Origin of the sequence: Luedemannella helvata, assembly GCF_039528415.1 — a bacterium.
Taxonomy (GTDB): domain Bacteria; phylum Actinomycetota; class Actinomycetes; order Mycobacteriales; family Micromonosporaceae; genus Luedemannella; species Luedemannella helvata.
Genome location: NZ_BAAALS010000032.1, coordinates 1 through 55,768 on the forward strand (window position 1 = coordinate 1; position 55,768 = coordinate 55,768).

Annotated in this window: 52 protein-coding genes and 2 tRNA genes; 23 read left to right on the plus strand and 31 right to left on the minus strand. The window is 71.2% G+C overall.

The window, feature by feature from the left end; genetic code table 11:
• Positions 1-32: 32 nt before the first annotated feature.
• Entirely contained in the window at positions 33-926 is an 894-nt protein-coding gene (locus ABD191_RS24670) for a 3-methyladenine DNA glycosylase (protein ID WP_344086793.1), read from the minus strand.
• Between the two features lie 44 nt (positions 927-970).
• Here ABD191_RS24670 and ABD191_RS24675 point away from each other — a divergent pair, with 44 nt between their 5' ends.
• The 3 genes from ABD191_RS24675 (at position 971) to ABD191_RS24685 (ending at position 2,041) form a co-directional block, all read left to right on the plus strand.
• On the plus strand, positions 971-1,762 hold the full coding sequence (locus tag ABD191_RS24675) for a fumarylacetoacetate hydrolase family protein (protein WP_344086796.1): 792 nt from the start codon (positions 971-973) through the stop codon (positions 1,760-1,762).
• A gap of 74 nt (positions 1,763-1,836) precedes the next feature.
• Positions 1,837-1,908: transfer RNA gene (locus ABD191_RS24680), tRNA-Gln, on the plus strand.
• A 57-nt stretch (positions 1,909-1,965) separates the two neighbouring features.
• Positions 1,966-2,041: transfer RNA gene (locus ABD191_RS24685), tRNA-Glu, on the plus strand.
• 244 nt (positions 2,042-2,285) lie between these two features.
• On the opposite strand, the gene ABD191_RS24690 is transcribed toward ABD191_RS24685, so the two are convergent.
• Together ABD191_RS24690 and ABD191_RS24695 are read right to left on the minus strand one after the other, a co-directional pair.
• Entirely contained in the window at positions 2,286-4,025 is a 1,740-nt protein-coding gene (locus ABD191_RS24690) for a hypothetical protein (protein WP_344086799.1), read from the minus strand.
• A 128-nt stretch (positions 4,026-4,153) separates the two neighbouring features.
• A complete protein-coding gene (locus ABD191_RS24695) occupies positions 4,154-4,840 on the minus strand; it encodes an IclR family transcriptional regulator (RefSeq protein ID WP_344086954.1) in 687 nt (228 codons plus the stop codon).
• Between the two features lie 49 nt (positions 4,841-4,889).
• On the opposite strand from ABD191_RS24695, the gene leuC reads away from it, so the two are divergent.
• The 3 genes from leuC to ABD191_RS24710 all read left to right on the plus strand — a co-directional run bounded on the left by leuC (position 4,890) and on the right by ABD191_RS24710 (position 7,539).
• Entirely contained in the window at positions 4,890-6,305 is a 1,416-nt protein-coding gene (leuC, locus tag ABD191_RS24700; protein WP_344086802.1) for a 3-isopropylmalate dehydratase large subunit, read from the plus strand.
• Positions 6,306-6,324: 19 nt separating this feature from the next.
• Entirely contained in the window at positions 6,325-6,912 is a 588-nt protein-coding gene (gene leuD / locus ABD191_RS24705; RefSeq protein ID WP_344086805.1) for a 3-isopropylmalate dehydratase small subunit, read from the plus strand.
• Positions 6,913-7,071: 159 nt separating this feature from the next.
• Positions 7,072-7,539 (plus strand): HU family DNA-binding protein, encoded by a 468-nt coding sequence (locus ABD191_RS24710; protein WP_344086808.1) that lies wholly within the window; start codon positions 7,072-7,074, stop codon positions 7,537-7,539.
• Positions 7,540-7,603: 64 nt separating this feature from the next.
• Here ABD191_RS24710 and ABD191_RS24715 read toward each other — a convergent pair whose 3' ends face one another.
• The 5 genes from ABD191_RS24715 to cofC are packed head-to-tail and all read right to left on the minus strand — an operon-like array spanning position 7,604 to position 13,284.
• Entirely contained in the window at positions 7,604-8,467 is an 864-nt protein-coding gene (locus ABD191_RS24715; RefSeq protein WP_344086812.1) for an NUDIX hydrolase, read from the minus strand.
• Positions 8,460-9,995: a CYTH and CHAD domain-containing protein gene (locus tag ABD191_RS24720; RefSeq protein ID WP_344086815.1), complete on the minus strand. Its 1,536-nt coding sequence runs from the start codon at positions 9,993-9,995 to the stop codon at positions 8,460-8,462. Before ABD191_RS24720 ends, ABD191_RS24715 begins: the two co-directional genes overlap by 8 nt.
• A gap of 3 nt (positions 9,996-9,998) precedes the next feature.
• A complete protein-coding gene (locus ABD191_RS24725; RefSeq protein ID WP_425560848.1) occupies positions 9,999-12,308 on the minus strand; it encodes an RNA degradosome polyphosphate kinase in 2,310 nt (769 codons plus the stop codon).
• A gap of 49 nt (positions 12,309-12,357) precedes the next feature.
• A complete protein-coding gene (locus tag ABD191_RS24730; protein ID WP_344086818.1) occupies positions 12,358-12,576 on the minus strand; it encodes a cold-shock protein in 219 nt (72 codons plus the stop codon).
• 3 nt (positions 12,577-12,579) lie between these two features.
• Entirely contained in the window at positions 12,580-13,284 is a 705-nt protein-coding gene (gene cofC / locus ABD191_RS24735; protein ID WP_344086821.1) for a 2-phospho-L-lactate guanylyltransferase, read from the minus strand.
• Between the two features lie 142 nt (positions 13,285-13,426).
• Here cofC and ABD191_RS24740 point away from each other — a divergent pair, with 142 nt between their 5' ends.
• The 6 genes from ABD191_RS24740 (at position 13,427) to ABD191_RS24765 (ending at position 20,147) form a co-directional block, all read left to right on the plus strand.
• Entirely contained in the window at positions 13,427-14,143 is a 717-nt protein-coding gene (locus tag ABD191_RS24740; RefSeq protein WP_344086824.1) for a lysophospholipid acyltransferase family protein, read from the plus strand.
• Entirely contained in the window at positions 14,140-15,165 is a 1,026-nt protein-coding gene (locus tag ABD191_RS24745) for an NAD(P)H-dependent glycerol-3-phosphate dehydrogenase (RefSeq protein ID WP_344086827.1), read from the plus strand. Before ABD191_RS24740 ends, ABD191_RS24745 begins: the two co-directional genes overlap by 4 nt.
• A 3-nt stretch (positions 15,166-15,168) precedes the next feature.
• Entirely contained in the window at positions 15,169-16,272 is a 1,104-nt protein-coding gene (locus ABD191_RS24750) for a cystathionine gamma-lyase (RefSeq protein WP_344086830.1), read from the plus strand.
• A 74-nt stretch (positions 16,273-16,346) separates the two neighbouring features.
• Positions 16,347-17,450, plus strand: a complete 1,104-nt coding sequence (locus tag ABD191_RS24755) for a D-alanine--D-alanine ligase family protein (protein ID WP_344086833.1) — start codon at positions 16,347-16,349, stop codon at positions 17,448-17,450.
• A 109-nt stretch (positions 17,451-17,559) separates the two neighbouring features.
• A complete protein-coding gene (locus ABD191_RS24760; RefSeq protein ID WP_344086836.1) occupies positions 17,560-18,084 on the plus strand; it encodes a DUF4352 domain-containing protein in 525 nt (174 codons plus the stop codon).
• A gap of 86 nt (positions 18,085-18,170) precedes the next feature.
• Positions 18,171-20,147: an acyl-CoA dehydrogenase family protein gene (locus ABD191_RS24765; RefSeq protein WP_344086838.1), complete on the plus strand. Its 1,977-nt coding sequence runs from the start codon at positions 18,171-18,173 to the stop codon at positions 20,145-20,147.
• On the opposite strand, the gene ABD191_RS24770 is transcribed toward ABD191_RS24765, so the two are convergent.
• Positions 20,128-20,736: a hypothetical protein gene (locus ABD191_RS24770; protein ID WP_344086841.1), complete on the minus strand. Its 609-nt coding sequence runs from the start codon at positions 20,734-20,736 to the stop codon at positions 20,128-20,130. The two genes, ABD191_RS24765 and ABD191_RS24770, sit on opposite strands and share 20 nt — an antisense overlap.
• 82 nt (positions 20,737-20,818) lie before the next feature.
• Between ABD191_RS24770 and ABD191_RS24775 the strand changes: the two genes are divergently transcribed.
• The gene (locus ABD191_RS24775) at positions 20,819-21,673 is read left to right on the plus strand and encodes an alpha/beta hydrolase (RefSeq protein WP_344086844.1); all 855 of its coding nucleotides are present in this window, start codon (positions 20,819-20,821) and stop codon (positions 21,671-21,673) included.
• On the opposite strand, the gene ABD191_RS24780 is transcribed toward ABD191_RS24775, so the two are convergent.
• The 8 genes from ABD191_RS24780 to ABD191_RS24815 all read right to left on the minus strand — a co-directional run bounded on the left by ABD191_RS24780 (position 21,651) and on the right by ABD191_RS24815 (position 28,840).
• A complete protein-coding gene (locus tag ABD191_RS24780; protein WP_344086846.1) occupies positions 21,651-22,568 on the minus strand; it encodes a CPBP family glutamic-type intramembrane protease in 918 nt (305 codons plus the stop codon). The two genes, ABD191_RS24775 and ABD191_RS24780, sit on opposite strands and share 23 nt — an antisense overlap.
• A complete protein-coding gene (locus tag ABD191_RS24785; RefSeq protein ID WP_344086849.1) occupies positions 22,565-23,110 on the minus strand; it encodes a PadR family transcriptional regulator in 546 nt (181 codons plus the stop codon). Before ABD191_RS24785 ends, ABD191_RS24780 begins: the two co-directional genes overlap by 4 nt.
• Before the next feature lie 77 nt (positions 23,111-23,187).
• Entirely contained in the window at positions 23,188-25,383 is a 2,196-nt protein-coding gene (locus ABD191_RS24790; RefSeq protein ID WP_344086852.1) for a hypothetical protein, read from the minus strand.
• A gap of 84 nt (positions 25,384-25,467) precedes the next feature.
• The gene (locus ABD191_RS24795; RefSeq protein ID WP_344086870.1) at positions 25,468-25,800 is read right to left on the minus strand and encodes an ArsR/SmtB family transcription factor; all 333 of its coding nucleotides are present in this window, start codon (positions 25,798-25,800) and stop codon (positions 25,468-25,470) included.
• An 18-nt stretch (positions 25,801-25,818) separates the two neighbouring features.
• Positions 25,819-26,697 (minus strand): metal ABC transporter permease, encoded by an 879-nt coding sequence (locus ABD191_RS24800; protein ID WP_344086873.1) that lies wholly within the window; start codon positions 26,695-26,697, stop codon positions 25,819-25,821.
• Positions 26,698-26,749: 52 nt separating this feature from the next.
• Positions 26,750-27,514, minus strand: coding sequence for a metal ABC transporter ATP-binding protein (locus tag ABD191_RS24805; RefSeq protein WP_344086875.1), 765 nt, complete (start codon positions 27,512-27,514; stop codon positions 26,750-26,752).
• Positions 27,511-28,461, minus strand: coding sequence for a metal ABC transporter substrate-binding protein (locus ABD191_RS24810; protein ID WP_344086878.1), 951 nt, complete (start codon positions 28,459-28,461; stop codon positions 27,511-27,513). The genes ABD191_RS24805 and ABD191_RS24810 overlap by 4 nt, the downstream gene beginning before the upstream one ends.
• Before the next feature lie 82 nt (positions 28,462-28,543).
• On the minus strand, positions 28,544-28,840 hold the full coding sequence (locus ABD191_RS24815; RefSeq protein ID WP_344086881.1) for a DUF6703 family protein: 297 nt from the start codon (positions 28,838-28,840) through the stop codon (positions 28,544-28,546).
• A gap of 34 nt (positions 28,841-28,874) precedes the next feature.
• On the opposite strand from ABD191_RS24815, the gene ABD191_RS24820 reads away from it, so the two are divergent.
• The 3 genes from ABD191_RS24820 (at position 28,875) to ABD191_RS24830 (ending at position 31,197) form a co-directional block, all read left to right on the plus strand.
• Entirely contained in the window at positions 28,875-29,225 is a 351-nt protein-coding gene (locus ABD191_RS24820) for an antibiotic biosynthesis monooxygenase family protein (protein WP_344086884.1), read from the plus strand.
• Positions 29,222-29,734: a hypothetical protein gene (locus ABD191_RS24825; RefSeq protein WP_344086887.1), complete on the plus strand. Its 513-nt coding sequence runs from the start codon at positions 29,222-29,224 to the stop codon at positions 29,732-29,734. The genes ABD191_RS24820 and ABD191_RS24825 overlap by 4 nt, the downstream gene beginning before the upstream one ends.
• A gap of 83 nt (positions 29,735-29,817) precedes the next feature.
• Entirely contained in the window at positions 29,818-31,197 is a 1,380-nt protein-coding gene (locus tag ABD191_RS24830; RefSeq protein WP_344086890.1) for a glycine--tRNA ligase, read from the plus strand.
• Positions 31,198-31,269: 72 nt separating this feature from the next.
• On the opposite strand, the gene ABD191_RS24835 is transcribed toward ABD191_RS24830, so the two are convergent.
• The 3 genes from ABD191_RS24835 to ABD191_RS24845 form a co-directional block, all read right to left on the minus strand.
• A complete protein-coding gene (locus tag ABD191_RS24835; protein ID WP_344086893.1) occupies positions 31,270-31,704 on the minus strand; it encodes a type II toxin-antitoxin system VapC family toxin in 435 nt (144 codons plus the stop codon).
• Entirely contained in the window at positions 31,701-31,955 is a 255-nt protein-coding gene (locus tag ABD191_RS24840) for a ribbon-helix-helix domain-containing protein (RefSeq protein ID WP_344086896.1), read from the minus strand. The genes ABD191_RS24835 and ABD191_RS24840 overlap by 4 nt, the downstream gene beginning before the upstream one ends.
• A gap of 75 nt (positions 31,956-32,030) precedes the next feature.
• Positions 32,031-33,365, minus strand: a complete 1,335-nt coding sequence (locus ABD191_RS24845) for a hypothetical protein (RefSeq protein WP_344086899.1) — start codon at positions 33,363-33,365, stop codon at positions 32,031-32,033.
• A 146-nt stretch (positions 33,366-33,511) separates the two neighbouring features.
• On the opposite strand from ABD191_RS24845, the gene ABD191_RS24850 reads away from it, so the two are divergent.
• Positions 33,512-34,372, plus strand: a complete 861-nt coding sequence (locus tag ABD191_RS24850) for a hypothetical protein (RefSeq protein WP_344086902.1) — start codon at positions 33,512-33,514, stop codon at positions 34,370-34,372.
• 86 nt (positions 34,373-34,458) lie between these two features.
• On the opposite strand, the gene ABD191_RS24855 is transcribed toward ABD191_RS24850, so the two are convergent.
• Positions 34,459-34,992 carry an XdhC family protein gene (locus ABD191_RS24855; protein ID WP_344086905.1) on the minus strand — a complete coding sequence of 178 codons (534 nt, stop codon included), beginning with the start codon at positions 34,990-34,992 and terminating at the stop codon, positions 34,459-34,461.
• 110 nt (positions 34,993-35,102) lie between these two features.
• Between ABD191_RS24855 and hrpA the strand changes: the two genes are divergently transcribed.
• The 4 genes from hrpA to ABD191_RS24875 all read left to right on the plus strand — a co-directional run bounded on the left by hrpA (position 35,103) and on the right by ABD191_RS24875 (position 42,021).
• Positions 35,103-38,990, plus strand: a complete 3,888-nt coding sequence (gene hrpA, locus ABD191_RS24860; RefSeq protein WP_344086909.1) for an ATP-dependent RNA helicase HrpA — start codon at positions 35,103-35,105, stop codon at positions 38,988-38,990.
• A gap of 69 nt (positions 38,991-39,059) precedes the next feature.
• Positions 39,060-39,566 (plus strand): SigE family RNA polymerase sigma factor, encoded by a 507-nt coding sequence (locus ABD191_RS24865; protein WP_344086912.1) that lies wholly within the window; start codon positions 39,060-39,062, stop codon positions 39,564-39,566.
• 16 nt (positions 39,567-39,582) lie between these two features.
• Positions 39,583-40,230, plus strand: coding sequence for a hypothetical protein (locus ABD191_RS24870; RefSeq protein ID WP_344086915.1), 648 nt, complete (start codon positions 39,583-39,585; stop codon positions 40,228-40,230).
• 198 nt (positions 40,231-40,428) lie between these two features.
• Positions 40,429-42,021 carry a glycoside hydrolase family 53 protein gene (locus ABD191_RS24875; RefSeq protein ID WP_344086918.1) on the plus strand — a complete coding sequence of 531 codons (1,593 nt, stop codon included), beginning with the start codon at positions 40,429-40,431 and terminating at the stop codon, positions 42,019-42,021.
• A gap of 43 nt (positions 42,022-42,064) precedes the next feature.
• Here the strand turns inward: ABD191_RS24875 and ABD191_RS24880 are convergent, their stop codons facing one another.
• The 3 genes from ABD191_RS24880 to ABD191_RS24890 all read right to left on the minus strand — a co-directional run bounded on the left by ABD191_RS24880 (position 42,065) and on the right by ABD191_RS24890 (position 46,459).
• Positions 42,065-44,029: an ABC transporter ATP-binding protein gene (locus ABD191_RS24880; protein WP_425560849.1), complete on the minus strand. Its 1,965-nt coding sequence runs from the start codon at positions 44,027-44,029 to the stop codon at positions 42,065-42,067.
• Positions 44,030-44,099: 70 nt separating this feature from the next.
• Entirely contained in the window at positions 44,100-45,836 is a 1,737-nt protein-coding gene (locus tag ABD191_RS24885; protein ID WP_344086921.1) for an ABC transporter ATP-binding protein, read from the minus strand.
• Positions 45,830-46,459, minus strand: a complete 630-nt coding sequence (locus tag ABD191_RS24890; protein WP_344086924.1) for a TetR/AcrR family transcriptional regulator — start codon at positions 46,457-46,459, stop codon at positions 45,830-45,832. Before ABD191_RS24890 ends, ABD191_RS24885 begins: the two co-directional genes overlap by 7 nt.
• Before the next feature lie 662 nt (positions 46,460-47,121).
• Between ABD191_RS24890 and ABD191_RS24895 the strand changes: the two genes are divergently transcribed.
• The gene (locus ABD191_RS24895; protein ID WP_344086927.1) at positions 47,122-48,159 is read left to right on the plus strand and encodes a chymotrypsin family serine protease; all 1,038 of its coding nucleotides are present in this window, start codon (positions 47,122-47,124) and stop codon (positions 48,157-48,159) included.
• A 48-nt stretch (positions 48,160-48,207) separates the two neighbouring features.
• Here ABD191_RS24895 and ABD191_RS24900 read toward each other — a convergent pair whose 3' ends face one another.
• From ABD191_RS24900 to ABD191_RS24930, 7 genes are all read right to left on the minus strand, one after another.
• Positions 48,208-48,750 carry a hypothetical protein gene (locus tag ABD191_RS24900; protein WP_344086930.1) on the minus strand — a complete coding sequence of 181 codons (543 nt, stop codon included), beginning with the start codon at positions 48,748-48,750 and terminating at the stop codon, positions 48,208-48,210.
• Positions 48,751-48,799: 49 nt separating this feature from the next.
• Positions 48,800-49,573, minus strand: a complete 774-nt coding sequence (locus ABD191_RS24905; protein WP_344086933.1) for an energy-coupling factor ABC transporter ATP-binding protein — start codon at positions 49,571-49,573, stop codon at positions 48,800-48,802.
• Complete coding sequence (gene cbiQ, locus ABD191_RS24910) at positions 49,570-50,331, minus strand: cobalt ECF transporter T component CbiQ (protein ID WP_344086936.1); 762 nt, start codon at positions 50,329-50,331, stop codon at positions 49,570-49,572. The genes ABD191_RS24905 and cbiQ overlap by 4 nt, the downstream gene beginning before the upstream one ends.
• Positions 50,331-50,693, minus strand: coding sequence for a PDGLE domain-containing protein (locus ABD191_RS24915; protein WP_344086939.1), 363 nt, complete (start codon positions 50,691-50,693; stop codon positions 50,331-50,333). The genes cbiQ and ABD191_RS24915 overlap by 1 nt, the downstream gene beginning before the upstream one ends.
• Positions 50,690-51,409, minus strand: coding sequence for an energy-coupling factor ABC transporter permease (locus ABD191_RS24920; RefSeq protein ID WP_344086942.1), 720 nt, complete (start codon positions 51,407-51,409; stop codon positions 50,690-50,692). Before ABD191_RS24920 ends, ABD191_RS24915 begins: the two co-directional genes overlap by 4 nt.
• A gap of 120 nt (positions 51,410-51,529) precedes the next feature.
• A complete protein-coding gene (locus ABD191_RS24925) occupies positions 51,530-51,811 on the minus strand; it encodes a hypothetical protein (protein WP_344086945.1) in 282 nt (93 codons plus the stop codon).
• Positions 51,811-52,428, minus strand: a complete 618-nt coding sequence (locus ABD191_RS24930) for a superoxide dismutase (RefSeq protein ID WP_344086948.1) — start codon at positions 52,426-52,428, stop codon at positions 51,811-51,813. The genes ABD191_RS24925 and ABD191_RS24930 overlap by 1 nt, the downstream gene beginning before the upstream one ends.
• Before the next feature lie 362 nt (positions 52,429-52,790).
• Here ABD191_RS24930 and ABD191_RS24935 point away from each other — a divergent pair, with 362 nt between their 5' ends.
• A complete protein-coding gene (locus ABD191_RS24935; protein WP_344086951.1) occupies positions 52,791-55,538 on the plus strand; it encodes a beta-L-arabinofuranosidase domain-containing protein in 2,748 nt (915 codons plus the stop codon).
• Positions 55,539-55,768 lie beyond the last annotated feature (230 nt).

Below are 55,768 nucleotides of genomic sequence, written 5' to 3' on the forward strand. Positions count from 1 at the left end.
CAACCCCGAGCCGCCTGACCAGCACCACAGGTTCATTTTCGAGTCAACGTCGGCTCGGCGGCGTGCGCGGTGCGTGCGACGTCCAGTGCGGCGAGGAGGGCGGCGCGCAGCGTCGCGGCGCGGGTGGCGAAGTCGCGTTGGTGGCGCACGTACTCGGCGCGGCCCTCGGGGGTCTCCACCGCGACCGGTGCGACACCCAGGTCGGCCAGGTCGTACGGGCTCGCGCGCATGTCGAGCGTGCGGATCTCACGGGCGAGCGCGAAGCAGTCGGCGACCAGCTCCGACGGTACGAGCGGGCTGAGCTTGTAGGCCCACTTGTACAGGTCCATGTTGGCGTGCAGGCAGCCGGGCTGCTCGTTGTCGTGCTGGGTTTCCCGGGTCGGGGTCAGCTGGTTCAGCGGCCGGGCCGGCGCCGTGAAGAACCGGTACGCGTCGAAGTGGCTGCACCGGATGCGGTTGGCCTCCACCACCTCCGCGGTGGCCGCCGGGGTCAGCCGCAGGGGCCAGGCGTTATGGCGTACCTCATCCTGGGTCTGCCGGTAGACCATGGCCCACTCGTGCATGCCGAAGCAGCCGAACTGGGCCTCCCGGGTGGCGGTGCGGCGCAGCAGCTCCGTGATCCACCTCGCCGAGTCGCCGCGGCGGTCCAGGACCGCGGCCGTGTCCAGCGTCACACCCCCGCCGGTGGCCACATAGAACGGGCCGAACCCGGCCGGGTCCGCGCCCCGCAGGGTCACGCCGGCCCCGGGATGCCAGCGGCGCAGTTGGGCGGGCCGGTGGGAGTAGTACGTGAACAGGAAGTCGTGCACGGGGTGCTTCGCGCCGCGCTTGCGGCGGGCCAGGTGCGGCGCGATCCACTCGTCGACGCGGCGCTCGTGCGCCTCCTGGCGAGCCCGCCAGGCCGGCTCGGAAAGCGCGTCATTCACCCCTCGACGGTAGCCCAGCGGTCGCGCGCCGTAGATTGGGCGGCGTGCGTATCGCGAGGTTTGCCCACACCGGCGGGATGTCCTTCGGCGTCGTCGAGGGGGAGCCGGGCGCCGGGCCCGAGGCCCTGACGGTCGCGGAGATCGAAGGCCACCCGTTCAAGGACATCACGTTCACCGGCGAGCGGTGGGCGGTCGCCGACGTGCGGCTGCTCTCGCCCATCCTGCCCAGCAAGGTGGTCTGCGTCGGCCGCAACTACGCCGAGCACGCCGCCGAGATGGGCAACGAGGTGCCCAAGGAGCCGTTGCTGTTCCTCAAGCCCTCCACGTCCGTCATCGGTCCCCACGACGTGATCCGGCTTCCGCCGCAGTCGTCGCGCGTGGAGCACGAGGCCGAACTGGCCGTCGTGATCGGCGTCACGGGCGCCCGCCGGGTCGACCGCGCAGGCGCCGCCCGGGCCATCTTCGGCTACACGTGCGCCAACGACGTGACGGCCCGCGACCTGCAGAAATCGGACATCCAGTTCACGCGCGCCAAGGGCTTCGACTCGTTCTGCCCGATCGGCCCGTGGATCGTCACCGGACTCGACCCGGCGGACCTGGAGGTCCGCTGCGAGGTCAACGAGGAGGTGCGCCAGCTCGGCCGCACCAAGGACATGATCTTTGACGTACCGACGCTGATCTCGTACATCTCGCACGTGATGACGCTGCTGCCCGGCGACGTCGTGCTCACCGGCACCCCCGCCGGCGTGAGCCCGATCGTGGCCGGCGACGTGGTGTCGGTGCAGGTGGAGGGCGTCGGCTCGCTCGACAACCGGGTCGCGAACCTGGAGGCGTGATCTGGCCCCCGGTACCGGTTTGGGATCCTGCCGGGGTGTCAGGTAAAGTTCTGCACCGGTGCGGCTCGCACCGATGGGGTATGGGGTAATTGGCAGCCCAACTGATTCTGGTTCAGTTAGTCTAGGTTCGAGTCCTGGTACCCCAGCGGCCGATGCCACGCGCATCGGTGCTGGTATGTTGTGCAGCACCACGGTTTGGTTCTGGTCCCGTCGTCTAGCGGCCTAGGACGCCGCCCTCTCAAGGCGGTAGCGAGGGTTCGAATCCCTTCGGGACTACCAGCGAAAGGCCCAGCCCAATCCCTCCGGGGATGAGCTGGGCCTTTTCCATGCCCGCGTCGGCACGGGCGGGGGGCCCCTGGCCAACGCCGTGATTGGCCCTACGTGCCGAATTCGTCGGGAAGTTCGGTACGCGATTGCCCCTGGTGCGGTGAGCACCCGACGGCGAGACGGGCGACATGGTGGCGCGTCTCGCGGGATCCGCGCGGTATCCCGCGGATCCCGCAAGACGGCAGAGGAGCGACTGTCAGGCCAGGATGAGGCGGAGCAGGCCCGAGGTGGTGTCGGCCGAGGTGGCCTGGACCAGAGCGACCGACTTCACCGGGATCGGGTCGTCCCCGGCCTCCGCGAACGCCGACGCGTCCACGAAGACGACCACGTTCGCGCCGTCCGGGCCGCCGGCGGTGGCCCGCTGGAACTCGGGTTTGTCGCCGAGCGTGCCAGCGCCGGGGGTGTAGCCCGGGGTGGTGAGCGTGACGGTGCTGCCCTGCGGCTCGATCACGCCCGCCAGTGGGCCCCAGGTACGGAGCGTGTCGTTCAGCGTGGTGGCCGCGCTTGCCGAGGTGGTCTCCGCGACGATGCGGGCGGCAGCCTTCTCCGGCACCCCGTTGACCGCGATCGTGATCGAGGCGCCGGACAGCGCCGTGACGACCTTCTTGATCTCTTCCTCGGACGTGTCGGCCGGTGTGTTGCCGGGGTCCCGCGCGAACGATCCGCCCAGCAGGTCCTCCAGCCGCTTCTCCTCCGCCCTGGTCAACCGCTCCTTCGCCAGCAGCTTCTGCAGCTCCTTGCGCTCGGCCTCGGTGAAGCCCGGCGGACTGCCCGACGGCACGTCGGCGTCGTCGGGGTCGAATTCCGCGCCCGGCATCCCACCGGTCGCGCCGAGGAGGCCGAGCACGCCCAGGCCGCCGAGGCCACCGAACAGCAGGCCGCCCATGTTGTTCGCCGCCAGCGACAGCTCGGGCAGTTTCGTGGCGGCGGCGATCTGGGTGTCGCCGGGCAGCGCGGACACGCGGGCGAGGGCGTCGCCGCCGCCCGCCGGAAGGGTGTCGACCGGCAGGCCGGTGAGGTGGTAGCGGGCCTCGAACCCGTCGGTCGTGGCCCGTACGCCGAGCACGAGCGTGCCGCGCAGGTCACCCAGCTGGACCATGGATCTCTCGCCGGCGGTCTCGGCCAGGTCGCCGATGGCACCGAAGTCGGTCCACAGCGTGATCAGCTGATCGTCGTCGAGGCGCTGCACCGCGTCCCGGAACGCGGGCGCGTCCGCCAGCGGGCGCTTCGCGGCCTCGTCCGCGGCGGTGGTCGCGGCGGCCTGCGCGTCGCCCTCGCCGATGACGATGAGCGCGCCGCCGTCGCGGACGACGTAGCCCAGGTCGACGTCCTTGACGGCGGCGTCCACCCGAGAGAGGCCGTCGGCCGCCTTGCCGTCGTCCGTGGTGGCGGCCGAGATCAACGCGAACGGTTCGTCCTTGCCGTTGGGCAGCACGCTGATCGCGAGCCGCTTGTCCAGCCAGCTCATGATGTCGCGCTTGATGTCGACGCCGTCCAGCCCGGCGTCCTTGAGCCACGACTCGAGGAGGGCCTTGCCGTCCTTGGCTCCCTCGGGCAGGTCGGCGGCCAGCTTGAGGAGCTTGATCTGCTGTTCGAGGCTCGCCGCGAGGTCCAGTTCGGCGAACGCGACCACGGTGGCCGGCGTGAACTGCGCGGGCCGCTTGCCGCCGCCCAGCATCGTGGCCGCGTAGGCGCCCACACCGGCGAGCAGGGCGAGCGTGACGACCGCGGCCGCGATGACCCGGCCGGCGCCGAGCCGCCGGCGCCGGGGCGGCAGCTCGGTGGTCAGCGTGTCCGTTCCGGTGAACGCCGGTACCTGTGCGGTGGGCGCGGGCCAGGAGGGCTGAGCGACCGGCAGCGGCGCGGTCGGGGCCGGCCACGCGGGGGTCGCGGCATTGTCCGGAACGGGTGGCGGGGTCGGACCCGGGAGCGTCATCAGCTTCCTTTCAGGGAAGGTGGAGACGCTGATGGTACGAAGCGACGGCGAGCACGCGCCGTCCGATCAATCGAGCTGGACCCATCGCCGTCCGAACGGCGGCAAAGTAGCGCCGAACGGGCGGGATCCTAGAGCCCGGACAGGCGCTGACCCGCGCGGACGACGGCCATGGCGTGGCGGTCGCCGGGGCGCCGGCCGAGACGCTCTATGGGACCGGACACGCTGATGGAGGCGATCACCCGGCCGGTGCGGTCGCGGATCGGGGCGGAGACGCTCGCCACACCGGGCTCGCGCTCGGCGACGCTCTGCGCCCAGCCGCGCCGGCGCACCTCGGCCAGGGTGCGGCCGGTGAACTTGCACCGGGGCAGCAACGGCATGACGGCCTCCGGCGGCTCCCAGGCGAGCAGGATCTGGGCGGCGGAGCCGGCCGTCATGGGCAGGACCGATCCGACCGGGACGGTGTCGCGCAGCCCGCTGACCCGCTCGGCCGCGGCGACGCAGACCCGCTCGTCCGCGCGGCGCAGGTAGAGTTGAGCGCTCTCACCGGTGGCGTCCCGTAGCGCGGTCAGCATCGGGCCGGCGGCGGTGAGGAGGACATCGGGAGCGGCGTTGGCCAACTCGCCGAGGCGCGGCCCGGGGCGCCAGCGACCCTGTGCGTCACGAACCAGCATCCGGTGTATTTCGAGGGCCTGTGCGAGACGGTGCGCGGTCGCCCGGGGCAGCTTGGTCCGCTCGACGAGTTCGGCCAGGCTGGCGCCGTCGACACATGCGCCGAGAATCACTACCGCCTTGTCGAGAACGCCGACTCCGCTCATACTGTGTCCCACGCGGTGAAACATACCTCCCAAACTTTAGGATGTCCAGATGGTGGGAGCCACGAAGTCCAGCGGGCGCACGCTCGCCGAAAAGATCTGGGACGCGCACGTCGTACGGTCAGCGGACGGCGAGCCGGACCTGCTCTACATCGACCTGCACCTGGTGCACGAGGTCACCAGCCCCCAGGCGTTCGACGGCCTGCGCATGGCCGGCCGGCCTGTGCGCCGCACCGACCTCACGCTGGCGACCGAGGACCACAACACGCCCACGGACAACCTCGTCAAGATCCTTGACCCGGTGTCCCGCACCCAGATCGAGACGCTGCGGCGCAACGCGGCCGAGTTCGGCGTGCGGCTGCACTCGCTGGGCGACTCGGAGCAGGGCATCGTCCACGTCATCGGCCCGCAGCTGGGCGTGACCCAGCCCGGCATGACGATCGTCTGCGGCGACTCGCACACGGCCACCCACGGCGCCTTCGGTGCGCTGGCCTTCGGCATCGGCACCAGCGAGGTCGAGCACGTGCTCGCCACCCAGACGCTGCCGCAGAACAAGCCGAAGACGATGGCGGTCAACGTGGTGGGCGAGCTGGGCCCCGGCGTCACCGCCAAGGACCTCATCCTGGCCCTCATCACCCAGACCGGCACCGGCGGCGGCATCGGCCACATCGTGGAGTACCGGGGCGAGGCCATCCGCAACCTCTCCATGGAGGGCCGGATGACGATCGCCAACATGTCGATCGAGTGGGGCGCCAAGGCCGGCCTCATCGCGCCGGACGAGACCACGTTCGCCTACCTCAAGGACCGCCCGCACGCGCCGCAGGGCGCCGAGTGGGACGCCGCCCTGGAGTACTGGCGCGGGCTCGCCACCGACGAGGACGCGGTCTTCGACACCGAGATCACGCTCGACGCGAGCGCCGTGACGCCGTTCGTCACCTGGGGCACCAACCCGGGGCAGGGCGCGCCGTTGTCGGGCGTCGTGCCGAACCCGGCCGACTTCGTCGACGCGAGCGAGGCCAGCGCGGCCGAGCGGGCGCTGGCGTACATGGACCTGGCGCCGGGCACGCCGCTGCGCGACATCGCCGTGGACGTGGTCTTCGTCGGTTCCTGCACCAACGGCCGCCTGGAGGACCTGCGGGCCGCCGCCGACGTGCTGCGTGGCCGGCGGGTCGCCGAGGACGTACGGATGCTCGTGGTGCCCGGGTCGGCCAAGGTGCGCGCCGCCGCCGAGGAGGAGGGTCTGGACAAGATCTTCATCGACGCGGGTGCCGAGTGGCGGTTCGCCGGCTGTTCCATGTGTCTGGGCATGAACCCCGACACCCTCTCGCCGGGCCAGCGCTCGGCCTCCACCTCGAACCGCAACTTCGAGGGCCGGCAGGGTCGGGGCGGGCGTACCCACCTGGTCTCGCCGCCGGTCGCGGCCGCCACCGCCGTCGCCGGGCGCCTCGCCGCCCCCTCGGACCTCTGACCAGGAAGGCTCAGCTTCGATGGAGAAGTTCACCGTCCACACCGGCACCGCCGTACCGCTGCGCCGTTCCGACGTGGACACTGACCAGATCATCCCCGCGGTCTACCTCAAGCGGGTGACCCGAACGGGATTCGCCGACGGGCTGTTCAGCGCCTGGCGGGCCGACGAGTCGTTCGTGCTCAACAACCCGGCCCACGATGGTGCCACGATCCTGCTGGCCGGGCCCCAGTTCGGCGTCGGCTCCTCGCGGGAGCACGCCGTCTGGGCCCTGCAGGACTACGGCTTCCGGACGGTCATCGCGCCGTCCTTCGGCGACATCTTCCGCAACAACGCCCTCAAGGGCGGCCTGCTGCCGGTGGTCCTGCCGGACAAGCAGGTGGCCGAGCTGTTCGACCTGGCCGAGTCCAACCCGGCCGCCCAGATCACCGTCGACCTGGTCGAACAGCAGGTGCGGGGCGAGGATTTCGCCTGGTCGTTCACGGTGGATCCGCACAGCCGGTGGCGCCTCATGGAGGGCCTTGACGACATCGGGCTGACGCTGCGTCACGCCGATGCCATCAGCGAGTTCGAATCCAGCCGGCCGACTTTTCTGCCGCGGGTGGCTTAGCCACAGCGGTTTCGGGGCATCCTCCCGGACAGCCGTACGCGGGAATCCGTTGCGACCCAACGGATTCTTTTTGGCCATATGTTTGTGTCCGGCCCCGTAAGGGATTAGCGTGCGCGAAGAATGGCTGTTTGTGAAACAGCAATGTACGGGAGGGAAACCGTGAACAAGGCCGAGCTCATCGATGCGCTCGCCGGTCGACTGGGCGACAGAAAGTCCGCGACCGCCGCGCTCGACGCAGTCCTCGCTGAGATCCAGGCCGCCGTCACCAAGGGTGACAAGGTGGCCATCACCGGCTTCGGCGTCTTCGAGAAGCGGGTGCGGGCAGCCCGCACGGCCCGCAACCCGCGCACCGGCGAAGCCGTCAAGGTGAAGAAGACCTCGGTACCGGCGTTCCGCGCCGGCGCCAGCTTCAAGGACATGGTCGCCGCCGGCAAGGTGCCGAAGGCGGCGAAGGCGGCAGCGCCGACCAAGAAGGCGACGACGGCCAAGGCCGCGCCCGCCACGAAGAAGGCCACGGCCAAGGCCGCGCCGGCGAAGAAGAGTGCCACGAAGGCGGCCTCGTCGACGGCGAAGAAGACGACCACGGCCAAGACCGCCGCCAAGAAGGCCCCCGCGAAGAAGCGGTAGGGCGGCACAGCTACTCCGACGGGGTGGGTCCGGTACACGGGCCCGCCCCGTCGCCGTGTCCGGCTCAGGCACGCAGGCGATCCACCACGACCGCGCCGCCGGCCGCGAAGCCCACCTCCCAGCCGGCCCCCTTGTCGGTGGCGAAGTCGTCCACCCGGCGCCCGGTCAGCTCGCCCAGCAGCGGCGGCAGCAGCCCACCCTGGCTGCACACCACAGTGGACCGGCCGCCGCCCGCCAGGGCCCGCACCCTGCTGGCCGCCGAGACCGGGTCGGCCGCCTCGTCGAAGGCGGGGTCCACCTCGACCGGCAGTTCCAGAGTGGAGGCCAGCGGGCCCAGCGTCTGGAGGCACCGGACCGGGCTCGCGGAGACCAGCCGGTGGGGCCCGTACCAGTCCAGTGGGGCCCTGAGCGCCTCGGCGCGGGCCCGTCCGGCGGCGTCGAGCGGCCGTTCGGAGTCGGCTCCCGCAACGTCCCCACGCCGGCCCGCCGTGGCGTGCCGCAGCAGGATCACGACGCCCGTGTGCGCCGGTGCCGACCGGTACGCCTCAAGGACGGCGATGTCGTGCGCGTAGCTCAGCCGGGCGCCCGCCGCCGGGGGAGCGAGCCAGGCCACCTCGTCTATCTCGTCGCCCGGGGTGAAGCCCGTCTCCCCGCCGGGCGCCATCGTCCAGTAGTCGACCGTCTTGCGCGCCGGCCCGGCGGCGGTACCCACGGCGTAGCTGGCCGTTGTCAGGTACCGCTGGGGGACCGGGCGGACGCCGGTCTCCTCCCACACCTCGCGGCAGGCGGTGACGAGCGGGGCCTCGCCCCGGTGGGCCTTGCCCTTGGGCAGCGTCCAGTCGTCGTAGCGGGGGCGGTGGACGAGGGCGACGAGCCCGTCGCGGACGAGGACGCCGCCGGCCGCGCGGATGGGTCGGGGGTCAGTCATCGGTCTCCCGCAGCCAGCGGGTCAGGCGGCGCTTCGCGGCCCGCCGCCACGCGCGCGGGAAGTCCGAGCGGGCCGCCCGCGCGGCGGCCCGCTCGCGTTCGTAGAGCCGGCCGGCCGTCACGGCGAGGGCGTGGTCGTCGGGGTCGGCGGCCGCGATCGCCAGCCACGTCCGGGCGGCGACCACGGCGTCCTGATGCTCGCCGAGCACGTCCTGCACCGCCCCGAGCGCGGCGGCCAGGTCGCCGGCCGGGCCCTCCAGCGCGTCGGCCACGGCGTCGACCGCGTAGCGGGCCCGCTTGCCGTTGATCCGTACGGCGTGCCAGACCTCGTCGCGCGCCAACGGGTCCAGCCGCCCGGCGCCGGGCGCGCGGCTGCCGCCCACGGCCAGCCGGTGCCAGGGCTTGAGGACCAGGCCCGGTAGCGCGACCGTGGCGGGCTCGCCCGCGCGACCGGTCAGCCGCGGCTCGCGGGCGGCCGCCAGCAGGCGGTCGAGCAGCGCCACGTACCGGTCGTCGCGCATGGCGTCGTCGAGCCGGCGCAGGGCCTCGTCGTGCTGGGCGGCGAGGCGGGCGTCGATGCGTGCCACGACGGCCGCGTCCACCTCCGCGAGCGGGTCCGCCGCCGAGGTGTCGCGCAGGCGGGCCCGCAGCACCTCGGCGTCGCGCGCCGCCCCGAGCAGGTCGGCGAGCCAGCCCACCTCCGCGCGCAGCTCCTTGGCCCACCCCCGGTCGAGCAACGCGCGAAAGGTACGCAGGTTGGAGCGCAGCCGCCGGCAGCCCACCCGCATCTGGTGCACGGCCGTGTCGCCGTCGCCCACCCCCGCCCGTAGCCGCACCAACGGGTCGTGCGTGACGACGCGGGCGATGTCGCGGCGCAGCGCGGCGGTGACGACGTCGCCGGCGCTGGCCGCGCGCCCCGGCCGGTCCGGTGCCGGCCAGTCGGGCGGCCGCCGGGCCGCGTCGCCGAGGGCGCGTACGTGCTTGGGTACGAACTCGTCCGTGGCCCGGGCACCGGCCGCCAGCAGCGCCTCCGCCACCCGGTCGAGCAGGGCGCGCGGCCCCTCCTTGCGTTCGACCTCGACCTCGCGGAAGCCGGCCTTCTGCTCGCCCACGCGGACCGCGTCATCCACGACCTCGACCAGCATCGCGCCGTCGGCGTCGAAGAGCTGGTACGCCCGGCGCGTGGTGCGCACGGTCGCCGCGGGCGCGACGGGCGCACCCCGGGTCAGCGCGAGCACGAGGTCGAGCAGCTCCGCCGGCGGCGCGGCGGGCGGTCCCGCCCGGGAGATCTCGTGGCGGACGCCCGGCGTGCCCGTGGGCAGCTTGACCGTCCACGGTTCGTCGTCGCCCCGGCGGTGGCGCAGGGACGCGCCGGCACGGGCGAGGCGCAGGTCGTCCGTGTCGTAGTAGGTGGCCCGCAGGCGCAGCGGCGGTCGGGCGACGAGGTGTCCGCCGTCGGGCAGGCAGGGCTCGAGGTCGGGCAGCACGAAGCTGGCGTCGACCTCGTACTTGCGCTCTTCTTCCAGCATCGGTCAGTCGTGGCGGGCGACGATGCGGCGCAGCAGCGCGTCCTGCAGGTCGACGAGGGGCGCGTCGTCGGTCGCCACGCGCCGGTGCCACTCGCCGTACCGGTCGAGGTCGAAGCCGCTGGTCGCGTCGCTCATGCACGCGGTCAGTACGGCGTCGAGCTGTGCCTGCGCGTTGCGGTCCGTGATCTGCACCAGCGCCTCGACGCGCCGGTCGAGGTTGCGGTGCATGAGGTCGGCCGACCCGATCCAGAACTCCGCGCGGTCGCCCGTGCCGAACCGGAACACCCGGGAGTGCTCCAGGAACCGTCCGACGATGGAGCGCACCCGGATGTTGTCCGACAACCCGGGTACGCCGGGGCGCAGGGCGCAGATGCCGCGCACGATGAGGTCGACCGTGACGCCGGCACGGCTGGCCCGGTAGAGCGCGTCGATCGTTTCCTCGTCCACGATGGAGTTGACCTTGAACTGGATGAGCCCGGAACCGTTCGCGGCGGTCGCGGCGATCTCCCGCTCCACCCGCTCGATAAGGCCCGAGCGTACCCCGTGCGGGGCCACCAGCAGTCGGCGGTACCCGGTCTGTCGGCTGTAGCCGGTGAGCACGTTGAACAGGTCGGTGACGTCGGCGCCCACCTCGGGGTCGGTCGTGAACAGTCCGAAGTCCTCGTACATGCGCGCGGTCTTCGGGTGGTAGTTGCCCGTGCCGATGTGGCAGTACCGCCGCAGGTAGCCGCCTTCCTGCCGGACCACCATCGCCAGCTTGCAGTGGGTCTTGAGACCAACCATGCCGTAGACCACGTGGCAGCCCGCCCGCTCCAGCATCCGCGCCCAGCCGATGTTGGCCAGCTCGTCGAAGCGCGCCTTGATCTCGACGAGCACGACGACCTGCTTGCCGGCCTGCGCGGCGGCGATGAGGGCGTCGACGACCGGGGAGTCGCCGCTCGTCCGGTAGAGGGTCTGCTTGATCGCCAGTACGTTCGGGTCGGCGGCGGCCTGCTCGATGAAGCGCTGCACGCTCGTGGAGAACGAGTGGTACGGGTGGTGCACGAGGATGTCGCCGTCGCGCATGCGGGCGAAGATGCTGCGCGGCACCTCGCCCTCGGCGAACAGCGGATGCGTCGCCGGCTTCACCGGACGGTCCTTGAGGTCCGGGCGGTCGACCTCGCCGTGCAGCTGCCACAGCGCGGACAGGTCCAGCAGGCCCGGCACGCGCAGCACGTCGTGGTCGGCGAGCGTCTCGTCGAACGATCCCGCCAGCTCCCGGACGAGCAGTTGCAGCACGTGGTCGGAGATCGTGGCGGCGACCTCCAGGCGCACCGGCGGCCCGAACCGGCGGCGGGCCAGCTCGCGTTCGAGGGCCTGCAGCAGGTCCTCGTCGCGGTCGTCGTCGACCTCCAGCTCCGCGTTGCGGGTGACCCGGAAGACGTGGTGCTCCACCACCTGCATGCCCGAGAAGAGCAGCCCCAGGTGGGCCGCGATGAGCTCCTCCAACGGCAGGTAGCGCACGGCACGCCCGTCCCCGGCGGGAGTGCCGACGGCGATGAACCGGGGCACGTTGTTCGGCACCTTGATGCGGGCGAACAGCTCCGGCCCGCCGTCCGGGTCGCGCACCACCACAGCGAGGTTCAGCGACAGGCCTGAGATGTACGGGAACGGGTGCGCCGGGTCGACGGCGAGCGGCGTGAGGACGGGGAAGATCTGGTCGCGGAAGTAGGCCCGCAGGCGCTCGTGCTCCTCGTCGGCCAGGTCGGCCCACGTCAGGATCTCCACCCGCTGGTCGGCCAGTGCCGGCGCGATCTGTTCGGTGAAGCAGCGCGCCTGCCGCGAGACGAGGTCGGCCGTGCGCTCGGCGATCGCCCGCAGCATCTCCCGCGGCGTCAGCCCGTCGGGCCCGGGGGCCAGCAGCCCCATCTGCATGCGCCGCTTCAGGCCCGCCACGCGGACCATGTAGAACTCGTCGAGGTTGCTGGCGAAGATGGCGAGGAACTTGGCCCGCTCCAGCAGCGGCACGCTCGGGTCCTCGGCGAGGGTCAGCACCCGGGAGTTGAACTCGAGCCACGACAGCTCCCGGTTGAGGAACCGGTCGTCGGGCAGCGGTTCGTCGACCGCGCCGCCAGCGTCCGCCACGCCCGCCTCCCTCTCGTCCTTGGCCGCCACCGCCGCGCCGGGGGGCGAACCGCGCCCCGGATCGTCGTCGAGCTCGACCCACCCGGTCGGCTGGTCGGCGTCCGGGCGCGTGTTCGAGGCGGGCGGACCCGCGGGCGAACGGGTGGTTCGCCGCTGTTGCGGAGCGGACTGGGCGGGGGTGGCGCTCACCCGCTCATCATCGCCCCAAGGGGGTGAACGCGGGGTGAACTTGGGGTGACTATGCCAGCGGCAGCGTCAGAATAGCGATCTTAGTGATCGCCCCCGACGAATCCCTCTCCAGCCGTACCCGCTGGCCGAGGCGGAGCAGGCGTAGCCCGGACGAGGTGAACGCCGCCGCCGGGAAGGGCAGGGACGTGCCGTCGTCGAGCAGGACGGTGCCCGCCCCGGTCGCCTCGTCGAACGTGGCGACCGTGCCCTGCCGGGGCGACGCACTCATCGATCAACTCCTGTCGAAGCTGGCGGTCCGGTCGTCGACACGGTAACCGACGCCGGTGAGCAGGGCTGACGTGTGGGGACCGACGCCGAGCGCGGCCGCCTCGGCCAGATCCCCGGCCGTGTCCACATCGCGGCGCAGGCTGACCAGCGGGCCCTCCACCGCGACCGCGCCGCCCGCGGCCGGCGCGGCCGCCGAGCCGGCGCCGAAGGAGGGCTGCAGCGGCACCCCGGGCGGGGCGGCGAGCAGGACCGTACCGGTGCCGGCCGTGTCCGTGACGAACGCGCGGCGCGCGGCCCGCGCCGGCACGGTCGCGAGTTCGGCGGCGGCCCGCAGGGCGGCGCTCAGGTCGTCGGGCCGCAGCGCCGGCAGGTCGGCCGCGATGGCGGCGACGCCGGGGGTGTCCGAGCCGTTCAGCCGCGATCGTACGGTCGTCGCGCCGTACGCCAGGGCCTGGTTGAGTCCCGCGTCCGGGGCGTCCGGGAGCACGACCGCGCCCAGGGCGGCCGTGGCCGCCTGCGCGGTCGGGTCGTTGGTGACCACCACGACCCGGCCCACGGCCGGGCAGCGCAGCGTGGCGAGCACGGTGTCCCGGGCCAGGGCGAGCACTAGCTGCTCGTGCGGCACGTCGGGGACCGCGCCGCGCAGCCGGGTCTTCGCCGCGAGGAGCCGCTTGACCGGCACCAGCACGGTCCAGCTGAGCCCGCTCACCGGGCCGTACCTGAGCTGATGGTTCGCTCGCTCATGGGGCCATCCTTGCGTGAGTCGCCCGTGCGGAAGCGGTCGCCCCCTCCGCTGCCGTGAGTGGCACCGGACAAGGCATGATGACCAACGTCGGGCGAAGGAGGAACAGGTGGCCAAACGACGGATCGGGTTCTGGCGGCGGTTCGCGGTCTCGGTCGTCAAGCCGCCGATGGTCGGGTTGACGGCACGGAACTGGCGGGGGATGGAGCACATCCCGCCCACCGGACCCCTGATCCTGGTCGCCAACCACATCAGCCATGCTGACCCCTTTGTCCTGGCTCACTACGTCTACGATGCCGGCCGGTGGCCCGGGTTTCTCGCCAAAGCGAGCGTGTTCCGCCTGCCGGTGGCCGGGCGGATCCTGCATAAGGTCGGACAGATCCCGGTGTACCGGGGCACGGTCGACGCGGCGAAGGCGCTCGACGCGGCCGTCGGCGCGCTGCGCGCCGGCGAGGCCGTGCTGATCTACCCCGAGGGCACGATCACCCGCGAGCCCGAACTCTGGCCGATGCGCGGCAAGACCGGCGTGGCCCGCCTGTGGCTCACCACGGGCGCGCCGGTCGTCCCGGTCGCCATGTGGGGCCCGGAGAAGATCTTCGACCCGCACACCAGGAAGGTGAGGCTGCGCCCGCGCATGCCCGTCACGGTGGTGGCCGGCCCGCCGATCGACCTGTCCCGCTGGACGGGCGTGGCGCCCACGAGCGCCAACCTCCACGAGATCACCGACCACATCATGGGGGTGCTGCGGGACATGGTGGAGGACATCCGCGGTGGTCAGGCTCCGCCGCTCTGGTCGCCCGCCGCGGGCCGTGAGGCCACCTCATGAGTACGCGCAGGAGCCCGGCGTACCGGCGGGTGACCGTGTTGGGCGCGGGATCGTGGGGCACCGCGTTCGCCAAGGTCCTCGGGGACGCGGGCGCCGAGGTCATGATCTGGGCCCGCCGTCCCGAGGTCGCGGACGCGATCCGCACCAAGCACGCCAACCCGGAGTACCTGCCCGGCGTGGTCCTGCCCGACCGGGTCGGCGCGACCACGGACGCGCCGACGGCCTTCGCCGGGGCGGATCTGCTCGTCTTCGCGGTGCCCTCGCAGACCCTGCGGGACAACTTGACCGGCTGGGCGCGGGCCGGGTTGATCGGCCGCGACACCACCCTGGTGAGCCTCATGAAGGGCATCGAACTGGGTACGGGCCGGCGGATGAGCGAGGTCATCGTCGAGGTGACCGGGGTCGAGCCCGACCGGGTCGCCGTGGTCACCGGGCCCAACCTGGCGCCCGAGATCGCGGTCGGGCACCCGACCGCGTGCGTGGTCGCGTGCGACGACGAGGAGCGCGCGGCCGCCGTCCAGTCGACGATCTTCACGCCGTACTTCCGGCCGTACACGAACGACGACGTCCTCGGCTGCGAGCTGGGCGGCGCCGTGAAGAACGTGATCGCGCTCGCCTGCGGCATGGCCGTCGGCATGGGCCTCGGCGACAACACGAAGGCCGCGCTCATCACCCGCGGGCTCGCCGAGACCGCCCGCCTGGGTGTCCGACTCGGCGCCGACCCGCTCACCTTCGCCGGCCTCGCGGGCCTCGGCGACCTCGTCGGTACGTGCATGTCGCCGCTGTCGCGCAACCGCACCTTCGGCGAGCACCTCGGCCGGGGCGAGAGCCTGGAGCAGGCGCGCATCGCCACCCGGCAGACCGTCGAGGGCGTGAACAGCTGCCTGGCGATCCGCGACCTGGCCCGCGGACACGGCGTGGAGATGCCCATCACCGAGCAGGTGGAGCTGGTCTGCCACGAGGGCCTCGCGCCCAGCGTCGCGGTGGCCGCGCTGATGACCCGCGAGCCCAAACCGGAGTGACGGATGCCCCTCGGTGACTCCACCCGCGCCGTGCACGCCGGCCTGCCGCCGCTGACGCCCGGGCAACCGTTCCTGCCGGGTCCGGTCTTCGCGGCCCCGTTCGTGCTCGATCCGGTCACCGGCGGCGAGGGCATCGACTGGTACGGCCGCCCGCACAACGCCAGCCGCCGTCACCTGGAGGCGGCCATCGGCGAACTCGAGGGCGGGCAGTGCCTCACCTTCGCCACGGGCATGGCGGCCGTCGGCGCCACGCTGCTGAGCCTGCTCCACCCCGGCGACACCGTGATCGTGCCCGCCGACGGTTACTTCACGACCCGCGCCTTCGCCCGCGCGGAACTCGCGACCCGCGGCGTCACCGTGCTGACCGCCCCGACGGCCGGCCCGTACCCGTCGTTTCAGGGCGTACGACTGGTTCTGGTGGAAACGCCGGCCAACCCCGGCCTGGACGTCTGCGATCTGGCCGAGCTGGCGGCGGCCGCGCACGCGGCCGGCGCGCTGCTCGCGGTCGACAACACGACGGCGACCCCCCTCGGGCAGCGGCCGTTGGAGCTCGGCGCCGACCTGGTGGTGGCGTCCGGCACGAAGGCGCTGACCGGCCACTCGGACCTGCTGCTGGGCTACCTCGCCACGCGCGACGAGGAGCTGCTCGCCCGGCTGCGTTCCTGGCGCGACTCGACCGGCGGGGCGCCGGCGGCGTTCGACTCCTGGCTCGCCCACCGCTCGCTGGCAACCCTCGACCTGCGGCTGGGTCGGCAGACCGCGAACGCGGCCGCGGTCGCCGAGGCGTTGGCGACCCATCCGGCGGTCGCGTGGGTGCGCTGGCCCGGCCGGCCGGCGGACCCCTCGTACGCGGTCGCGGCGCGGCAGATGGCCCGCATCCCCGGCGTGGTCACCTTCGAGCTGGCCGGCGAGGCGGCCGTGGGCCGCTTCCTGAGCGCGGCGCGGCTCGTCATCCCGGCCACGTCGTTCGGCGGCCTGCACACGACGGCCGACCGGCGCGCCCAGTGGGGCGACGACGCGCCGCCCGGGCTCGTGCGGCTGTCCTGCGGCGTCGAGGACACCGCTGACCTGGTGGCCGACATCAACCAGGCCCTTGACGCGGTGTAGCGCTCCCTACGCCGTCGGTTGCGGCGCTGCGCCTGTCCTGCCCGCCGGGTGAACGCCAGGTAGGGTCACGGTCTGTGAGTACTCCTCGGCGAACCCGCGTCGCTGTTGTCTTCGGCGGCCGTAGCACCGAACACGCGATCTCGTGCGTGAGCGCGGGGAGCATCCTCGGCGCGCTCGACCCGGACGAGTTCGAGGTCGTGCCCGTCGGCATCACCCGTGAGGGCCGCTGGGTGCTGACGAACGGCGACCCCTCCATCCTGGCCATCGAGGGACGGCGGCTACCGGAGATCACCGCCTCGTCCGGTACGGCCGTGGCGCTGCCCGGTGACCCGACCTCGGGCGGCCTCGTCGTCCTCGACGCCGCCGACGGCCCCCGCGCGCTCGGCGACGTCGATGTCGTCTTCCCGGCCCTGCACGGCGCTTTCGGCGAGGACGGCACGATCCAGGGCCTGCTGGAGATGGCCGGGGTCCCGTACGTCGGGGCGAACGTGTTCGCCAGCGCCGCCGCCATGGACAAGGAGTTCACCAAGAAGCTCGCGGCCGTCGAGGGCATCCCGGTCGGGCCGTACGCCGTGCTGCGCGCCGGCCAGTCGCTCAGCGACGCCGACAAGGACCGCCTGGGGCTGCCGGTCTTCGTGAAGCCGTCGCGCGCCGGATCCTCGTTCGGCATCACGAAGGTCAGCGCCTGGGCCGACCTGGACGCCGCCATCGCCACCGCCCGCGCCATCGACCCGAAGGTGCTCGTCGAGGCGGCGATCGTCGGCCGCGAGATCGAGTGCGGCGTCCTGGAGGGTGAGGTCGGCGGCGGCCCGCCCGAGGCCAGCGTGCTCGCCGAGATCCGGGTGGTCGACCAGGCCCACGAGTTCTACGACTTCGAGGCCAAATACCTCGACGGCGCCGAGTGTGAGATCCCCGCGGACCTGCCCGAGCGGGTCACCCGCCAGGTCCAGGAGTACGCGCGCCGGACGTTCACGGCGCTCGACTGCGCCGGCCTGGCCCGGGTCGACTTCTTCGTGACGGCGGATGACACCGTCTACCTCAACGAGATCAACACCATGCCGGGCTTCACGCCGACGTCGATGTTCCCGCAGATGTGGGCGGCGAGCGGGCTGGAGTACCCCAAGCTGGTCAACCGCCTGGTCCGTACCGCCCTGCGCCGCGGCACCGGCCTGCACTGACGCCCCCGCTCACCACCCCTGGGCGCGGCACGCGGCGGGGGCATATCGCCTGATCAGGGCATATGCGGGATAAACTGCCCCCAAGTCGGGGAGACGGGGGTGTCCCAGCATGGGTCGGTCTGGTGTCAGCGCGATCGTCGTCGCGGCGCTCGTACTCGGCGGCGTCGCGACCGCGGCCGCGGCCGCGCCGCCCACGGCCACCGCCACGGCGGCGCCGTCCCCGGCGCCCACCGGGCCGGGCGACGAGGCGATCGACCGCAACTTCGAGGTCACGCTGCGGTCGGTGACGTGCGGGAAGGCGGACCTGGCGCCGCAGGCGCCGCGCGTGCGCCCGAAGCGGGGGCAGTTCTGCCTGGTGGGGCTGCGCTTCACGAACGTCGCGCGGTACACGGTGTGGCTGTCGCTGTCGGCGTGGCTGCAGCACGCGTACACGTCGGACGGCGCGCGGCACTGGGGTGACCTGAGGGCGACCGAGGCGGCGACCGACCGGGACAACCCGTACTTCGAGCGGGTGCGCCCGGGCGGGACGGCCGACGGCACGGTGGTGTTCGATGTCGGCAAGGGCCTGACGATCACCCGCCTGCACGTGCGCGAGTCGCTGCTGTCGTCGGGCGTGGACATCAGGGTGCCGTAGCGGAAGGTGTCATAACCCTACCCATGGGTAGTACTGCCGGGTAACGTGGAGCGCGAGCGTCGCCCGTACCCGGTGAGGTGTGGCCCATGACGACGACCAATGAGCGGCCCCCGGCCGCGACCACCGACCAGCTGCCGACCCAACCAGCCACCGCGACCCGCGTCGACGAGCGGCAGGCCCGCCAGGTCGCGGAGGCGGCCCGGGAGGCCCGGTGGACGAAGCCGAGCTTCGGTAAAGAACTCTTCCTGGGGCGGCTGCGGTTGCCGCTCATCGCGCCGTGGCCGGACCCGGACCCCGACGCGGCCGCCCGCGGCGTCCCGTTCCTCGCCGCGGTCGAGGAGTACGTCAAGAACCACGTCGACGGCGCGGCGATCGAGCGCGACGACCGGATCCCGGACGAGGTGCTGCTCGGCATGGCCGACCTGGGCGCCTTCGGCATGAAGATCGATACCGGGCACGGCGGGCTGGGGCTGTCCAACCTGGACTACTGCCGGGCGCTCATGATGATCGGCTCGGCGAGCCCGTCGCTGGCCGCGCTCCTGTCGGCGCACCAGTCCATCGGCGTGCCGCAGCCGCTCAAGCTCTTCGGCAGCAAGGAGCAGAAGGCCCGCTACCTGCCCCGACTGGCGAAGGGCGAGATCTCGGCGTTCCTGCTCACCGAGCCCGACGTCGGCTCCGACCCCGCGCGGCTGCACACGACCGCGGTGCCGACCGAGGACGGTTACCTGCTCAACGGCGTGAAGCTGTGGGCCACCAACGGCAGCGTCGCCGACCTGCTCGTCGTGATGGCGGCGGTCCCGCCGCACGACGGCCAGCGCGGCGGCATCACCGCGTTCGTCGTGGAGGCCGACTCGCCCGGCATCACGGTGGAGCGGCGCAACTCCTTCCTCGGCCTGCGCGGGCTGGAGAACAGCGTCACCCGGTTCCACGACGTGCTGGTCCCGAAGGAGAACGTGATCGGGGCCGAGGGGAAGGGCCTCAAGATCGCGTTGACCACCCTCAACACCGGCCGGCTGTCGCTGCCCGCCATGTGCGTGGGAGCCGGCAAGTGGGCACTCAACGTGGCCCGCCAGTGGGCCTCGGCCCGCGAACAGTGGGGCCTGCCGGTCGGCCGGCACGAGGCCATCGCCGGGAAGATCGCGTTCATCGCGGCCACGACGTACGGCATGGAATCCATGCTGGAGCTGTGCTGCCGGCTCGCCGACGAGGACAGCCATGACATCCGCATCGAGGCGGCGCTGGTGAAGCTGTACGCCAGCGAGATGGCCTGGCAGGTGGCCGACGAGCTGATCCAGATCCGGGGCGGGCGCGGGTACGAGACCGCGGACTCCCTGGCCGCCCGCGGCGAGCGGGCGATCGCCGCCGAGCAGCTCCTCCGCGACCTGCGGATCAACCGCATCTTCGAGGGCTCCACCGAGATCATGCACCTACTGATCGCGCGGGAGGCCGTCGACCAGCACCTCGCGGTGGCGGGCGACATCATCGAGCCGAACGCGGACCTGGGCCGCAAGGCCCGGGCAGGCGTGCGGGCGGGCGGGTTCTACGCCCGGTGGCTGCCGACCCTGGCGGCCGGCCGTGGCCAGGCCCCGGGCGGCTTCGGCGAGTACGGCCCGCTGGCGGCGCACCTGCGCTACGTGGAGCGCGCCTCCCGCAAGCTGGCCCGCAGCACGTTCTACGGCATGGCGCGCTGGCAGGGCAAGATGGAGCGCAAGCAGCGGTTCCTGGGCCGGGTCGTGGACATCGGCGCGGAACTGTTCGCCATCTCGGCCACCTGCGTGCGCGCCCACGCGGAGCGCGGCGCGCACCCGGGCAACGTCGAGCTGGCCGACGTGTTCTGCCGGCAGGCCCGGCTGCGCGCCGAGGCGCTCTTCGACGGCCTGTGGCGCAACAGCGACGCGCGCGACGCGGCGCTGGCCCGGCGGGTCCTCGCCGGCGAGTACGCCCACCTGGAGGCGGGGGTGCTCGTACCGGCTGACGACGGCGCCTGGGTGGCCGACGCGACGCCCGGGCCGGCCACGGTCCCGGACGTGCGCCGGCGCCTCGTCAGAGATCGCGATCGCTGAGGCCCATCGACGCCAACTCCATCGCGGCCAGGGCGCGCACGACCTCGGGATCGCCGTCGCGCCACGCCTTGGCCGCGTTGGGGTCGCACGCCACGAGCTGGCGCAGCGGCCGGCGGGCCAGCGCGCGCAGCGCGAGCATGTCGACGCCGGCCGGCTCGTCGCGCAGCGCGGCCGCGGCCGAGGCGCGCCGCATCCAGCGCACCCGCCAGGGCAGCCAGCCGAGCACGACCAGGGCGAGCGGCACGATGACGACCAGCAGCGACGCCGCGTACGCGATCCGCTCGACGGCCACCTGCAACTCCCTGCCGGCGTCGGCGAGGCTGCGGGCCGCCTCGGCCGCGTTGTTGAACGGGGTGGCCAGCACGCCGCCCACCAGCGGCAGGTTGCCCGCCTTGCCCCCGGCGTCCGACAGGTTCCCGGCGAGGCCCTCGCCCGCGCTCTGTGCCCGCTCGCCCGGTCCGGCGAGGCTCATGATGAGGTCGTGCAGCTGAAAGGACGCCCAGATCCAGAAAGCGATCCAGACCACGACGCAGACGTCGGTGAACAGTTGGCGGGTGCGGACCCGGCCGGTCTCGGCGTAGAGCTTCACGGCAGTCATCCTGCCCGCTGAAAGCCTGTGGTACGCGCCCCGGATCGGGAACCGGTCGCGGGCGCGGCGACTCGGTGCACGCATGAGACTCCACCATCGACACCTGCCGGCGCTGGCAGTGGTCGTGCTCCTGACCCTCGCCGGCTGCGGCACCGCGGACGAGCCGGATCCGGCGCCGGTCACCTCGAAGGCCGCCTCCTTCGCGGAACTCGCTCCGGACCCGGTCGAGCGGTGCGACTACCCGACCGGTACGCGCAAGGTCGTCGTCACCACCGCCGACGGCGTCAAGCTGGCCGGCGCGGAGGTCGGCTCCGGCCCCCGCGGGCTGGTCCTGCTCCACCAGCGCGGCGCCGACCTGTGCGGCTGGGGCGAGCACGTGCCGGCGCTGACGAAGGCCGGGCTGCGTGTGCTCGCCATCGACCTGCGGTGCAACGGGATGAGCGACTGCGACCGCGATTCGCCCGGGGACACGTTCGACCAGACGAAGGACTACGCGACGGACGCCGCCGGCGCGGCCGCCTACCTGCGCGCCAACGGCGCCGCGAAGGTGGCCGTGATGGGCGCGTCCATGGGCGCGGTCACGGCCGTCGTGGCGGGCGGGCGCTTCCCGGACCAGTTCGACGCGGTGGTGGGCCTGTCGGTCTTCAGTACGACGTGGAACGCCTCCGGCGGCGCCAGCACCGACGTGCGCACGGCGGCCGACGCCGTACCGAAGATCGCGGCGCCCGTCCTCATCGGGGTCGGCGGCCTGGACACCGGCGGCACGATCACGGCGGCGGACGCCCGGAAGCTGCTGGCCGGGGCGCCCGCGGCCGCCAGGAGCACGGTGGTGGACCGGCCGGAGAGCGGGCGGCACGGCTGGAACATGCTCCAGGACGGCGAGGAGAGCATCCTGGCCGAGGTGCTCGTGTTCCTTAAGACAAACCTGCCGGGGTGACCCCGACGGGCGTCGCCGGCGCGGGGACGGGCGCCGGCGACGCCCGCCGGACCAGCCACACGGCCACGGCCCCGAAGAGGACCGCGATGATGAGCGAACCGGGTACGGGCGAGAAGAACGCGTCGCCGTGGCCGGTGAAGCTCAGGTGCCCGTTGGCGATCAGCGGCGTGGCGACGGCGTTGCAGACGCTGTGCAGCAGGACGCCCGGCCACAGCGACCCCGTGCGCACCCGCAGCTCGCCGTAGACGACGGCGCTGGCGACGACGCCGACGAGGAACATGGTCAGAAAGAGCGGCCAGGACAGCGACGTGATGAGGTCCATGTCGGCCCGCGACGTCCACACCAGGTAGAGCGGCAGGTGCCACAGGGCCCAGACCACGCCCACGAGCAGGTGTGGGGTGACCCGGCCGGGGAGGCCCAGCGCCATCGCGGTGCGCGTCCCGTACCCCCGGAAGATGAACTCCTCGACGAGGTTCTTGACGACCTGCAGGGCGAAGATGGCGCCGACCGCCGCGATCAGCGACGGCTTGCCGGGCTCGGGCGTCCACGTCAGCGCCGCCCGGCCGGCCAGCACGCCGGCGCCGACGGCCACCACGGTCATGACGGGGTAGAGGACGGCGGCGCCGGCGAACCACCGGGCGCGGTGCGGGAAACGCAGCGTGAACCCGAGGGGCCCGGCGCCGTCACGGGAGAGGAAGAACAGCAGCAGGGCCACGATGGCGGGACCGAGGATGAAGATGGCCTGCCCGCTCGTGCCGCTGCTGTCGCTGAGGGCGACGCCGTTGGCCAGGTCCAGCCCGTTGGCACGGTCGAGGGCGACGCCGAGCCAGCCGGCGCCCACAGCGGCGGCGGCGAAGATCGCGAAGTTGATCCGGGTACGGATGAGGGGGGTCACGGGTTGTCGTCTCCTGCGAGTTCGGTGAGGCATTCCTCGGCCCACGCGACGCTGGCCCGGCACTGGTGGATGCCGGCGAGCAGGGTGAGCCGCATGAACGGAAAGTCGGGGAGGTGCCCCTCCGTGGCGGTGAGGTGCGCGAGTATCCCCTCGTACTCGCCGAGTTGGTCCCGGGCCCGGTCGCGGGCGTCGCGCAGCAGCGCCCGGCACTGGTCGCGGCCGAGGACGCGGCCGAAGAACAGCCGCAGCAGCAGCCCGTTGCGCGGCTGTGGCTCCTGGATCGGCTCCGCCAGCAGGTCGCGCAGCCTGGCCAGGCCGGACGCCGTGATGGCGTAGACCGACGACCGCGCGCGCGGCCCGCCTTCGCGCCGCACGTGGCCGGCCTCCTCCAGCGCGTGCAGCGTGGGGTAGATCTGGCCGAAGCTCTCGCTCCAGAAGTGGCCGAGCACGTCGCGGATGACCTCGCGCAACGCGTACGCGGTCATCGGCTCCAGGCTCAGCCCGCCGAGGACCGCCATCTCCGTTTGGCTCGATCGCGCCACAGGTCCTCCTTATATCTGCCAGATATTTCTAACAGATATAAGAGGACCTCACAAGCGCGGAGTCGGCCCGAGCGGGGTCAGCCGCGCCAGAACAGCGACAGATAGCTGATGCTCTTCGGCTTCGTCGTCCTGAACACGATGGGTTCGGGCTGGGCCAACGCCGAGCTCAGCGCGATCCTGATCTGGCCCTGTGAGTCCGTGACGCCCACCCACTCGCCGGCCACGATCGGCGCGCCGTTCACCGTCACGGCCTGGTCGACGTCCATACCGGACGACAGCCACGTCGCCGTCATGGTGACCCGCACGTTCGCGATCCGCAGGTCCCGTCGCCGGTTGTCCTTGAGCTGCAGGTACCCGGCGTAGGTCTCGCCCGGCCGCAGCGGCGCCGTGAGCACCGGCCCGATCATCGCGACCTGCAGGTCCTCGTTGAACACGTTGAGCGGAATTGACGACAGCGTCATCGGCTCGGCGGTCACCGCCCGCAGGATCAGTTGCTCGGGCGGTACGGCCGGCGCAGTGCCCGTGCCCGGCGTTATCAGCGCGTACTCGGCGCTCTGGCCGGGCGCCAGGGTCTGCGGCCCGGCGGCGGGCGACCACAGCCGGCCGATGGTGGCCCGCCCGGACGTCACCGCGAACTTCGGGGTCAGCGTGTCCCGCGACGTGTTGGTCACGGTGGCGTCCACCCGCCACAGCGCGCCTGCCGGGCTGTAGTACATCTCGTTGACGGCCATCGTGAGCGGCGGCGGGGAGCTGAGCGCGACCCCGACCGCGGCGAGCGCCACCACGGGCAGCACGGCGGACGCGGCGAGCCGGACCAGGCGGTCGCCGCCCACCCGGGGCAGCGCCAGCCGGAGCTGGTAGGCCTGGGTGAACCACCGGCGGTGGACCCAGGTCGCCACCCCGAGCACCCACAGCGGCGCCATGAGGACGTAGTAGCTGTCCTGCGAGCGGAGGGCGAACCAGAACGCCAGCCACGGCAGGATGACCGCCGCGGGCGCCAACCGGCGGATGAACAGGGCGAAGACGACCAGGAGCCCCAGCAGCATGGCCATGCCCGCGGCGCCGAGGGCGCTCAGCGACCCGCTGCCGTACGTGTAGAAGCTGATGAAGCCGACGACGCCCTGGCCGTGCGGTACCGACTTCTGCGTCAGCGGCTCGGTGATGCCGGCCAGCCAGGCGGCCGGGTCCTGGACGATGAACGTCGCGTTCACCGCGAAGAACACCACGACGGTCGCGACCGCGTAGCGCAGCGTCAGCAGGGCCGCCCGAAGCCCGCCCAGGTGGCCCCAGCGCACCAGCAGGATGCCCACGACGAGAAACGGCGCGACGAACCAGGGCAGCTGGTGGGTGGACATGGCCAGACCCAGCCCGACCGCCGAGAGCAGCCCGCGCCAGCGCAGCCGCCCGTTCGCGCCCAACGTGGGCCAGGCCGCCACCGCGATCACCATGAACGGCAGCGCCATCAGGCCCGGGTACCCGGACGAGGCGTAGTCGTCGATGCGTGGGAAGAGCAGGCACGTCAGTGCGGCGGCCGGCCGCAGCGGGCTGGGTAGCAGGAAGAACATGAGCAGCGCGGCGAGGGCCACGCAGAGGTACGCCGCGACGATCGAGCCCGGCATGCCCTGCACGTGCGGCGTGAGCCAGGAGGTGAACACGGCCCCGAGCGGCGGGTACCCGTAGTCGGTGGCCATGAGGCCGTCGGCCGTCGTGGTGCCACCCACGTTCACGCTGCTCGAGTAGAAGGCGAACGCGTCCGGGTGGTTGACGCCGTAGAGGTGCTTACCCTCCAGAAGTGACTGGGCCGCCGCCTGCACGAGGATGGTCACGTCGATGTCCGCCCGCAGGAGCCCCGGCACCAGGTTCGTCCGGGCCGACGTCGCGAACTGGCCGAGGGCGACCAGGAAGATCGCGGCGTCCACCGCGAACAGCTGGCGGCTCGTGCGCACGGTCGCCGCGGCCGCGGCCAGCAGGACGGCCAGCGCACACGTGAAGATCATGAAGACGCCGTACGCGGGCCACTGCTCGATCGCCACGCCCCACAGCGACCGCATGGTGGTGAGCAGGAACATCGCCGCGATCACGGCGAGGCACCGGTGCACCATGCCCGCGCTGATCCCGCGGCGCTGCCGGTGCACGCCCGGCCCGCCCGTCGGCGGCGTCTGCGCCTCGTCGGGCGCGGACGTGTCCGCCCCGTCGGGCACGGTGCCCGGGTCTTCGTCCGGCGTGGGACCGGTCGGCCCGTCATGCGCCGTGTCGTCCGGCCCGACGCTCATCCGTCCGCCACCCCCAGCCGTCCACGGTTCCTACAGGTTGCAGGGTGCAGATTAGGCGACGGTGAACCGGACGCCACGTTCGGATCAACCAGTAACCGGGCGTACTGGTGGCGCCTCGTGGGGTGATGTGTCACTCTCCCCGGCGTGCGAGACCGCGTCGGCGACGATGCGGCCGATGTGCTCATCCGTCAACGAGTACGCGATCTCGCGGCCGCGGCGCTCCCCGCGGACCACGCTCGCCCCGCGCAGCACCCGCAGATGCTGGGAAACCAGCGGCTGGGCGACGCCCAGTGCGTCAACGAGCTCGTGCACGCAGCGCGGCCCGTCGCGCAGTTCGGTGACGATGGCGATGCGCAGCGGCGCCGCCAGCGCCCGCAGCAGCTCGCCGGCCGCCTCGTACGCCTCCGGTGTGGTCATCGCCCCCACCGTAACCGTTCAGCGGTCGACGGAATCGAGTACGACCTCGGTCGGCTCCGGTCCGGCCGGCGCGACCCGTGTCCCACCGCGCAGCCGCCGGCCCAGGGCGGCGGCCAGGACGACCCCGATGAACAGGGCGATCGCCACGAGCACGATGGTGGCGCCGGGGGAGGTGTCGGACTGGGCCGACAGCCACACGCCCCCGCCCGCGGCGGCCAGCCCGATCGCCATGGCCGCGTGCATCGTCGTCCGGAAGCCGCGGGTGACCTGCTGGGCGGTCGCCACCGGGACGACCATCAGCGCGCTCACCAGCAGCAGCCCCACCGCCCGCATGGCCACCGTGACCGTGACGGCCGTGCCCATCGCCAGCACCAGGTTCAGCGCCCGCACGGGCAGGCCGCTCACCCGGGCGTACTCCTCGTCGTGGCACACCGCGAACAGCCACGGCCGCCCGAGCAGCGTCACCGCGAGCACGGCGACCGACAACACGGCGATGGCCACGAGGTCCTCGCGGGACGTCGACAGCAGCGAGCCGAACAGGTACGACATGAGGTTGGCGCTGCTCGACTCGTCGGAGAGCTCCACCAGCACCACGCCGCCGGCCAGGCCGCCGTAGAACAGCAGGGCCAGTGCCACGTCCCCGGACGCGCGGCCACGCTCGCGGACCAGCTCCACGGCCGCCGCGCCGAGCGCGGCCACGATGACGGCGGTCACCACGGGCGAGGTGTGCAGCAGCAGCCCCAGGCCCACGCCCGTGAGGGCGATGTGGCCGATGCCGTCGCCGATGAGCGACAGTCGCCGCTGCACGAGGTAGATGCCCAGCGTCGGCGCGGTCACGCCGACGACGAGCGCGCCGACGAGCGCCCGCACCATGAAGTCGTACCCGAAGAGGCTCATCCCGCCGCGCCCCGGCATCGGGATGGCCCCACTGGGCTGACGGTTCGCTCGCTCATGGGGCACCCCACATGGTCTCGTGGCCGGACGGGGCGTGCGGGTGCACGTGGTCGTGGCCGGGCTCGGCGTGATGGCCGGCCGGCCGGGGTACGGCGCCGTCGTGGACGATCGCGCCCTGGTGGACGACGATCGCGCGCGAGATCAGCGGCTCCAACGGGCCCAGTTCGTGCGCGACGAGCAGCACGGTGCCGCCGTGCCCCACGAACCGGGCCAGCGCGCCCGCGAACGCCTCCTGGCTGGCCGCGTCGACGCCCGCCGTCGGCTCGTCGAGGACGAGCAGCTCGGGCTCGCCGGCCAGCGCCCGGGCGATGAGCGTGCGCTGCTGCTGCCCGCCGGAGAGGGTGCCCACCGGGTCGGCGGCCCGATCGGCCAGCCCCACGGAGTCGAGCGCCGCGTCCACAGCGCGCCGATCGGCGGCGCGGGCGGGACGCAGCAGGCCGCGACGGGCCAGCCGGCCCGCGCTGACCACCTCGCGTACGGTCGCCGGCACGCCACTGCCCGCGCCGAGGCGCTGCGGCACGTACCCGACCCGCCACCACTGGCGGAACCGGCGCCGGGGCGTGCCGAACAGGTCGACCTCCCCGGCGGCGAGCGGGACGAGCCCGAGGATCGCGCGGATCAGGGTGGACTTGCCGGAGCCGTTGGCCCCCAGCACGGCGACCACCTCACCGCCGCGGACCTGGAGGTCCACCCCGGTGAGTACGGGTCGACCGCCGTACGCCACGGCGGCGCCCCGCACCGCGATGACGTCGCCGCTCACCGGCAGTCCAGGGCGGTGACAAGGGTGTCGAGATTGCGCCGCATGACGGAAAGATAGTCGTCCGTCCCGGAGTTCGGGTCGAGTCCCTCGATCGGGTCGAGCACGGCGGTCTTCGCGCCCACCTCGTCGGCCAGTGCCTGAGCCACCTTCGGGCTCACGAGCGTCTCGAAGAAGATCGTCGTGGCGCCCTTGGCGCGGGCGAGGTCGGCGACCTCGGCCATCCGGCCCGGCCCCGCCTCGGCCTCGGGCGACAGGCCGGTCACCGGGATCTGGGTCAGCCCGTACCGCTGGGCCAGGTACCCGAAGGCGGCGTGGCTGGTGATCAGCTCGCGTCGCGCGCAGGTCTTCAGCCGCTCGGCGTACTCCTTGTCGAGGGCGTCGAGGTCGGCGCGCAGGGCGGCGGCCCGCTCGCGGTACGCGGCCGCGTGATCCGGATCGAGTTCGGCCAGGCGCTCGGCGACCCGATCGCCGATGGCGGCGAAGCGCGTGGGGTCCAGCCAGACGTGCGCGTCGACGTGGTCGCCCTCGCCGGCGTGGCCTTCCTCGCCGGTGTGGTCGTCGGCGCCCTCGGGGGCGGCCTCGGTCGGCGTGACGGTCAGCACATCCAGCGCCTTGCCGGCGGCCTCCTGCTTGACCGCCTCGTCGACCGCCGGCTGGAAGCCGCTCAGGTAGAGCACGAGATCGGCGTCGACCACGTCGGCCAGTTGCCGGGGGCGCAGCTCCATGTCGTGCGGTTCGGTGCCCGGTTTCACCAGGTTGGTCACCTCGACGTTGTCGCCGCCGATCCGCTCGGCGAGGAACTGCAGCGGATAGAAGGCGGCCACGACGCCCACCTTGTCGTTCCCGCCGCGGGCCTCGTTCCCGCCGCATCCGGTCAGCGCGATGGCCGCGGCCACCAGGAGGGCGACGATGCGGGATCCCCAGCGGGCGGGGGAGGGCGGCAGCATGCCATCAACTGTGCTCGCTAATGACATTCATTGTCAAAAACGCATAGCATCATGGGTCGGCGTGTCCCGGCGGTGCGGCGGCTCAGTCGACCTTGGCGATGATCACGACCAGCAGCAGCGCGAGGATGACCAGGCGCACCGCCCGGTGGGCCGGCGGGGTCACCGGCCACGTGCGGCTCGCCAGCGCGGCCAGCGCCACCACCAGGACCAACAGGATCAGCGCACCCAGCCAGCCCGGCGCGAAGAGACCCACCAGCACGAGGGCCAGGGCCAGCAGGAAGCCCCGGAACGGGCCGATGCGCCGCAGCGCGAGGAGGACCGGTGACACCCGGCCGCCGCCCGACGGACTACCGTTGCTCACTGACCTGGAATCGTTCACCTGCGACAGGGTAACGGCGCGGGAAGGTGGTCCGATGCTGGTAGCTATGCGCTTCGCCGTGCCGGAGGCGGAGGCGGACGGCTTCGCCGAACGGGCCGGGGTGGCGCTCGGCACGCTCGCCGCCCGGCCCGGGTACGTGCGGGGCGAACTGGGCCGCGCGTACGACGACCCCACCGTGTGGTGCCTGCTCACCGTGTGGGAGTCGGTCGGCAGCTACCGGCGGGCGCTGGGGGCGTACGAGGTGAAGCTGCACGCGACCCCGCTGCTCGCCCAGGCCCTCGACGAGCCCTCGGCGTTCGAGCCGCTCGCGACCGCCACGCCCGGTGGGTCCGTCGTCGTCGTGGACAGTGATCGCGCCGACAGCCCACTACGATCGCGACCATGACGACCGAGCCCTCCGCGCCGCCGGGCCCGGCCGTGCCGCCCCCGCCCCGGGGCCCCGGCGTGCAACCCCCGTTCGTGGCACCCCCCACGGACGGCGTACGCAAGCGGCGGTGGATCGGCATCGGCCTGATCGCCGGCGTCCTGGCCCTGTGCTGCGTCGGGACCGTCGCCGGGTTCACCAGCCTCGCCGTCCTCGGCACCCGGGTCATCGCCCAGCAGGAGAAGACGGCCGTCCGCGAGTACCTCACGGCCCTGCAGGCCGAGGACTACCCCGAGGCGTACCGGCTGCTCTGCGACCGGCTGCGGGCGACACAGTCGCTCGAGTCCTTCACGGCCGAGCAGTCCGCCAAACCGGGCATCGCGAGCTTCGAGGTGGGCGCGCCGGCCGCGAACTCGCTCGAAGTCCCCGCGACGGTTCACTACGCTGACGGCACCGACGTCTCCTACAACTTCCAACTCGAACAGAACCGCAAGACGGCCGAGTTCTTCGTGTGCGGGGTCACCAGCTAGCCTGAGGGCGACCCGTACCGGACGTCCCACACCTACCGTGCCAGTCCCCGCCGACCGCCAGTCGGCGTAGGAGGAGAAAAGCAATGCCAGCCGATCGCATCGATAGTGTCGTCAGCCTCGCCAAGCGCCGGGGCTTCGTCTTCCCCTCCAGCGAGATCTACGGGGGTACGCGGTCGGCCTGGGACTACGGTCCCCTCGGTGTCGAGCTGAAGGACAATGTCCGCCGGCAGTGGTGGCGCACGATGGTCCAGGAGCGCGACGACATCGTCGGTCTCGACTCCGCCGTGATCCTCGCCAAGGACGTCTGGGCCGCCTCCGGCCACCTCGACGCGTTCGTCGACCCGCTGACCGAGTGCGCGTCCTGCCACAAGCGGTTCCGGGCCGACCACCTGGAGGAGGCCTTCGAGGCCAAGCACAAGCGCCCGCCGTCCAGCCTCGACGAGATCAACTGCCCGAACTGCGGCAACAAGGGCACCTTCACCGAGCCGCGCATGTTCAACGGCCTCATGAAGACCTTCCTCGGCCCGGTCGAGAGCGACGAGGGCCTGCACTACCTGCGCCCCGAGACCGCCCAGGGCATCTTCGTCAACTACAAGAACGTCGAGACGACCGCGCGCAAGAAGCCGCCGTTCGGCATCGCCCAGGTCGGCAAGAGCTTCCGCAACGAGATCACCCCGGGCAACTTCATCTTCCGGACCCGCGAGTTCGAGCAGATGGAGATGGAGTTCTTCGTCGAGCCGGGCACCGACGAGCAGTGGCACGAGTACTGGCTGCAGGAGCGCTGGAACTGGTACGTGGGCCTGGGCCTCAACCCCGACAACCTGCGCTACTTCGAGCACCCCAAGGAAAAGCTCTCCCACTACTCGAAGCGCACGGTCGACATCGAGTACCGGTTCCAGTTCGGCGGTACGGAGTTCTCCGAACTGGAGGGCATCGCCAACCGCACCGACTTCGACCTGTCCACGCACAGCAAGCACTCCGGCGTCGACCTGTCGTACTTCGATCAGGTGAAGCAGGAGCGCTGGGTCCCGTACGTCATCGAGCCCGCCGCCGGCCTCACCCGCGCCGTGCTGGCGTTCCTCCTCGACGCGTACGACGAGGACGAGGCCCCCAACACCAAGGGCGGCGTCGAGAAGCGCACCGTGCTGCGCTTCGACAAGCGCCTGGCCCCCGTCAAGGTGGCGGTGCTGCCCCTGTCGCGCAACGAGCAGCTCTCCCCGAAGGCCCGCGACCTCGCCGCCCGCCTGCGCAAGCGCTGGATCGTCGACTTCGACGACGCCCAGGCCATCGGCCGCCGCTACCGTCGCCAGGACGAGATCGGCACCCCGTACTGCGTCACGGTCGACTTCGACACCCTCGAGGACAACGCGGTGACGGTCCGCGACCGCGACACCATGAAGCAGGAGCGCGTCAGCCTCGACCAGATCGAGACGTACCTCTGGGAGCGCCTCCCCGGCTGCTGACCTTCTTCCTATTCGTCACCGTGGCGGGAAGTTCACCCCATAGGGTTAACGTCCCGCCACGCTGACCATGGGTTACTGATCGTCGGGTAGAACATGGAACGCCGCGTGCTCGGTGAGGGGGCGAATCGTGCGGAAGTCGCGCCGGTCCAGCGTAAGGATCTGGTTCGTACGGTAGCGGGCGGCGATCGCGACGTTGACCGCGTCGGCCAGATCGAGGTCGAGATCGCGGTAGCGCAGACGGACGGATAGCGCCATGCCGAGAAGTTCCCCGTCGACCTCGGCGAATACAGCGCGGGTGTCCGCGACTCGTGCGCGGATGCGCTCGAGTATCGCGTTGGCCGCGTTCTGTGAGGCACGAGACCGTACGACGTAATCGATCTCAGCTAGCGCCAGCGGAGAGATGACCACATAACCGGCCCGATCGAGGGCATACGCCGCCGCCACATGCTCCGGGTCGCGCTTGTTGAACGCCGCGATCAGGCCGGAGCTGTCAGCGACAACCGTCACGCGGCCCGCCGGCGAGATCGTCGGGCCGCTGCTTCCTTCGCGACCGAGGTGACGTCTTCGGCCGTCACCGGACCACCGAGGTCCAGTGGCTCATCGAAGAAGGGCTCCGTCCATTCGCGACTCGCCATCGCCGCGAGATGCACGCCTTCCCGGATAATCTCCGCCTCAGGAATGCCACGTCTGGCCGCTGCGGCCTTGATCAAAGCGAGGTCTTCGCTGTCCACATACACCGTCGTGCGCTTGAGCGACATATGCGTAAGGTACCATACGCATACGGCGCAGCGCGGCAGAAAGGTCATCCCATCGGGTCTGACTTCCCGTCACGGTCATGACCGCCGGTCGGTGGTCAGCACCGCGACGAGGGACGCGGCGGCGAGGGCACCTGTGAGGAGGCCGAGCGGGCCGGCCGCCTCGTTCCACCCGTTGAGCAGGAGGCCCGCAGCCGGCTCTCCCATGAGGCTGGTGCTCAGCCAGAAGCAGGGACAGAGGTTGACCACGGCGGTCGCGCCGAGCACAAAGCCGAGGCCGATGCGCGCATCCGACGACCCCCGGCGGACGGCCCGCAGGAGCAGGCTCGCGAGCACGCCCACGAGGATGGAGCTGAGGAGCAGCCCGATCGTCCAGCGCTGAACGAAGCCCACGGTGCCCGTGGAGAAGCCAACGGTGCCGTCGGCGGGCATGCCAAGGTACACGGCGCTCGCTCGTTCCGCCGCGAGCAGCTGGTCTTGCTGCGCAAAGATCAGGACGAGAGTCACCGCCGCGATGAGCGTGGCCACCACATAGGTCAGGTGGACCAGCACCATGGCGAGCCGTGGATGCCGTAGGCGCAGCGGCACGGCGGCTGGCGGCGCCGGAGGCACCAACGGAGCTGGCTCGGTGGTCGCGCCGTCCGCGATCGCGGCGCACAGTCGGTCGAACTCCTCCTCGGTGCCGATCGCCGGTCGGCACTCGGGATGCTCGGCATACCAACGCACGGCGTCGGCGATGACCCGGGTCTCCGCGTCGACGGGCAGGACGGGCCGGTCACGGGTGCCGAACCACATGTCGCGTCCGCGCTGCACGACCAGGTCCGGCTCAGTGACGACCAGCATGACCGACGTACTGTTCCAGGGCGGACGGGGTGGCCCGCCCAGGGCCAGCGCTGGCCAGGGGATCAGCCGCCGATGAAACGGCGCGCGGGTCCGGACACCGGCCGGCGTCAGTTCGATCGCGTACCCGTGCCACGCCGACGGAATGAGCAGGGTGAGGAGGCCGACCAGGACACCGGTCACGGCGGTATACGAAACGGCGATTATGCGATCCGACGGCGCCACGGCGTCGCGCCACGCGTCCACGACAGGACCCGCGAGCAGTACGCACGCGAGGAGGGCAACGACGAACAGGGCGGCCGGGTACAGCCGGTGACGGACGGCGACACCGTCGCGGGTGACCACGAGCGCCGGCGGCTCGGGCCGGCGGAACAAGCGCGCCATGCCGATCACCGTGACGCCGAACGTCATCGGAGTCGCAACAAAGCGCCACAGTGGCCGCCAGTCGTCACCGCCCGGCAGCCAGACCTGCAGGCCCACCAGAGCAGCGAACACAACCGCGCCGGACACGACCAGGAGCCGGGACCGGATCGGCTCCAGACGCGCGCGCTCACCCACCATGGCGGACTTCATAGCACGATTCCAGCTGCAGGATCGCCCTCGAACCGTTGGCCGGCGTTCATCGATTTGTCCCCCTAAAGTGCACGAGGGCGATATCGATAGTGATGATGTGCCGCTGGCCCCTCCCAACAACGCCAGGCGTCCCTAACGTCGTCGCCATGCCCTCCACGCTCCACGAAACCCTCATTGAGATGTTCCGCGAGCGACCAGCCCTGGCCGCCGAAGTGCTCACCGGCCCGTTCGGCGTATCGGTGCCCACCTTCGATCAGGCGCTGGCGTCCTCGTCCGACCTCTCAGCGGTCATGTCGACCGAGTATCGCGCTGACGCGGTGATCACTTTTCTGTCCCAGGGCGAGCCCGTGCACGCCGTGATCGTTGAGGTGCAGCTCGGGCCCATCGAGAAGAAGCGTCGCAGTTGGCCGGCCTACGTCGCGAATCTTCACTCCCGCCTTGGTTGCCCGGTCCAACTTCTCATTGTCTGCCCGGGCGCTTCGATCGCGCGCCAATGCGCCGAACCGATTGTTGTCAGTGAACCTGGCCTTTCCCTGACCGCGCTCGTGCTCGGTCCGGACGCCGTGCCGGTGGTGACCGACAGCGTGACGGCGCGAAGAAACCCTGAGCTGACGATCCTGTCGGCGCTGGCGCACGCGAGAACAAAGCGCCACCGGGCGCCGGTGCTGGAGGCGTTCCTCGCCGGTCTCGACATTTTCGATCAAGAACACGCCGAACTGTATGCTGATGTCGTGCTCGCGGCCCTGCCGAAGGCGGCCCGCGCCCACCTGGAGGTCCTCATGACAACAACGCCCCACCGATACCAGAGCGACTTCGCCCGCCGCTACTTCGCCCAGGGCGAGGCAAGGGGCGAGGCGCGGGCTGTGTTGGCGGTTCTGGAAGCTCGTGGGATCGATATCTCCGAGGAAGCGCGCGAGCGCATCGCCGACTGCGCCGATATTGACCAACTCGACGTGTGGATTCGCCGAGCCGCCACGGTCACCAAGGCTGACGAACTGTTCGCCTGACGCCCATCACGTGTGTGGCCAGGCGATCCCGGCCATCGAAGTACTACCACCCGGACGGGCGGTCAGCCGCTGAACGGGTGCCAACCTCAGAACAGGAAGCCGCCCGGGCGGCGGTTGCGGTCGGCGATGAGGCCGGCCAGGACCGCGACCGCGACCTCCGGCGGCGACGCGGAGCCGATGTTCAGCCCGGCGGGCCGGTGGATGCGGGCGATCACCCCGTCCGGCACGCCCATCTGGCGCAGCTCGGCGACGTAGGCCGGCGGGTGGCGGGGGCTGCCGATGACGCCGATCCAGCGGGCCGGCAGGCGCAGCGTCTGTTCCAGGACCTTGCCGAGTTCGGGCCGCTCGTGGTCGGTCATGACCACGTCGGTGGTGCGGTCGACGAAGTCCTCGCTTGGCAGGGTGGTGACGTGGTCGGCGTAGCGCCACTCGGCCCAGGACAGGCGATCGGAGTCGGGGTCGAGCAGGACGGTGCGGAACCCGACATCGCGAGCGAAATGCTGCAGGTACGTCGCGACGGGCGTATCGAAGACGGTGACCAGCGTGCGGGGTCCCACGTGTGGCGGGTTCTCGCCGCGCGTCATGGCGCAGGAGGGGTCGGTGCGCTGTTCATCTGCCACGGGAGAACTCTGCCACAAGTTACGCACCGCTTGGTGATCATGACGCAGGATGTGGCAATGCCGAAACCCGAAGGCGTTCCGGCGCCCGGTATGCCTATTCTTGCCAGGCCATGGCTACACCAGACGCCGGCCCGCATCCGGCGGCCGAACTCCGCTCCCGACTGACCGACCTCACCCTCCGGGACGAGGGCCGGCTGCGCCGTCGCCTCGACGGTGCCCGAAAGATCCGCAATCCGGACGCCGCCACGAAGGCGTACGCGGAGATCCAGGCCGAGATCGAGCTGGCGGAGCTACGCCTCGCGGAGAAGAAGGCCAGGATCCCCACGATCGCGTACCCGGAGGAACTCCCGGTCAGCCAACGCCGCGACGACCTCCTGGCAGCCATCCGGGAGCACCAGGTCGTGATCGTCGCCGGCGAGACGGGCTCCGGCAAGACCACCCAGCTGCCGAAGCTGTGCCTGGAGGCCGGCCGGGGCGTGCGCGGCATGATCGGCCACACCCAGCCCCGGCGGCTGGCAGCCCGTACGGTCGCCGACCGGATCGCCGAGGAGCTGGGCACCACGCTGGGGGAGCTGGTCGGCTACAAGGTGCGCTTCACCGACCAGGTGAGCGGCGACACCATGGTCAAGCTGATGACCGACGGCATCCTGCTGGCCGAGTTGGCCCACGACCGCCTGCTGCGCCAGTACGACACGCTCATCATCGACGAGGCGCACGAGCGGTCCCTCAACATCGACTTCATCCTGGGCGTACTCAAGCAGATCCTGCCGAAACGGCCCGACCTGAAGCTCATCATCACGTCGGCGACGATCGACCCAGAGCGGTTCTCGCGGCACTTCGGCGACGCGCCGATCATCGAGGTGTCCGGCCGCACCTACCCGGTCGAGGTGCGTTACCGCCCGCTCGTCGAGACGACCGGCGAGGACGAGGACGTTCTGCGGGACCAGACCGAGGCGATCCTCGACGCGGTGCGCGAGCTGGAGCGCGAGGGCCCCGGCGACATCCTGGTCTTCCTCAGCGGCGAGCGCGAGATCCGCGACACGGCCGACGCCCTCAACCGGGCCGACCTCCGGTTCACCGAGGTCCTGCCGCTGTACGCCCGCCTGTCCACGGCCGAGCAGCACCGCGTGTTCCAGCCGCACACCGGCCGGCGGATCGTGCTCGCCACGAACGTCGCGGAGACGTCGCTGACCGTACCGGGCATCAAGTACGTCATCGACCCGGGCACGGCGCGCATCTCGCGCTACAGCCACCGGCTCAAGGTGCAGCGGCTGCCGATCGAGGCCATCTCGCAGGCGTCGGCCAACCAGCGCAAGGGCCGCTGCGGGCGCACCTCGGACGGCATCTGCATCCGCCTCTACGACGAGCAGGACTTCGCCAACCGGCCGGAGTTCACCGACCCGGAGATCCTGCGCACCAACCTGGCCAGCGTCATCCTGCAGATGACCGCCCTGGAGTTGGGCGAGATCGCCGACTTCCCGTTCCTCGACCCGCCCGAGAAGCGCAACATCGCCGACGGCGTGGCGCTGCTGCACGAGCTGGGCGCCCTGGAGGACAAGCGCCTTACGAAGATCGGCCGCCAGCTCGCGCAGTTGCCGATCGACCCGCGGCTGGCGCGCATGGTGCTGGAGGCCGACCGCAACGGCTGCCTCGACGAGGTCATCGTCATCGCGGCCGCGCTGTCCATCCAGGACCCGCGCGAGCGGCCCGTTGACAAGCAGGCCCAGGCGACCCAGTCGCACGCCCGCTTCGCCGACCCGGACTCCGACTTCATGGCGCTGCTCAACCTGTGGCGCTATCTCGTCGACAAGCGCAGGGAGCTGTCCAGCAACCAGTTCCGGCGCCTGTGCAAGAACGAATACCTCAACTACCTTCGGGTACGCGAATGGCAGGACCTGGTCAGCCAGGTGCGCCAGGTCGCCAAGACCCTCAAGTTCGCGCTGAACCGCGAGCCGGCCGAGGCGGCGAAGGTGCACACCGCGCTGCTCGCCGGCCTGCTGTCCCACCTGGGCCTCTACGACCCGGACAAGCGCGACTACCTCGGCGCGCGCGGCGGCCGTTTCTCGATCTTCCCCGGGTCGGTGCTGTTCAAGAAGAACCCGCGCTGGCTCATGTCGGCCGAGCTGGTGGAGACGAGCAAGCTGTGGGCCCGGGTGAACGCGCGCATCGACCCCGAGTGGGTCGAGCCGCTGGCCAAGCACCTGGTGAAGCGCAGCTACTCGGAGCCCCACTGGGAGATGAAGCAGGGCGCGGTCATCGCGTACGAGAAGGTGACCCTGTACGGGCTGCCGATCGTGGCGCGGCGCGCGGTCAACTACGGCCGCATCGACCCGGCCCTGTCGCGCGAACTGTTCATCCGCCACGCCCTCGTCGAGGGCGACTGGCGCACCCACCACACGTTTTTCGACGCCAACCGCGCCCTCCTGGACGAGGTCGAGGAGCTGGAGAACCGCACCCGCCGCCGCGACATCCTCGTCGACGACGAGACGCTGTTCGCGTTCTACGATCAGCGGCTGCCCGACGACATCGTGTCCGGCCGGCACTTCGACAGCTGGTGGCGCAAGGCCCGCCGCGACGACCCGGACCTGCTCAACTTCGAGAAGTCCATGCTGGTCAACGAGGTCGCCGGCCGCATCGACGCGGCCGACTACCCCGACCGCTGGGGCGCGTTCCCGTTGACGTACCAGTTCGAGCCCGGCACCGCGGCCGACGGCGTGACCGTCCACATCCCGCTGCCCGCGTTGCAGGGGCTGAGCGCCGACGGCTTCGACTGGCAGATCCCCGGCCTGCGCGAGGAGCTGGTCACGGCGCTGCTGCGCGGCCTGCCCAAGCCGGTACGGGTCAACTTCGTCCCGGTGCCCGACACCGCGCGGGCCGTCCTCGAACGATTGGGCGAGCCGCAGGGCGCGCTGCTGCCCGCACTGGAGCGCGAGCTGCGCCGCATGACCGGCGTCGTCATCGACCCGGGGGACTGGCAGCTCGACAAGCTCCCCGACCACCTGCGCATGACGTTCCGGATCGAGGACGACAAGGGCAAGCCCGTCGCCGAGGGCAAGGACCTCGACGCGCTGCGCGCCCAGCTTCGTCCCAAGGTCCGCGCGACCATCGCCGCGGCCGCCGACGACCTGGAGCGCACCGGCCTGAAAGCGTGGCCCGGCGGCGCGCTCCCGCGCTCGGTCGAGCGCTCCCGCGGCGGCTTCCGGGTCACGGGTTGGCCCGCCTTGGTCGACCAGCAGGGGTCGGTCGCGGTCCGCGTCTTCGCCAGCGAGGAGGAGCAGCGGTACGCGATGACGCGCGGCACCCGGCGCCTGCTCCTGCTCACGATCCCGTCCCCTGTGCCGTACCTGGGCAAGCAGCTCTCCGCCGGCGTGAAGCTGGCCCTGATGCGCAACCCGCACGGCGGCGTTCCGGCGCTGCTGGACGACTGCATCGGCGCGTCGGTCGACAAGCTCGTCGCGGACGCGGGTGGTCCCGCGTGGGACGAGGCCGGCTTCGCCCGGCTCCGCGACGCCGTCCGCGCCGACCTGGTCGACGTGACGCTCGGCGTCGTCGGCGCGGTCGAGAAGGTCCTGACGGCGGCGCACGAGGTCCGTACACGCCTGGAGGCGCCGACCTTCGCCCCGGCGGTCTACGCGGGCGCCAAGGCCGACATCCGCGACCAGCTCGACAAGCTCGTGTACGCCGGCTTCGTCACCGAGACCGCCTGGGCGCACCTGGCGGACCTGCCCCGCTACCTGCGGGCGATCCTGCAACGGCTGGAGAAGCTGCCCGCCAACCCGGCTCGCGACGACCAGCTCGCCGACGACGTGGCCCGGGTGCAGGAGGAGTACGACGCGCTGCTGGCCGAGGTGAGCGCCGCCCGGGCCGCCGAGCCCGACATCGTCGCGATCCGTTGGATGATCGAGGAGCTGCGCGTCAGCTACTTCGCGCAGACGCTCGGCACGGCGTACCCGATCTCCGAGAAGCGGATCTTCAAGGCTCTCGACCAGATTTCGTGACCTTTCGCGCCCATGCAACCGATGGCGGCCGTGGTTGCGTCAGGGGGTCGTGAGAGCGAAGGAGATGACGTGACAAGCGAGCGTGATGCGCAGTTCCACAGTTTCGTGGTCGCCCACCGCGCCGCGATGGTCCGGACGGCCACCCTGCTCACGGCCGGCGACCAGCACCTCGCCGAGGACCTGGTGCAGTCCACCCTGACCAAGCTGTACGTGGCGTGGCCGGCGTTCCGGCGGGCCGCCAACCCGGACGGTTACGTGCGGCGGACCCTGGTGAACGTCCTCACCGACGAACACCGTCGGGGATGGCGACGCCGCGAACGGCCGGTGGCCGTCCTGCCGGACGAGCCTGCTGCGGAGACTGTCGGAGGCGAACTCACCGAAGGGCTGCGCGCGGCCCTGCGGGACCTGCCGCCCCGGATGCGGGCCGCGTTGGTGTTCCGCTACGTCTACGACCTCGATGTCGCCGCCACCGCCGATGCCCTCGGCTGCTCCGAGGGCACGGTGAAGAGCCAGACCGCCCGGGCCCTCGACCGGGTCCGCGCGGTCCTCGGCCCCGTGTCGTCCGTCCTTGCCTAGATTCGGGAGTATCCCCATGACAACCCTGCATGACCAGCTCAATGAACTCGCGGGCCCGCTGACTCAGCCGTCGCCCGAGCAGGTGGACGCGGACGTGGCCCGTGGCCGGCGCGCCCTGCGCCGTCGCCGCGCCCTCCAGGCGACCGGAGGTTCCGCCGTCGCCGCCGCGGTCCTGGCGGCGGCGCTCACCTACGGCACGGTCGGCTCGAACCCCCCGGTACCCTCCACCGCGGCCGGATCGTCCGCCCCGGCCGCCACCACGCCCTTGCGCCTGGTCGCCTTCCAGGGTGAGCAGCCGGAGGGGTACACCCTCGACACGATCCCGGACGGCTGGGAGATCCAGGGCGTCAACGCGTACAGGTTGACGCTGGCGCCCATCGGCGCGAGCGATCAGGAGCCTGACAGCTTCGCCGGCAAGATCGTGGTGATGCTCCAGTCCGACGAGGGGTTCGTCCCCGAGGGGACGACAGTACGCGCCGGCGACCGCAGCGGCGTGCTGGTCGACAGCCCGGACGGCCTGGCCCGGACACTGTGGATCAAGCACTCCGCCGACGCGTGGGTGCTTGTCCAGGTCTGGAGCGGGCTCGGCATGAGCGTCGACGACATCGCTGACCTGGCCGCCGGCATACATGTACACGCGGATGCCCAGCCGGGCCACGGCTGACCATCCAAAGTCGACAGATCGAGGCATCGCCCCCACGGGCGGTGCCTCGATCTGTGTATCGATGTATTGACATCGCACGGCTTCGGTGGTGTCGTGAGCGCTCACAGGAAGTGAGCGGCACATTCGCAACTGAACAGATGGTGAAGCCGCTGTGAGCGCTCCCAGAGTTGTGCCGGTTCCGTCCCCGAGAGAGGCACTATGCTCAGCCAACCGTTTCGACGCCGGCCGGTGCGGCTGGTCGGCGTCGGTGTGCTCGTGGTCGCCGTGGCGACCGTCCCCGGCGTGGCGTCCGCCGGACCGACCAGGCCGGCGCCCGCCCCGGCCATGGTCGTCAATGCTGACTTCGAGGACGACGCGACCGGCGTCGCCACGCCCGCCGGGTGGTCGGAGGCCGGGCGGGCCGACGCCAGCTACACCGAAGCGGGCGGCGCCAGCGGCGCCTACCGGCTGACCCACTGGTCGGCGTCGGCCTACCAGGTGGAGACCTTCCAGCGGGTGACCGGGCTGTCGAAGGGCTCCTACACGCTGCGCGCGTCCGTGCGTACCAGCGGCGACCAGAGCGCCGCGTACCTGTTCCTGCGCGACTGCGGCGGCCCGGAGCGCACCATCGCCCTGCCCCGTACCGGGCCGCAGTGGTGGGTGCAGATCGTGCTCAGCACCGCCGTGAAGGGCGGCGCGTGCACCATCGGCGTGCACTCCGACGGCGTGGCCGGCAGCTGGCTCAACGTCGACGCGGTCAGCCTGACCCCCGGCGCCGCCGGCAGGGTCGACATCTCCGGCGCCGACGTGTCGCAGCTGCCCAAGAACTCCGACCACGGCGCCGTGTACCGCGACGCGAAGGGCAGGCGCGGCGACGCCCTGCGGATCCTCGCCGACAACGGCGTCAACTACGCCCGCGTCAAGGTGTGGGTGGACCCGGCCGACAACTACAGCAACAAAGCACAGGTGCTGGCCCTGGCCAAGCGGGCCAGGAAGCAGGGCATGAAACTGCTCGTCGACTTCCACTACTCCGACACGTGGGCCGACCCCGGCAGGCAGAACAAGCCCGCCGCCTGGGCGTCGCTGCCGTTCGAGGAGCTCAAGCAGGCGGTCTACGACCACACGTACGACGTGCTGTCGGCGCTGCGCCGCCAGCACACGCCGGCCGACATGGCGCAGATCGGCAACGAGATCAACGGCGGCCTTCTCTGGCCGGATGGCCGGTGGGACAACTGGGACGGCATGGCCGCCCTGCTCACCGCAGGCAGCACGGCGGTAACGGACGCGTCGCCGCGTACCAAGGTGGTGTTGCATCTGGCCGAGGGCGGCAACAACGGCGGGCACGTCTGGTGGTTCGACAACGCCGTGAGCCGGGGCGTGCCGTTCGACGTGATCGCCGTGTCGCACTACACGTACTGGCACGGGCCGCTCGGCTACCTCCAGGCCAACCTGTTCGACCTGGTGAAGCGCTACGACAAGGACGTCATGGTGGTCGAGACCGCCTACGGGTTCACCCTCGACCAGGACGACGCACTGGAGAACATCTTCAACCCGACGCTTCAGGCCACGGCCGGCTACCCGGCCACAGCCGAGGGCCAGGCGCAGGCGCTGCGCGACATGTTCAACGTCGTCGCGGCCGTGCCCGGCGGGCGGGGCCTGGGCGTCTTCTACTGGGAGCCCGCCTGGACGGCCGTCGAGGGCGGCGGCTGGGACCCGGCCGACCCGACCTCGGGCAACGCCTGGGAGAACCAGGCCCTCTTCGACTACGACGGCAGGGCGCTGCCCGCGCTGAAGGTCTTCGGCGAGTACTGACCGACCGGGGGCGCGGCGGCTCGGCGCCGCGCCCCCGGTCCAGTCAGTCGACCTCGGCGAGCGGCTCGGCGAACTGGGCCGCGTACAGCCGGGCGTACGCGCCGCCGGCCGCGATCAGCTCGTCGTGCGTGCCCTGCTCGACGATCGCTCCGTTCTCCATGACCAGGATCAGGTCCGCGTTGCGGATCGTGGAGAGCCGGTGCGCGATGACGAAGCTCGTCCGGCCCGTACGCAGCGTGCTCATCGCGCGCTGGATGAGCACCTCGGTGCGGGTGTCGACCGAGCTGGTCGCCTCGTCCAGGATGAGGATGGTCGGCTCGGCCAGGAACGCGCGGGCGATCGTGATGAGCTGCTTCTCGCCCATCGAGACGTTGCCGCCCTCCTCGTCGATGACCGTGCCGTACCCGTCGGGCAGGGTGCGCACGAACCGGTCGACGTGCGTGGCCTGGGCGGCCTCCACGACCCGCTCGTGCGGCACCGACCCGTCGCCGGCCCCGTACGCGATGTTGTCCTCGATCGAGCCGCCGAACAGCCACGTGTCCTGCAGCACCATGCCGATCGCGGCCCGCAGCTCGTCGCGTGACATCGTCCGGATGTCCACCCCGTCGAGGGTGATCCGGCCCCGGTCCACCTCGTAGAAGCGCATGAGCAGGTTGACCAGCGTCGTCTTGCCGGCGCCGGTCGGGCCGACGATGGCGATCGTCTGTCCCGGCTCGGCGACCAGCGACAGGTCCTCGATGAGCGGGCGCTGCGGGTCGTAGCTGAAGCCGACGTGTTCGAACGCGACCCGCCCGCGCAACTGCGTGGGGCGCGCCGGCTCGACCGGGTCGGGCTCCTGCTCCGCGGCGTCGAGCAGCTCGAAGACGCGCTCGGCGGAGGCGATGCCGGACTGCACCAGGTTGGCCATGCTCGCCACCTGGGTCAGCGGCTGCATGAACTGGCGGGAGTACTGGATGAACGCCTGCACCTCGCCCAGCGTCATGCCGCCGTTGAGGATCCGCACGGCGCCTACGACGGCGATGATCACGTAGGTCAGGTTGCCGATGAACATCATCGCCGGCTGGATCGTGCCGGAGATGAGCTGCGCCTTGAAGCTCGACCCGTGCAGTTCGCCGTTGTGCTGGGCGAACGTCTCCTCGGCCTCGGCCTGGCGCCCGAAGACCTTCACCAGCGAGTGCCCGGTGAAGTTCTCCTCGATGTGGGCGTTGAGCCGGCCCGTCGTCGCCCACTGCGCGATGAACTGTTTCTGCGCACGCTTGCCGATCTTCGCGGTCAGCACCACCGACAGCGGCACCGCCACGAGCGCGATGAGCGCCAGCAACGGTGAGATCCAGAACATCATGCCGAGTACGCCGAAGATCGTGAGTACGGACGTGATGAGCATGCTCAGCGTCTGCTGCAACGTCTGGCCGATGTTGTCCGTGTCGTTGGTGGCCCGGCTGAGCACCTCGCCCCGTGCCTGCTTGTCGAAGTAGCTCAGCGGCAGCCGGGCGAGCTTCGCCTCCACCTGCTCGCGCAGCCGGTAGGCGGTGCGCTGCACGACCACCGCGGTCAGCCGGCCCTGTAGCAGGGCGAACAGCGACGCGCCCACGTAGATGACGAGCACCCAGATCAGGACCCGGCCCACGGCGTCGAAGTCGATGCCCTGCCCCGGGATGACCGTCATGCCGCTGAGCAGGTCGGCCATCCGGTCCTGCCCGGTTGCCCGCAGCTGCTCGATGGCCTGCTCCTTCGTGACGCCCTCCGGCAGCCTGCTGCCGATGACGCCCGCGAAGACCAGGTCGGTGGCGTGGCCCAGGATGCGCGGGCCGAGGACGGACAGGAACACGCTGACGACGCCCAGGGCGAGCGCGACGATGACGGTCGCCCGTTCGGGACGCAGCATGCCGACCAGCCGCTTGGTGGTCCCCTTGAAGTCCAGCGGCTTCGCGGGCGGCGGCCCGCCGCCCATCATGGCGGCGAACCCGGGCCCGCCGTGCCCGCGCCTCGGTGGCGTGCGCTCGCTCATGCCGTCACCTCGCTCCGCTCGGCGCCGCCATGAGCTGACACCGTGCTGATGATTCGCTCGCTGCGCTCGCTCATGCCGCGGCCTCCTGTTCGGTGAGCTGGGAGAGGACGATCTCGCGGTACGTGTCGTTGTCGGCCATCAGTTCGGCGTGCGTACCCACGCCGACGACCCGGCCCTCGTCGAGCACGACGATGCGGTCGGCCGAGCGGATCGTGCTGACCCGCTGCGCCACGATGACGACCGTGGCCGTGGTGGTCTCCTTGGCCAGCGCGGCCCGCAGCGCCGCGTCGGTCGCGTAGTCCAGGGCGGAGAACGAGTCGTCGAAAAGGTAGATCTTCGGCTGACGTACCAGCGCGCGGGCGATGGACAGGCGCTGGCGCTGCCCGCCGGACACGTTCGTGCCGCCCTGCGCGATCGGCGCCGCCAGCCGCTCGGGCATCTTCTCGACGAAGTCGCGCGCCTGCGCGACCTCCAGCGCGTGCCACAGCTCCTCGTCCGTGGCGTCCGGCCGGCCGTAGCGCAGGTTGCTCGCGACCGTACCGGTGAACAGGTACGGCTTCTGCGGGACCAGCCCGATGATGGTGGCCAGGTGGGCCGGGTCCAGGTTTCGCACGTCGACCCCGTCGATCGTGACCTCGCCGTCCGTCGCGTCGTACAGCCTGGGTATGAGGTTGAGGACCGTGGTCTTGCCGCTGCCCGTACTCCCGATGATCGCCGTTATCTGGCCGGGGTGGGCCACCAGGTCGATTCCCTTGACGACCGGCTCCTCCGCGCCGGGGTAACGGAACGAGACGCCGCGCAGCGCCAGCTCGCCCCGGCTCGTGGCCGGCGTGACCGGCGTAGCCGGCGGCACGACACTGGTGTCCGTGGTCAGCACCTCGTCGATGCGCTCCGCGCAGACCTCGGCGCGCGGCACCATGACGAACATGAAGGTCGCCATCATGACCGACATCAGGATCAGCATGAGATAGCTCAGGAACGCCGTGAGCGCGCCGATCTCCATGCCGCCGCTGGCCACCCGGTGCCCCCCGAACCAGATCACCGCCACGCTCGACACGTTCATGATGAACATGACCGCGGGGAACATGGTCGCCATCAGCCGTCCGGCGCCCAGCGACACATCGGTCAGCTGCGTGTTGGCCCCGGCGAAGCGGCGCCGCTCGTGGTCGTCGCGGACGAACGCCCGGATCACCCGGATGCCCGTGATCTGCTCGCGCAGGATGCGGTTCACCGCGTCGATGCGCTCCTGCATGGCGCGAAACAGCGGGCGCATCTTCACCACGGCGACGCCGATGACGGCCATCAGGGCCGGGACGATGACGAGCAGCAGGCCCGACAGCGGTACGTCCTGCCTGAGCGCGAGGATGATGCCGCCGACGCACATGATCGGCGCCGACACCATGAGGGTCAGCGTCATGAGCGTCAGCATCTGTACCTGCTGGACGTCGTTCGTGGTACGGGTGATCAGCGACGGGGCGCCGAAGCGGCCAACCTCGCGGGCGGAGAACGTCTGCACCCGGCCGAAGATCGCGGCGCGTAGGTCGCGGCCGAGTCCGGTCGCGACCTGCGCGCCGTAGTAGACGGCCGCGATCGAGCACACGACCTGCAACAGCGTCACGCCGAGCATCGCCCCGCCGACCCGGATGATGTAGCCGATGTCGCCGAGGACGACGCCTTTGTCGATGATGTCGGCGTTCAGGGTGGGCAGATAGAGCGTGGCTAGTGTCTGGACGAGCTGGAACGCCACGACGGCGCCGATCGCCCCCCGGTACGGGCGCAGATATCTGCGCAACAGTCTGATCAGCACGGGCCTTCTCCGGTGGGTGGTGTGTTGAGTCCATGGAGGAGCAGGTCGGCGAGGTCCCCGCCGGTGAGGTGTTCCGGACCGAGCATGCCGCGCGAGGTGAGCACCACAAGGCTGATCAGCAGCTGGGCCGTGGTGTGCGCCGAGCGGCGCAACCGGTGCTCGTCGGGGCGGATGAGGTCGGCGACCGCGTCGACGATCACATTGAGCGACGCGCGCGGGTCGCCGTCGAACGGATCGCCGTTGAGCACTGCGACCGCGTCCGGGCTGCGTAGCGCCGCGATGACGGGCGCGTTGGCGGCCATCCGGTGCCCGACGATCTGTGCGGCGGCGGCAAGGCGGACCTGCAGGGGATAGCAGGCCGGGATGTCGCGTAGCATCCGGACGGCGGGTGCCGGGTCGAAAATGTGGGCGAGGGCGGCGCGGAGCAGGGCATTCTTGTCAGGAAATACCCGGAAGATGGTGCCCTCCGCCACGCCGGCCGCCTCGGCGATCAGCCGGGTCGGCACGTTGAGGCCATGCATCCGGATGAGCGGGGAGGTGGCCGCGATGAGCGCGGCGCGCCGTTCTTCCGGGGGCAGGGGAGGGCTCCGGCGCCGCAGGAGCGGCGCGGACTGTTCGGTCACGGGCCCATGCTAATGAGTGATCACTCATTCCACATCCCGTTTATGCGCCAAGCGAAACCGCCGCCCTCCGACCCGCCCTCCGCCCGACGTCCGCCCGACGTTTGGTCGATTTCGCGTCCTATCGGGGGCGCCCGTTACCCGCGCATTCGTCCAAACGTCCGCGGATCGAGGGGCGGGCCGGGCGGGAACAGGCTCCCGTAGTCGGCCGCCGCCATGGCGATTTCCGCCTGCGCCCAGAACCGGTGGTACGTGAGGGGTCGGCGCGGCGGCGCGGTGGAGGTACGTCTCGCGGCGGCGAGCCATCGCCTTGGCCGCACCACCCGCGGGCATGGCGGCGATCATTCTGGAGCGGCCGGTTCACCGCTCGGCCCTGAGCCTGATCGGCCGGCCGATGAGGGACCCGGCACCATTATGAGCCGACCTCGAATGAGTCTCGTTCATCGATTCAATGAGGTCCTAGGACCTCGTCCTAAAAGTCCTGGGACTTTCCCGAATATGAGTCCTGACCTCGGTTTTCATCGGCAAGTCAACATAATTAAGTACTTTGTTTAAAGGCAGTCTCAACATTGACAGATGCCTATTAGGATCATTCATCGCCTGTGTTCGATATGCCGCATGTTCACGGCATCGGGTCGTGGATATGCGTACACAGGAGGACCCATATGCGCACAAGCACACGGATGCTCGTCGGCGCGACGGTGACCGTCGCGCTGACCGTCCTGAGCGCCGTGCCGGCGCAGGCCGGGCCGGGCAAGGACCGCGAGCCCGCTCGGGTCTCGGTCGCGAAGGACGACGCCCAGGCGCCGGACCGCGCGGTCGTGACCAAGGCGGTGCCCTCGTCGGCCAGCGCGGCGCTGTCCCAGCTTCAGGGACGCATCGCGACGTATGTCGCCAAGAACGGCACGCGGTACACGTTCGCCAGCTACGTCGACGGTACGACGGGCAAGATCGTGCTGGACACGACCGCGCCCGCGACCGTCGTCGCCTCGCTGCTGAGCACCAAGGGCGCGTCGGCCGCGTTCGCGGCGGCGTCCAGTGAGGTGCAGCTCAAGAGCAACGGCGTCAGCGACGCGTTCGACCGCCGCAACGACTCGCCGCCGTTCTACGGCAGTGGCGGCATCGCGTCCGGCGGCGGCATCTGCTCGTCGGGCTATGTCGTGCAGAACTCGGCCGGCACCCGGTTCATGACCACGGCGGGCCACTGCTTCGCCGTGGGCGCGACCGTCACCACGGAGGCCGGCGCGTACACGTACGGCACGGTGTCCAACCGGCGCCTGCCCACGATCAGCGGCCATGCGCAGGACGTGGAACTCCTCGGCGGCCAGTCGTACTCGGCCCGCGTCTTCACGGGCGGCGTGACGAGCACGACGAGCATCCCGGTCGTGGCGGCCGGCGCCGCCAGCGTGGGTTACACCAACTACTGCCACAGCGGCCGGACCACCGGCGAGGTGTGTGGCCACACGGCCACCAGCACCACCGGGCAGGTCTGCACCGCGACCGGCTGCAAGTCGCCGGTCATCGTCTACACCGGCGGCACGAGCGTCGGCTCGAACGGTGACTCCGGCGGCGCGTTCTACGCCAAGGACGCGTCCGGCGCCTGGATCCGCGGTCACTTCATCGCCTTCGGCGGTGGTACGGGCTACGCCCAGCCGTGGACCGCGTTCAGCTCCGCGATGGGCCTCAGCATCGTGATCTACTGACCGTACGCGTGACGCGAGGGCGGCCGGGGGTATCCCGGCCGCCCTTCGTCAGCGCACGTCGAGGGGCCACGGTCCGCCGACCGCCCGGATCTCGGTGCCGTCGTCGGCGAACAGCACCACCGTCGCGTACACGGCGTACGTCCCCGGGGCGAGCCGATCCCCGGTCCCGTCGCAGGGCGCGAGCAGCGCCTCGGCGGGCAGGCTCTTCGTCGCGCCGGGGGTGAGTTCCCAGACGACACCCACGGCGTCGCGCATGCCGGGCACGACCACGACCCGGCCGTCGTGGACCACGTAGACATCGGCGGTGCGACCCACGACGCCCTTCACGGTCACCGAGCTGGTGACCGTGACCGTGCCGGCGAGGGTCCGTTGGTCGGCCGTCGCGGTCGCCGGGAACTTCCCGGTCATGGTCAGGCCATCGCCCGGCCGCTCCCCGAACGGTTGCCCGCACGCGGGGTCGATCCCGGGCCGGGTGGTCACCGGCGGGTCGACCGAGGCGTCCGGCCCGGGCGAGGCCGGCGTCGGCTGCGCGCAGCCGGCGAGGACGAGGATCGCCGTGGCAAGGCCGAGGTAGCTGCTGCGGATTCGCATGACGTTTGGACGCGACCGGCACCGGCCCGGTTCCCGGGCGCATCAACATCTATTGATGAAGGCTGCCGATCTGCGCGGCCGCCAGCGCGGGGTCGAACCCGTACGGCAGCTCCAGGCGGTGCTGGCGCATGAGCGCCTCGTCGGCGAGCAGCTCGACCGTGGGGCCGTCGGCGACGACCCGCCCCGCGTCGAGGATCACCGAGCGGGGGCACAGCTCCAGGGCGTACGGGAGGTCGTGGGTGACCATCAGCAGCGTCACCGGCTGGGCCCGCAGGATCTGGGACAGTTCCCGGCGGCTGGCCGGGTCGAGATTGGATGACGGCTCGTCGAGCACCAGGATCTCCGGGCGCATGGCCAGCACGGTCGCCACGGCCACCCGCCGGCGCTGCCCGAACGACAGGTGATGGGGCGCCCGGGTGCGGTAGTCGGCCATGTCCACGGCGGCGAGGGCCTCGTCGACCCGTTCGGCCAGGTCGGCGCCGCGCAGGCCGAGGTTGGCCGGGCCGAACGCCACGTCCTCGGCCACCGTGGGCATGAACAGCTGGTCGTCCGGGTCCTGGAAGACGATGCCGACCCGGCGGCGGATCTCCATCAGCCGGGCCCGGTCCTGCGGTTCGACCGCGAGGCCGCCGACGCGCACGGAGCCGTCGCCCCCGTGCAGGATGCCGTTGAGGTGCAGCACCAGGGTGGTCTTGCCGGCGCCGTTGGGGCCGAGGATCGCCACCCGCTCGCCCCGCGCCACGTGCAGGTCCACGCCGCGCAGCGCCGGGCTGCCGTCGGGGTACGCGTACGACAGGGAACTGATCTCCAGCGCGGCGGTCATCGCAGCACCGCGACCAGGGCGACGCAGGCGGCCGCGGCCGGCAGGGCGGGCGACGCCGCCCACTGCACGGCCGTGGCGCCGCCGGCGTCGGGCACCGGCAGCCGGCCGGTGTATCCCCGCGACACCATGGCGAGGTAGACCCGCTCGCCGCGTTCGTACGTGCGCAGGAACAGCGCGCCCACGCCGACCGCGAACGCCTTGACCTGCCACAGGAACCGGGGGTCGTAGCCGCGCGACAGGCGCGCGACGCGCATCCGGCGCGCGTCGTCGGCCAGGATGTCCAGGTAGCGCAGCATGAACGTGGCGATCTGCACGAACACCTGCGGGCAGCGCAGCCGGTCCAGGCCGTAGATCAGGTCGCGCACGGTCGTGGTCGCCGCCAGCAGGAGCGAGGTGAGTACGCCCAACGTGCCCTTCGCGGCGATGTTCCACGCCCCGTAGAGGCCGTCGACGGACAGCGACATCCCGAGCCAGGTGACCCGCTCGCCGTGGCCCGCGAAGGGCAGCGCCACGGCGAGCAGGACGAACGGCAACTCGATGGTGGCCCGCTTGGCGAGCCACCCGGCGGGTACCCGGGCGGCCGCCGCGACGGCCGCGAGCAGCAGCGCGTACCCGGCGAAGGCCCAGAACTCCGTGCGCGGGGTGACCACGACCACGACCGTGAACAGCACCGTGGCCAGGATCTTCGCCTCGGGGGCGAGCCGGTGCACGGGGCTGTCGCGGTGCAGGTGCAGCGGATGGGCGTGGCCCCCGGACATCAGCTTTCCTTGGCGGCGGCGGCCGGCTGCCCCCGCCGGCGCACGAGCCAGAACAGGCCACCGCCCACACCGAACGTGATGAGGACGCCGAGCGCGCCGGACAGGCCGGTCGACAGGTACTCGTTGTCGATGCCCTTGATGCCGTAGTCGGCCAGCGGACTGTCCCCGAGTTGGTGCTCGGCCTCCTGCTGGGCCATGCACGTGCCGCCGATGATGTTGTCGTCGGCGTCGAAGACGCAGCCCTCCCGGGCGGTGGAGTCCAGCCCGTCGGGGCTCGACGAGGCGAAGCTGCTGACCACGCCGGCGAGCAGCAGGGCGACCAGGAGGCCACCCGCGAGGAACCAACCGAGTCGCTTGTTCACGCGACACCTCCCACGGCGGGCACGGCGACCGGGGTCGTCGAAGCGGGACGGCGGAAGCGGCGCAGCGCGAACACCAGGTCGGGCCGGACCCGGGCGACCGTGGCCACGGTCGTGGCGGTGATCAGACCCTCGCCGATGCCGATGAGCGTGTGCACGCCGGCCATGGTCATCGAGATCGTCGGCAGGGACAGCTCGGTCGTGCCGCCCAGCCAGTACTGCAGGACGAAGCCCTGCGACGCGACCACCACGCTGACCACGGAGGCCACGAAGCCGGTGACGGCCAGACCGACCGGGGTGCGCGGCAGCACCCGTAGCAGGCCCGCCACGAGCAGGTAGCCCGCCGCCGTGCCGAGAATGGCCATATTGGTGATGTTGAGGCCCAGGGCGGTCAGGCCGCCGTCGGCGAACAGCAGGCACTGGACGATGAGCACGGTCGACACGCACAGCGCGCCGACCCAGGGGCCAACGAGAATGGCCGCGAGCACCCCACCCAGCAGGTGACCGGAGACGCCCGGTAGCACCTGGAAGTTCAGCATCTGCACGGCGAAGATGAACGCCGCCACGAGGCCCGCCATCGGGGCGAGCCGGTCGTCCAGGTCTGCCCGACCGCGGACGACGCACACGACGAGCGCGACGACCGCGATGCCCGCGAAGAGCGCGGACACCGGCGCGTCGACGATGCCGTTGGCGATGTGCAACGCCAATACGTCACTCATGACCCCTCCCCGGGTCGCCGGCCGGCGACCTCGCCCTCGAGGCCGTTTGGACCAGCATATTGTTTAGCAGTTGTTACTGCAAAGGTCATGCAATAAGAGCGGCGGTGTGACGCACGCCCCTCAGCTCGCCAGGTACAGGCGGTGCACCTGAGCGAGCACGGCCGCACGGTCGGTGCCCTCGTGGTCGGCGAGATCGTCGAGCAGGATGCCGCAGAGTGCGGACATGCCGAACAGCAGTTGCGCGGTCGCGGTGGAGGGATCGGTCGCCTGCATCGACTCGTCCACCACGCGCCGCATCGTCGTGACGAAGAGCGCCGGGTCACCCTCCGACGCCGCGTAGGCGGTGGCCAGTTCCAGCGCCGGCGGCAGGACCGTGGCGAGGAACTCTTCCCGGGGCGCCATCAGCCGGCCGGCCCCGCGGCAGCCTTCGCGGCCGCGTAGCGGGCGGCCACGTCGGGCCAGTTGACGACCTCCCACATGGCCTTGACGAAGTCAGGCCGCACGTTGCGGTACTGCAGGTAGTACGCGTGCTCCCAGGCGTCGAACGCGAGCAGCGGAACCGAACCCTGGGCCACGTTCCCGTGATGGTCGTAGACCTGCTCCACGAGCAGCCGTCCGGAGCTCGGCTCGAAGGACAGCACACCCCAGCCCGAGCCCTGCACGAGCGTGGTGGCGGCCGACATCTGCCCGTGGAAGGCATCGAACGACCCGAAAAACTCCGTGATGGCGTCGGCGAGGTCACCGTCGGGGCGCTCGCCACCGTCGGGGGACATGTTCTGCCAGTACAGGGAGTGCAGGATGTGGCCGGAGAGGTTGAAGGCGAGCGTCTTCTCCAGCCCGACGATGCCACCGAAGTCGCCCTTGTCGCGGGCCTCCGCGATCTTCTCAAGGGTGTCGTTCGCGCCTTTGACGTACGCCGCGTGGTGCTTGTCGTGGTGCAGCTCCAGGATCTGGCCGTTGATGTGCGGCTCCAGGGCGGCGTAGTCGTAGGGCAGGTCCGGCAGCGTGTACAGGCTCACAACGATCTCCTCACGGTACGTGGGACTTCTTGCATTACTTTAGCTGTTGCAAACTCATGGCAATAGGTGGCCCGGCCGGTGAAGATCTTGGCGGCGTCGACGGGTCGGCGCCGCGTCATAACGGAAATCTGCGAAAAGGTTTTCCTGCGATGTAAGCGCAGCTCAAGCGTTGTGCCCTGAAGTGCGCTGAGGCGCACCTCTTGAGTGTTGCGAAACAGTCTGGCAACGTCTTCGGACGTCGACGTGAGTCACTTCGTCGAGCCCGTCCACCCGCGAACGCTCCGAAACGAAGGCGCGGCGCGCGGCCGCATGTTAACGCTCACATCGACTCCTATGCTTTACCTCGAGTCAGGAGGACCCCCGTGCAAACCCCGTCCCTGAGCCGCCGTGGCCTGCTGAAATCAGCGGGCGTCGCGGCGGCCGCCGGCGCCGTCGGCGGCGCCGTCATCGGCCGGTCGGCCGCCGAGGCGGTCGTCGCCCCGGCCCGGCCGGACACTGGCGTCGGCGCGTACGCGTTCGACCTCGGCCAGGTCACGCTCACCTCCAGCCGTTGGCTGGACAACCAGAACCGGACGCTGTCCTACCTGCGGTTCGTCGACGTCAACCGGCTGCTCTACAACTTCCGTGCCAACCACCGCCTGTCCACCGGCGGCGCCGCGACCAACGGGGGGTGGGACGCGCCGAACTTCCCCTTCCGTACGCACATGCAGGGGCACTTCCTCACCGCCTGGGCGCAGGCGTGGGCCGTGCTCGGCGACACGACGTGCCGGGACAAGGCCAACACGATGGTGGCCGAGCTGGCGAAGTGCCAGGCGAACAACTCGGCGGCCGGGTTCGCCGCCGGGTACCTGTCGGGATTCCCCGAGTCGGACTTCACCGCGCTGGAGGCGCGCACGCTGAGCAACGGCAACGTGCCGTACTACTGCATCCACAAGACCCTCGCGGGCCTGCTGGACGTGTGGCGCTACCTCGGCAACACGCAGGCGCGCGATGTCATGCTGGCGCTCGCCGGCTGGGTCGACACCCGTACGGCCCGGCTGAGTTCGACCCAGATGCAGAACATGCTGGCCACCGAGTTCGGCGGCATGAACGAGGTGCTCACCGACATCTACCAGATGACCGGCACGACGCGTTGGCTCACGGCGGCGCAGCGGTTCGACCACGCGGCCGTGTTCAACCCGCTGGCGTCCAATCAGGACCAGCTCAACGGGCTGCACGCGAACACCCAGGTGCCCAAGTGGGTCGGCGCGGCGCGGGAGTACAAGGCGACCGGGACGACCCGCTATCGCGACATCGCGGTCAACGCCTGGAACATGACCGTCAACGCGCACACCTACGCGATCGGCGGCAACAGCCAGGCCGAACACTTCCGGGCGCCCAACGCGATCGCCGGGTACCTGGCCAACGACACGTGCGAGCACTGCAACACGTACAACATGTTGAAGTTGACCCGCGAACTGTGGCTGCTCTACCCGAACAACGCGGCCTACTTCGACTTCTACGAGCGGGCGCTGTTCAACCACATCATCGGCGCGCAGAACCCCGCCGACAGCCACGGCCACATCACGTACTTCACCCCTCTGCGGCCGGGCGGGCGGCGGGGCGTCGGACCGGCCTGGGGTGGCGGCACGTGGAGCACCGACTACAACAGCTTCTGGTGCTGCCAGGGCACGGGCATCGAGATCAACACGAAGCTGATGGACTCGATCTACTTCTACGACGGCACGACGCTGACCGTGAACCTGTACCTGCCTTCCGTGCTGAACTGGTCCCAGCGCGGCATCACGGTCACCCAGTCCACGACGTACCCGGTCAGCGACACCACGACGCTGACCGTCACGGGCAACGTCAGCGGCTCGTGGTCGATGCGGTTCCGCGTCCCCGCCTGGGCCGCCGGCGCCACGATCAGCGTCAACGGGGTGACCCAGGACGTCACCGCGACGCCGGGGTCCTACGCGACCCTCACCCGGTCGTGGACCTCGGGCGACACGGTCACCGTCCGGCTGCCGATGGCCGTGGCGCTCAAAGCCGCCAACGACAACGCCAACGTCGTCGCCGTCACGTACGGGCCTGTCGTCCTGTCGGGCAACTACGGCAACACGACGCTGTCGTCGCTGCCGTCGCTGAGCACGTCGACGGTGACCCGGACGGGCACCTCGTCGCTCGCCTTCACGGCCACCGCCAACGGGTCCACGGTGAACCTCGGCCCGTTCTACGACGCGCAGGGGCACAACTACACCGTCTACTGGAACGCCAGCGGCGGGGGGAGTACGGGCGGCAACGCCAGCTTCCGGCTCGTCAACGCGGCGTCCGGCCTCGTGCTCGGCATCCAGAACATGTCGACCGCCGACGGCGGCCTCGCGTTGCAGTGGGCCGACAGCGGCACGGCCGACCACGACTGGGAACTCATCGTCGACGGCTCGGCCGTGCGCCTGCGCAACGTCAACAGCGGCAAGGTCCTCGGCGTGGAGAACATGTCCACCGCCGACAACGCCCGCGTGTTGCAGTGGGCCGACAACGGCACCGCCGACCACCGCTGGACGCTCGTCGACGTCGGCGACGGTTCGCACAAGCTGCGTAATGTCCACACGGGCAAGCTGCTGGCCATCCTCAACGGCTCCACCGCGCAGGGCGCGCAGGCCGTGCAGGATCCGGACAACGGGTCGCTGGACAACCAGTGGCGGTTCCTGCCCAACGGCGCGCGGCGGATCCAGAACCTCAACAGCGGCCTGGTGCTCGGCGTGCAGAACATGTCCACCGCCGACGGCGGGCTGGTCATCCAGTGGGGCAACACGGGAACGGCCGACCACTTCTGGACCGCGATCGTCGACTCGGGCGGTTACCTGCGGTTCCGCAACTCCAACAGCGGCAAGGTGCTCGCCGTGGAGAACGCCGGCACGGCCAACGGGTCGCGGATCGTCCAGTGGGCTGACGACGGCAGCAACGACAACCGTTGGCGGCTGCGGTACGGCGCGAACGGCTACTTCCGCATCCAGTGCGCGGCTGGCGGTCGGGTGCTCGGCGTGTCCGGGGCGTCCACGGGGCAAGGTGCCCAGGTGCTCCTGTGGGACGACAACGGGACCAACGACCACCTGTGGCGGTTCATCTAGCGACGTACCGTCGGCCGGAGTACCGGTAGACCGGAGCGGCGCACGTCATGGTGCGGCGTCCGCCGGCCCTGATCGGGCCGGCGGACGCCGCCTTCTTCGCTGGCAGAAGTTCGACCAGCAGGTCCGCCAGGGCGAAGTGCGACGATCCGGGCGCCACCTACAACGAACGGACGCCTAGTACGGCAGTGACGGTTCACCCGTTGAGCTGCTCGGACTCGATGAGTTCTCGT

Coding starts and splice junctions, on each gene's coding strand:
- ABD191_RS24905 (WP_344086933.1), bottom strand. CDS start 49,573: ATGACCGCCGCGCTGGAGATCAGTTCCCTGTCGTACGCGTACCCCGAC.
- ABD191_RS24850 (WP_344086902.1), top strand. CDS start 33,512: ATGCCCTCCACGCTCCACGAAACCCTCATTGAGATGTTCCGCGAGCGA.
- ABD191_RS24795 (WP_344086870.1), bottom strand. CDS start 25,800: ATGACCACACCGGAGGCGTACGAGGCGGCCGGCGAGCTGCTGCGGGCG.
- ABD191_RS24895 (WP_344086927.1), top strand. CDS start 47,122: ATGCGCACAAGCACACGGATGCTCGTCGGCGCGACGGTGACCGTCGCG.
- ABD191_RS24840 (WP_344086896.1), bottom strand. CDS start 31,955: ATGTCGCTCAAGCGCACGACGGTGTATGTGGACAGCGAAGACCTCGCT.
- ABD191_RS24750 (WP_344086830.1), top strand. CDS start 15,169: ATGCCCCTCGGTGACTCCACCCGCGCCGTGCACGCCGGCCTGCCGCCG.
- ABD191_RS24820 (WP_344086884.1), top strand. CDS start 28,875: ATGCTGGTAGCTATGCGCTTCGCCGTGCCGGAGGCGGAGGCGGACGGC.
- ABD191_RS24925 (WP_344086945.1), bottom strand. CDS start 51,811: ATGGCGCCCCGGGAAGAGTTCCTCGCCACGGTCCTGCCGCCGGCGCTG.
- ABD191_RS24765 (WP_344086838.1), top strand. CDS start 18,171: ATGACGACGACCAATGAGCGGCCCCCGGCCGCGACCACCGACCAGCTG.
- ABD191_RS24870 (WP_344086915.1), top strand. CDS start 39,583: ATGACAACCCTGCATGACCAGCTCAATGAACTCGCGGGCCCGCTGACT.
- ABD191_RS24900 (WP_344086930.1), bottom strand. CDS start 48,750: ATGCGAATCCGCAGCAGCTACCTCGGCCTTGCCACGGCGATCCTCGTC.
- hrpA (WP_344086909.1), top strand. CDS start 35,103: ATGGCTACACCAGACGCCGGCCCGCATCCGGCGGCCGAACTCCGCTCC.
- ABD191_RS24690 (WP_344086799.1), bottom strand. CDS start 4,025: ATGACGCTCCCGGGTCCGACCCCGCCACCCGTTCCGGACAATGCCGCG.
- ABD191_RS24760 (WP_344086836.1), top strand. CDS start 17,560: ATGGGTCGGTCTGGTGTCAGCGCGATCGTCGTCGCGGCGCTCGTACTC.
- ABD191_RS24720 (WP_344086815.1), bottom strand. CDS start 9,995: ATGCTGGAAGAAGAGCGCAAGTACGAGGTCGACGCCAGCTTCGTGCTG.
- ABD191_RS24810 (WP_344086878.1), bottom strand. CDS start 28,461: ATGCTGCCGCCCTCCCCCGCCCGCTGGGGATCCCGCATCGTCGCCCTC.
- ABD191_RS24745 (WP_344086827.1), top strand. CDS start 14,140: ATGAGTACGCGCAGGAGCCCGGCGTACCGGCGGGTGACCGTGTTGGGC.
- cbiQ (WP_344086936.1), bottom strand. CDS start 50,331: ATGTCCGGGGGCCACGCCCATCCGCTGCACCTGCACCGCGACAGCCCC.
- ABD191_RS24790 (WP_344086852.1), bottom strand. CDS start 25,383: ATGAGCGTCGGGCCGGACGACACGGCGCATGACGGGCCGACCGGTCCC.
- leuD (WP_344086805.1), top strand. CDS start 6,325: ATGGAGAAGTTCACCGTCCACACCGGCACCGCCGTACCGCTGCGCCGT.
- ABD191_RS24730 (WP_344086818.1), bottom strand. CDS start 12,576: ATGAGTGCGTCGCCCCGGCAGGGCACGGTCGCCACGTTCGACGAGGCG.
- ABD191_RS24800 (WP_344086873.1), bottom strand. CDS start 26,697: ATGAGCCTCTTCGGGTACGACTTCATGGTGCGGGCGCTCGTCGGCGCG.
- ABD191_RS24845 (WP_344086899.1), bottom strand. CDS start 33,365: ATGAAGTCCGCCATGGTGGGTGAGCGCGCGCGTCTGGAGCCGATCCGG.
- ABD191_RS24920 (WP_344086942.1), bottom strand. CDS start 51,409: ATGAGTGACGTATTGGCGTTGCACATCGCCAACGGCATCGTCGACGCG.
- ABD191_RS24775 (WP_344086844.1), top strand. CDS start 20,819: ATGAGACTCCACCATCGACACCTGCCGGCGCTGGCAGTGGTCGTGCTC.
- ABD191_RS24880 (WP_425560849.1), bottom strand. CDS start 44,029: ATGAGCGAGCGCACGCCACCGAGGCGCGGGCACGGCGGGCCCGGGTTC.
- ABD191_RS24825 (WP_344086887.1), top strand. CDS start 29,222: ATGACGACCGAGCCCTCCGCGCCGCCGGGCCCGGCCGTGCCGCCCCCG.
- ABD191_RS24715 (WP_344086812.1), bottom strand. CDS start 8,467: ATGACTGACCCCCGACCCATCCGCGCGGCCGGCGGCGTCCTCGTCCGC.
- ABD191_RS24875 (WP_344086918.1), top strand. CDS start 40,429: ATGCTCAGCCAACCGTTTCGACGCCGGCCGGTGCGGCTGGTCGGCGTC.
- ABD191_RS24695 (WP_344086954.1), bottom strand. CDS start 4,840: ATGAGCGGAGTCGGCGTTCTCGACAAGGCGGTAGTGATTCTCGGCGCA.
- leuC (WP_344086802.1), top strand. CDS start 4,890: ATGGTGGGAGCCACGAAGTCCAGCGGGCGCACGCTCGCCGAAAAGATC.
- ABD191_RS24830 (WP_344086890.1), top strand. CDS start 29,818: ATGCCAGCCGATCGCATCGATAGTGTCGTCAGCCTCGCCAAGCGCCGG.